Source organism: Atopobium sp. oral taxon 416 (assembly GCF_018128285.1).
Classification (GTDB): domain Bacteria; phylum Actinomycetota; class Coriobacteriia; order Coriobacteriales; family Atopobiaceae; genus Olsenella_L.
Genome location: NZ_CP072380.1, coordinates 57,672 through 115,342 on the forward strand (window position 1 = coordinate 57,672; position 57,671 = coordinate 115,342).

Consider the following 57,671-nt stretch of genomic DNA (forward strand, 5'->3'; position numbering starts at 1 on the left):
TCTTTACACGATATCATCACCGGCGCCCGTAACGAGGCGCAGGAAAACCAACGCGTGCAGCAGAAGGCGAAGGCCGGACAGGGTACCAAAGAGAACGACGAAGGATCCTCTTCAGGATTTGAGCGACGCTCGATCGCCCGGGCCCGGCCAACCCGCCAGAAGGCGGCAGGCGTGCATGAGGAGACAATCTCTCACGGCAAGAAGTCTGCCCCTCAGAAAGCACCGGTACAGATGACGAAAGAGGAGAAGCGCGCCGCACGTCAGAAGGAGCGTGATGAGGAAGACAGACGATCGCTGGCTTCCCAGGCACTGCTGCAGGCCGATCCGACGTACAAGAAGAACCACCGGGTCTCTTTGGCATTGATCATCGGTGGCCTGATCTGCACGTTGATCTCCTGGCTCATCGTTCTGGTCTTCCCGGAGTCCCAATACGATCTCGGGAGCTTCTGGGGAATGGCTGCGATCGTCACCCTGATCATCGCCTATGTCGGCGTTATCGGCGGCTTCGTAGTCGATTTTGCCCACCTCCATAAGCTGAGAAAGTATTACAACGATAAGGTGTGGGCAATGACTGAAAAGCAGATGAATGCGATCATCGACAAGCGCAACCGTGAGTTAGCAGAACGCCCGAGCTTCTTTGATAGATTTCGTAAGAAGAAAACTACGGATGAGCCATAAGACTCAACGCACAGCGTAGGAGTGGTATACAATACGTACGCTATTGCCCCCATAGCTCAGGGGATAGAGCACGGGTTTCCTAAACCCGGTGTCGTTGGTTCGAATCCGACTGGGGGCACCAGATAATACAAAGCCTAGTGGCAGCGATTGTGGTGCCACTAGGCTTTTTGATTATCGTTGGCTCTGCACATCGCTCAGTGTGCCTCTATAGATCTTTTGGGTGCTGCCAAGCTGCACCGACAGTCAGCCATGAAGGGACCGCCACCGCTGGCTCTGTCTGTCTTTCTCGCTGCTTTGCCGTCGTTTTTAGCTCATGTGATACTTTGGACGCTCCCATGTTCACAGCATGAGAGATATAGAGATCACACTTGATGTGGTCTTGTTCATGAGAGAGGCGCTGTTGGTTCAGGGCCAAGTATATCCGATCGTTCGGATGGCTCGAGCTGTGTGCCCGGAATGGTTCTGGATGGTGGCCTTTAATGGACTCGCTGTTAGACCATGACTGACCTGACGCCCCTGTCCTTCCAATAGCTCCAGAAGGGCTGCTCTATGTCTATGAGCGCACGCCTGGTATGGGACATACCTGCCTCCTGCAAGCTTGCCTGAGAGCGTATCCTTCTTCTCCCGCTCAGAATGCCTTACCTGCTCTATCCACAGAAAGCAGGCAAGACAAGTGCCCCAGCCACTTCGTAGAAGACCCCATGGGAAAAAGCAGGAACTCGCGCAGCCTTCGCTGCATCGCATTGACGAGGCTAAGCTCGCCGTGTGCTTGAAGACCCCAAGCGAGGAGAGCCACGCGCATAGCCTGCATGGGCGTCAGTGGCGACCCATAAGCTGTCGACGATACCTGAAAGGGCATCTGTCAGCTTCCCGTCCTCGGACCTGCCCCTGCCGCAGAGGACGGCATATTCGTCTCCTAGGTCATTTGCACAGCACTCCACGCAGACCTTCTTGTTCGATATGCCACAGCAATGCACAACATGGCCGTGCGTGTGCGCCTCCCTTGGGCATCTGGATGGCCGACCTTATCCCTGTTGCCTGTAAGCGACTCGTCAAGATAGATCCCGATCTTTTGGCAGGAGACGGTGGGTCCATACCTGAAGGCGCCAAGAGCGGCCTGCATCATCTCGAAGAGCCTCATGCGCATGAAACCACAATGTCCTTAAGGCTCACATGGCAGCTTTCCGTAAGCTCCCTTAAGGGACATGCCTGCAAGCGTGCCCTTTGCATATGCGGCCCATGTGGCAGCCGTGGGCTTGGACATAGCCAGGACAGATCTTGTCTTTACAAAGAAGGTCTTGCCTCACGAGCAACACTTCCATCTCTTAAGGCCACACGCGTCGTGGCCCTTGCAATAGAAGCTGAGTGATTTGCACCTCGGGCACCTCTTGGGTGTTCCCGCAAGGGCAGAGCCTGCCATCTTCTTGGCTATGAGCGCCTTCAGCCTCTCTAAGAGCTCGCGCTTCTCAGCGATCCCCATCTTTGCGATCTGCTGCAGTATCATTGGATCCATCCGGGTCCTTTGATCCTCGATGTTTTTGTTTGACGACATGCATTGTAGGCAAAGGCCCGGACACTTTTGGGCCCTTCTTAGGTCAATCCTGGTCTAACAGCGAGTTAATGGAATAGGGCAGCATTCACCTTCTGGGCGCGCGGTGCTCATTGCTGATATCGACACAGTTCAGGAACAATACTAGTTATTGAGGCTTTGGGGATGACGGGTAAAAAACGTGGCTGCATGCATCTGCGCACAGCCACGCAACCAATCAGTACGGAATCGGGGGTGCACCCATAATCCTGGAGAGGTAACACTTCTGGACCTAGCGGTCTAGGTTCTCCAACTTTTTGGGCTCGCCTCGAATCTCTCAGCTGTTGTTTCCCGAAGTGCTGTTGTTGGTGCCTGAGGACTGTCCGCTACCGCCGGTGTTACCGTTGGTGCTTGAGCTGGAACCTGACGAAGAGCCAGATCCAGTTCCTGACGGCGCTGACTGGTTGCCCCGACCCTGACTGCTCTGTTGACCACTAGTATTGCCACCGGTGTTTGTGTTGTTACCGGAAGTAATGGTGTTGTCCGTGTTGTTGTCCTTGTTGTTGTTCTGTTGAGGCTCCGGTCCTTTGGAGATCGTAAGGGTGATCGTGCTGCCACGGTTGACTGACCCTGAGCCCGGATACTGACGGATAACGGATCCTTCCGGCACCGTATTGCTGTATTCGGTTGCGGTACTTGAAGCGATGAGGCCCGCATTTCGAATAGCGGCGGTAGCAGCAGCTTCAGTTTGTCCCACAACATTGGGCACCGTGACGCTCTCTACACCCAAGGAAAGATGATAGGTAATCGTATCGCCCGCTTTTGCAGTTGTGCCAGCGGCCGTATCCTGTGAGACGATGTGGCCTGCCGCGACGCTGTTCGAGTAGACCGAATCACCCGCTTGGGCTACTAAACCGACTTTCTGAAGTGCAGCACTCGCCTCATTCGGTGTGAGGTTCGTCAGATCAGGCACTTCAACTGAGGCTGCCGGCTCCTTTCCCTTGGAAACATGGATGGTGATCGTCGTGCCTTGGCTCTCTGAGCGTCCCGCGTCCGGGTCCTGATCAATGACCGTTCCCTGATCGACGGAGTCGGAGTAGTCATAGGTCACCTGCAAGTTGAAGAAGCCGTTGGTCTGACTGATCGTTTTCCGTGCGTCGTCTTCACTAAGTCCTACCAGGTTAGGGACCACCTGCTGTGCATTGAGCTGACCGATATAGTTGACTGCGGCAAATGCAATGGCCGCCACCGCAGCGATGGCAACAATGATGCCGATGATCATGTTGCGGCGATGGGCCTTTTCCTTCTTCTCTTTAGCTGCACTGTGCTGTGACCGTGAGCTCGTTTTAACCGGCCTCACCGGCGTCGTACGCCCCAGCCGCTGTGTGGTATCGGCGCTCGCATTGTTGAGCCGTCTGGTCGGGGGTTCACCCATCACCCGGGTTGCCGCATCGACGGCACTCAGTCTGCCTGCGAGATAGTCGCGCAGGGTGTGGTAGAGCTCATCGGCGGTCTGGAAACGATCATCTGGGTTTTTCTGCATGCACTTCAGGATGATGGCTTCGAGGCCTGGATCGACCTTGGGGTTGATTTGGCTCGGCGGAATTGGCTGCTCCTTGACTTGCTTGATAGCGACGGAGATCGCATCGTCGCCGTCAAAGGGCACCCGGCCGGTCGCAGCTTCGTACATCACGATACCGAGGGAGTAGAGGTCAGAGGTCGGTCCCAACTCCTTGCCCTGCGTCTGCTCGGGAGAGACGTAGTGAGCCGTTCCGAGCACTGAGTTGTCCGCGGTCAGGTGGCTATTCTTGGAGTGGGCGATACCGAAGTCCATGACCTTGATGTTGCCATCCGGCTGAACCATGATGTTTTGCGGCTTGATATCGCGGTGGATGATCCCGTGCTTGTGGGCTACCGCCAGCGCCTGCGCGATCTGTGAACCGATCTGCGCGACCTTTCGGCAGTCGAGCGCCCCGTGGCGCCTGATTCCGTTTTTGAGGTCAGTGCCGCGCAGATACTCCATGATGATGTAGTAGGTGTCACCATCTTTACCCCAGTCATAGACCGAGACGATATAGGGGCTTTGGAGTGCTGCCGCTGCCTGTGCCTCCTGCTTGAAGCGTGCCGCGAAGGAGGGGTCAGCTGCGTACTGCGGCAGCATTGTTTTGATAGCGACGGTACGGCCGAGTACCTGATCGAGGCCTCGATACACTGTTGCCATGCCACCCGTACCGATCTTATCCTGTACGGCATAGCGGCCACCGAAAACTCTATTTGCCATGAACAACCCCCATACACTCCGTGGGTACCCCCTGATGTAAGATTAGTCCGATATGATAAACATACCGCGTGAGACGACTCTGAATGTACCGTACAAGGCCGCGTGGCCCGCCCTTCACAATATGGGAACGGATACGGCGAATATCGTTCATGTGATCGCCCCCTGTGCCTGCACAGCCAAACATTGCCGGATGATGCTCCCCCCCATGCGCGCGGCTGATCCTTCGATATCGCTGCCATTGCCCTCAAGGCAGATTGAGACGGCGAGGGTCGGAGAATCATACGGCGCGAAGCCGATAAAGAGTGAGTTGCTGACTGCCCCACCGACTTCGGCGGTGCCTGTCTTGCCGGCGACCTTCACGCCGGGGATGCGGGCCCCTGCCGCGGTGAATCCATCATCGACGACGCCGAGCATAGCGTCCGCGACGATATTCGCGGTTTTGCCGGAGATCGGCTGGCCGAGTGAGCGGGGCTGTGTCGTGGTCGTAGTAGCACCTTGCGGCGAGAGCACGTGGTCCACAATGTAGGGATTCATCGTGACGCCACCGTTGGCGATTGTAGCTGCGAGCAGCGCATTCTGCATCACGGTTGTCTGTGGGCCCGCAGGACTTGAGTGCTGCCCGACCGGCTGGCCGCAGGCTGCCCACGCGGTCTCCCACCCAGCCATCTCGCTGGGATCCGGCATGAGGGAAGCGCTCGTGTAGAAGTCCTGGCCGATTGCGATACCGTAGCCAAAAGCCTTGGCGTAGTCCACGAGGTTCTGTGCGCCGACTTTGACGCCGACTTGGCCGAACGCAACGTTCGAGGACATGGAGAGAGCCTTCTTGAGCGTGACCGTCCCGTAATTGTTGTGGTCGAAGTTCGTGACTGCAGCGCCGCCGATATTCATCTCCGACTGAGCGGAGATCATATCGTTGATGTTGTACGCGCCGGTGTCGATTGCGGCTGAGAGCGTCAGGACCTTGAATGTCGATCCGGGTGGGTAGAGCGAATCGGTTGCACGGTTCACGAGCGCCGTGCTGTTGGAGCTGAGCAGATCCCCGATATCGCCGTAGTCGTACGAGGGGGAGGAGGCCTCCGCCAACACCTTGCCTGTTGAGGGCTCAATAACGACGATGGCACCGTTCCAGCCGTTCAGGGCAGCCTCGCAGATCTGCTGCATCTGAGAGTTGAGCGTCAACACGACTGAAGAGCCCGGCTGTGGGACGCCCGCCAGCGAATAGAGGGCGGATTGCCAGGTAGTGTAGTCGGTGTGGCCCGTCAGCGTCTCATTCATCGAGTTCTCGATGCCAGTCGAGCCATACTGCGAGGAGAGGTAGCCGACCGTGTGGATCGCAAGGTTGCCCTCCGGATGCGTGCGGACAAAAGTGCCGTCAGCCTGCTGAACACTCTCAGCGAGCGTCGCTCCATCGCTGGTGAGGATTGCGCCACGCTGTACGTAGGCGCTCTTTGTAATCGTATGGTTGTTGCTCGGCATGTTCTGAATGGTCTCCGCCCGCACCACTTGGATGTAGGTGAGGTTGCCGATCAGGACCGCAAAGAGCAGGGTGAAGACCGTGATCAGAGCGGTGAGGCGCTTGCCCAAGGCAACGCGTCCCAGCACACCGGATTCCGGTGTTGTCATCTCAAACCGGGCACGCGCATGGTCGCCCTGGACCACGTTGGAGACTCCCGGGTTAGTGTTCTGGGCTTCGGTGGCCGCGGTGACCAGTTCCTTCTCCTTGCCGGTCGCTTCATCGCCGCACTTGAGCAGCAAACCGACTGCGATGAAGCTCGAGAGCAGGGAAGAGCCGCCCTGGCTCATGAAAGGAAGGGTAACACCGGTCATCGGCAGAAGCTTCGTGACGCCGGCGACGATCAGGAAGGCCTGGAAGGCGATCGCAGTTGTCAGGCCGGTTGCCATGAATGCAGAGTTATCGGATTTAGCGCGTGCAGCGGTCGCAAAGCCTCTGACCGCGAACAGCATGTAGGCGATGAGGATTGCGGAGGCGCCGAGCAGGCCCATCTCTTCGCCGATTGCGGAGAAGATAAAGTCGCTCTCGACGATCGGGATGTAGTCGGCAAGGCCGCGTCCGATACCGGTGCCGACCAAGCCGCCGTCAGCTAGTGAGTAGAGGGACTGGACAATCTGGTAGCCGTCACCCTGCGGGTCTGCCCAGGGGTTCAGCCAAATATCGACGCGGGTCTGTACATGGCCGAAGGCGTGGTAACAGAAGACCGAGCCGATGGCGAGCAGGATGAGGGACAGGAAAACGTAGCTCAAACGCCCGGTTGCGGTGTAGATCATAACGACAAAGATGATGAAGAAGAGCAGCGCCGAACCGAGGTCGCGCTCGAAGATAACGACGAGCAGGGACAGCCCCCACATCACGAAGACTGGGAAGACCATGCGTGCCTGCGGGAGGGCCAGCGGCCCAAGCTTTCTGGTTGAGGCTGAGAGCAGCTCACGGTTCTCGGCGAGATAGCAGGCCAAGAAGATGATCAGCAGGATCTTGGCGAGCTCGCCCGGTTGGAACGAGAAGCCGCCGAATTCGATCCAGAGCTTTGAGCCGTAGTGCTCGGTGCCGATGATCATCGGGGCGATAAGGAAGATGATGCCTAAAGTCCCGAAGGTATATTTGTAGCGTGCCAGGTCATCGATGCTCTTGACGAAGAACAAGACGACGATCATTGCGATTACGGAGATGAAGAGCCACAGCACCTGGCTTTTCGCCGCATCGGGGGCGAGCCGGGTCACAAAGGTGATGCCGATGCCCGAGAGCAGAAAGACGATCGGCAGGATGACCGGATCTGCACCGGGCGCCAGCTTCCTAACCGCGATGTGGGCGAGGGCAAAGGAAACGAAGAGGCCGATGGGGATCGCGAGCGAGCTCAGCGTAACCGGGGTACCTGAGTTGATCAGGTACATGGCATAGATGAGGATGACCGGAATCGCTGCGGCAAACAGAAGCGCCAGCTCTGTGGTGCGGCGGTTACCGCCCGATCTTGCCTGTGCGCTTGCCATGATCATTCACCTCGCCCTTCTGGTTGCTCTGTCGCTGCTGAACTCTGCTGCGATGTATCGAGATTGTTCGTCCCTTCAGTGTTTTGTGAATCGTTGTTGAGTTCCTCTTTCGAGGTTGTGGATTTGACGTCTGAGGCCACCGATGAGGCCTGTGAGCGCTGGGTGTCAATCTGCTCATGGTAGGAATTGATGGTATCCAGCGCGCTGTTCTCATCGTCGGTTCTGATCCCCTGTTCCAGTTGGCTTTGGGTTGCGTCCGGCAGATCTGCCACTTCGACCGACGTGGTTTCCACCAGATGGTTGAGTGGGATCCCGAAGACCTCAGAGTTGAGGCCCTGATAGATACCGACCGTGCCCTCGTTGTTTCCCAGATACCAGGAAGAGTTGATCATGTTGGCCCCGATAGCGATTGCAAGTGCGAAGAGGGCCGCGAGTGCGATGACCCACACCAGGGCCTGCTTCTTACGTTGCTGGCGGTGCTTTTCCGCCGAGCCGTCGTCAGTCACATCGACGACGACTACGGTCACGTTGTCGTGGCCGCCTGCTTCAAGCGCCGCAGAGGTCAGCGCATCGGCAGCGTCCTGAGGGGTCGCCGAGGATACCGCGATCGACTCAATGCTGCTGTCGGGCACCATGCTCGAAAGTCCATCGGAGCAGATAATGATGCGGTCCCCGGTGCGGACCTCGAGCGTGAAGTGATCCGCGTACATATCGGGGTCTGACCCGAGCGCGCGGGTGATGATGGAGCGGGAGGGGTGGACCCGTGCCTCGTCGGTGGTGATCTGCCCGGCGTCGACCAATTCCTCCACATAGGAGTGGTCATGGGTGACGCGTACGAGCACGCCGCCGCTCATCAGGTAGACGCGGGAGTCACCCACGTGGGCGACCGCCATATGGTTTTTATCGATTACAATCGCGCTGGCCGTGCACCCCATGCCCTCTTTGCCTTCGCCGGATTGGGCCGACTCAATGATAGCGGAGTTCGCCTCTTCGACGGCTCCACCCAAGATTGCGTCATCCGCGGTGGAAGGCGCCAGCTGTGAGAGGGTGCGTACCGCGATCGCGCTTGCCACTTCTCCGGCAGCGTGTCCGCCCATACCGTCACAGACGGCAAAGAGCGGTGCCTGCACCAGGAAAGAGTCTTCATTGTGTCCGCGCACGAGGCCGACGTCTGAGCGTGAGCCCCACCGCAGGCGGTCACTGTGTCCGGTGACTACATCAGCGTCTTTGCGCCCAGTGATCGGCAGCGGCTCATGTCCGGGCGAAGGCACCGGTTTGGGCTTGCGTGCACGTTTTGTTCGGGGAGCAGTGCGTTTAAAGGGAAGTCTCATCGACGCCCGACCTTGAGAATTGTGTCTCCGATCTGTACCTCATCCCCATCGCGCAGCGTCACCGGTTGGGCGATGATGTGCCCGTTGACCATCGTGCCGTTGGTCGATTGGAGATCCTCAAGTACCAGTGCGGGCCCCTGTAGCGAAAAGCGCGCGTGGGTCGCGGAGACAAAGGGTTCATCTATCACAATATCCGAAGAGGGAGAGCGGCCTACGACAACCGGCCCTAGGATATCGATGTGAAGGCCGCGCAGACTTTTCGCGCCCTTCTCCACGTCGATGCACCAGATCGCCGAATCGGTGCGCTGCCCCTTCACTAGGCCGATACCGGAGCGCATGGCGGCGAAGAGGAAGAGGTAGAGGAGGACCACGAGGAGGATGCGGCCGAAGAATAAGACAAGATCGATCATATCAGCTCTCCCGGAACTCGAGGTTCTCGAGACCGATGTTGATGATATCCCCATTGCTGAGCGCGCAGGCGGTAACTTCAGCATCGTTGACGAAGGTTCCATTCGTTGAGTCTAGGTCTTGGATATACCAGTGGCTCCCGTCATAGGAAAGTATCGCGTGATGGCGGGAGACATTGGGGTCACGCAGTACTATGCCACCGGAGTTTTTTTCACGCCCGATCGGCGTCTGTGGGGCATATGCCGTGTAGACGCGCCCGGTGGACATGTCCTGCAGTGTGCAGGTGACCTCATTTTTGCGTGCAGGAGCAGGGCGGCGTGAGGCTTCGCGTGAAGGAGCATAGGACCTTCCTGTCTGCCACTCAGGTCTGGCCGGTTGGGGCCGCAACTTTGTTCTCGGCTCGCGGAATGCTGCCGAACGCGGACGAGAGGTCGACGTCCCGGCAACAACTGGGGAGGGTTCCTGCGAAGGACCCGGATAGGGTTGCTGCACGATAGGATTCGGTGCAGCTGAAGCGGACAGATCGAGGTCATCGTTGCTCGGCATCACATCAAGCCCTGCATAGGAGTTCTCCTCGGCCTTCGCAGCCTCGGGGAAGCGTTCAGAGGTTTGGGGCCGCCGTGGGGCAGGTGCCGCCTCAGGGATACGTGGGATTGGTTGGGCACCATTGCCGCGAGCGATGCCGCCGATGAACACTTTTTCTTCCTCACGCAGACGGTTGAGCGAGCGTGGATCCACGTTCTCAGCGAAGACCGAAAATTTTCCCCTTTTGAGCGAGGGATCTACCATAAAACGAACCAGGGGTTTTCCGGTGAAAACATAGCCCTTTTTATTTGCCTGGCCCTCAATGAACTTGGCGATCTCAGAGGTGAGATCGCCATAGAGCGGTCGCATATACGCATCGTCGTCTGCAGAGACGAGGATGGTATAGAGGCCTGGCGCGGTGTCCACGCCGTCTATCACAAACGTCTCGTTCTCCATCTCCCGAGCTGCACGTTTGGCAAGTTTTTTGAAGGAGAAGGGGGCGGTGTAGCCTTCCGGTGTCGCATTAAAGATCGCAGCGATGCGCTCTTCAAAGACGTTTAAAAAATTCATATACGTAACTACCCTTCTGATTCAACTACCACAGGGCCCTTCAGGGCCGCAACAAAGCACATGACAATACTTAAGAATATCTCAAATACGAGGCCCACTATCTCTTGAGCCGACCATATGCCGCTATTTTCCACTCCATGAGCGAGCACTTGAAAGAATATTATTATACCAGCACAACTGAGCTGAGCGATATTGGCCCTCCAGCCGCCGCGGTCGCGTCCGATCAGACTCGCGGCAAGGCCCGCAAGGCTGCACCCCACAAGCGAAAGCAGCTGTGCGCGTGAGGAGAGCTGGGCTATCAAGGCGTCGACAACAGCGGGTGCATTGAAGCCGGTCTGGAGGCTCAAAGAAAAAAACTGGTTGAGCACCCACGCAAAAGCGCTGCTCACAAAGGCTGTGAGCGGGCGGAAGACAAATCCGCACAGGTTGGCCGAGGCAGATGGGATATGGGCCACACAGGAAAACAGCGCTGCGATACTTGACGCCTTAGTTGTCGACCCGCACGCAATCCACCATGTGATACCTAAAGCTCCGACTGCGACAAGCGTGAGCAACGTCGCCTGATTGAAGTGGGCGATGCCTAAGGCGGCTAACAGAGAGAGCAGAAAGGATAGAAAACCTGAAGGTGGCCAGAGCGCCGCAAGCGCGGAAGCGATGATAACGGCGGCGGCGATCGAGGCCTTTGAAGCGAAGAGCACCGGCGCGATACTAAAGATGCAGAGACCGGTCACTAAGGCGCTCGTACTTTTAAGGATTAGCGGCTCGAGCCAGGGGAAGCGTTCGGCCGCCGGGGTCTTCTCCCGGTAGACCTCACTCCACTCCTCTTCGGTGGGCTCATCGTCCTGTGCCTGCAAGACAAGATTCTGTAATGACTTTTGTCCAGCGCCCGGGATTCCTAAGAGCGGTATCAGGTGATTCATGAGGGATTCCACCGAACTGTAGCGGTCCTGGGGATTAATGGCCAGGCACTTCTCCAGCACGAGCTCGATATCCTGATTGAGGGTCAGATTCTCCTGCGCCAGAGAAACGGCAGGTCCCTGTAAGATTTTAGCGAGGGATTCCTCAGCGGTATCTGCCTCAAATGGGTTGACCCCGCACAGTGCGGTCCACAGTACGACACCCAAAGAAAAGATGTCGGTCCGCTCATCGACGAGCTGGCCGTTGATCTGCTCAGGTGGCATGTAGCCGATGGTGCCGCCGCGCGCTCCACCGTAGCCCACCGCAGAGGCGAGCGTCGACATACCAAAGTCGGTGAGTTTTGCGATGCCGGAGCGGTCAATCATAATGTTGGAGGGCTTGATATCGAGGTGAAGCACCCCATTCTCGTGGGCGTACTGAAGCGCCGATCCCACGCAGGTCAACAAGTGTGCGCACTCCTCATAGGTCAGGCAGCCCCCTTCAACCCGTTTGAGCAGCTCAAGCAGGTTGAGCCCATCGATGTACTCCATAACGAGATAGGCATAGCGGCCGGCGCTCTCGAAGTCGTGGACTGCAACGATATTGGGATGGGCAAGCAAGCTGGAGGTCCGGGCTTCCTGAAGCGCCTCTCGCAGTGAGGATGCCTCGGCTTCCTCACTGTCGGAGAGGCTCAAGGGGATCACCTTGATGGCTACGCGGCGTTGCAACCGCGTATCCCAGCAGACCAGCACGCGTCCAAACCCGCCTTGCCCGCATTTCTCCACGACGCGATAGCGCCCTAATAAAAGCGGCATATCCGCTTGAGCAGGGACTGTACCCTGCGTCACTGTTTGCGTAGTATCTGAAGGCTCTCCCTGTGTATCAAAAGCCACTGTTTAAATTCCTTTTGCCGCCTGTGCTATACCAACCTATGTGGCTCAGTAACAGATCACAAGACTTTCTGTGAAAAGTATAGAATTTTGAGTGTTGCTATTATAGGTCATTGTGAGGTACAATACCACAGCACGCGGGTGTGGCGGAATTGGCAGACGCGTACGGTTCAGGTCCGTATGAGGGTTCCCTCATGAAGGTTCAAGTCCTTTCACCCGCACCAGAAGAGATGCAAAAATCCCCGTTGGCGACCAACGGGGATTTTTTCTGCATACGATAAGGTCCACACCCTAATTGTCGTCTTCATTCTCATCGTCGTCGAGCAGATCCCAATCGTCCTCAGACTTCTTGTGGTTATAGTATTGCTGCTTTGTTTTCCGCTCGAGCAGATACGCAATGAGCAAGAAGAACAGGATACCACCGACGACCAGGGTGATGACGCCTGGGCGTGTATTAAAGAGCCAATTGAAAAAACCACCAACCGCAGCCATTATCTGTACCTTTCTGTACATACCGAGAATGGACCAGAGTCAAGTATATACTTGAGTGACTTGAGTGGAGCTTGTTAGTCTCTACTATAAGTTGTTGCATGTAGTTCCTAAAAGTTTGAAACGTTTACAAAAAGAAAGTAGAGGAATCGCATCGATGCTTGATATCAAGTTTGTGAGGGAGAACCCCGATATTGTCGATAAGTCCTGCGCGTCGCGCCAAAACGTCCACTGGGACCGCGAGAAGTTCTTTGAGCTCGACGAAGAGCGCCGCTCCGTCATCGCTGAAGTTGAACAGCTCCAGGCCGAGCGCAACAGCGTCTCAAAGCAGATCGGCAAGCTACTCCGTGATGGGAAGAAGGGTGAGGCTGAGGCGGCGAAGGAGAAGGTAGCCGCCCACAAGAAGCACATTCAGGAGCTCAACGACAAGCGTGCACAAGTCGAGAAGGATCTCTTTGACCTTATTGCCACTATCCCCAACATACCGCATAAGACTGTACCGTACGGCGTCGATGACTCCGACAACCCTGAGGTTCGACGCTGGGGAGAGCCGACCCACTTTGATTTCAAGCCGAAGGCCCACTGGGACCTCGGCCCGACGACCGGCATGCTCGACTTTGACCGTGGCATCAAGCTTGCGGGCACCCGCTTTGTACTGCTCGGTGGCGCCGGCGCCCTGATGGAGCGTGCACTGATTGCGTTTTTTCTTGACACCCATATCGAGGCTGGCTTCAAAGAGTGGTGGCCGCCTGTGATCACCAACTATGATTCTCTGTTTGGAACCGGCCAGCTGCCGAAGTTCGACCAGGATCTCTACCACGTCAGTGGAGGCATGTACCTGATCCCGACCGCGGAAGTCATGCTCACCAATATTCACCGCGGTGAGGTGCTCGATGGGGGCAAGCTGCCGCTGTGGTACACCGCCTACACCCCCTGCTTTCGTGAGGAGGCTGGCTCCGCCGGTCGTGACACCCGTGGCATCATCCGTGTCCACGAGTTCGACAAGGTCGAGATGGTCAAGTTCTCAAAGCCTGAGAATTCCATGGATGAGCTGGAGAGTATGACGCATGAGGCAGAGCGTTGCCTGCAGCTTCTCAAGCTTCCGTATCACGTCGTGAACCTGTGCACCGGCGACTTAGGCTTCAGCGCAACCAAGTGCTACGATCTCGAGGTGTGGCTCCCGAGCTACAATAACTATAAGGAGATCTCCTCCTGCTCGAACTGCTGGGACTTCCAGGCACGCCGCGCAAACATCAAGTACCGCGATCTTTCCAAGTTTAAGGGAACCCGCCTGGTCCACACGCTGAATGGCTCTGGCTTGGCAGTTGGCAGAACGATGGCAGCCATTATGGAGAACTATCAGAATGAGGATGGCTCTATCGCCGTACCGGAGGTGCTGCGCCCCTACATGCACGATATGGAAGTCATCAAGCCTGTCAAATAGGCTATACGCTCACAAATAGATCGAGGCTCTCGGCAAGCTGATCTCAGCAGGGTACTTGTTGGGGTCACCGGTTTTTTAGAGGGATACACAACCATCTGTAAGGTTCGGTCTTTCCTCACAGTCTCTCCAAAATACGAACATATGTTCTAGTTAGACACAGAATCGTACTATAGTGAGGGTACAGGCAAGGACAGGAGACGCCATGGACCAACTCAAACAGCACACAACAACGTTTACTATCCATCAGGGCGATGAGGAGCGCTGTGTCAGCATTGGGGAGACACCTTCCGGCATCGTCGTATCCGAGCGCTCTTGGGGTGCCCTCACCGAGGCCATCCACGACCAGCCGGTGTACAAGCAATCGATTCTGATCAAACCGCTCAGTATCGATGCAGCCGCCTATGTGCTGGGGGTTACGAAGGAGCAGATCTGTGAGGCGCTCACGCAGTTCTTTGTCTGTGCGCCCTACCGTATGCTCTGCGATCTGATGGATTACCTTGACCTCAACGATGTGCCTTTCGATTACTATGCGGTCGATAAAGCCGGCGGCGCGATCCGTCTGGCATAATGGGAAAGGAAGCTGAGTTAATAAAAAGCCCCAACGAATGGGGCTGAAATACTCTGGTGCGCCGTATAGGATTCGAACCTATGACAGACTGATTCGTAGTCAGTTCCTCTATCCAGCTGAGGTAACGGCGCAAAGCAGTAGTTATGATGCTCCTTCTTGAGCTGTGAGTCAAGTAGAGATTTTTAAATGTGAAGATAGGCGCCAGTTAGGTGCCCGATTCAAAAGGTAAGAAAAGAGCCGCACAGGAATGCGCGGCTCTCAGCAGGTTCTGGCGGAGAGCTGGGGATTTGAACCCCAGATAGGATTTGAGTCCTATACTCGCTTAGCAGGCGAGCACCTTCAGCCACTCGGTCAGCTCTCCATGAGGGTGATTTAGCATCATACCCCACATGGAGGGTGTATCTCAAGGGCTATGTGTAAAGAAACTCGGGATTGACTACAATATCCGCACGATGTTCTCGAATAGCGGCCCACGAGAAGCGTCCGATTAAGTCTTCCACTGAGAGTCTCTCATTCGGTTGTGCCAGCCCAAAGAGAGATGCGAGCTTTACGATGAGCGGCTCTGGACGGCCGAACTGCTCACGCAGGACGCCCATGTCGAGGTCTCTGTCCCGCTTGGAGAGCCTTCTGGTGGGGCTTCCCATAAGCAGCGGAACGTGGGCGTAGTGAGGTTGGGGATATCCAAGCAGCCGCTGCAGATAGATCTGGCGGGCACAGGAACCGAGCAGATCGTGTCCGCGGACCACTTCGGTGACCCCCATCAGCCCGTCATCCACCACCACGGCGAGCTGATAGGCAAAGACCCCGTCGGAGCGCTTGATCAGAAAGTCTCCGCACTGCGTTGCCAAGACCTCACGCTGCGGTCCGTAGACCTCATCGGTAAAGGTGATCGTCCCTTTTGGATCGTCTGCATCAGGCACGATCAACCGTGTGGCGGGAGGGCGCGTGGCTGCCTTTTGGGCACGCTGCGCAGGCTTGAGGTGTCGGCAGGTCCCCGGATAGACGTAGGTGCCGTCGGACATATGGGGCGCGGTTGCGGCATGGAGCTCAGAGCGGGTGCAGAAACAGGGGTAAGTGAGCCCCATGTCGGTCAGTTTGTTGACTGCGTCTTCATAATATTCAGTGCGTTGGCTTTGGAAGTAGGGCCCCTCATCCCAGGTAAGCCCGAGCCAGTCGAGATCCTCCATCAGGAGGTCAGCGACAGGTGGGCGTTGAGCCCTCGGGTCGAGGTCTTCGATGCGCAGCACGCAGGTCCCGTGCTGCGAGCGTATAGAAAGCCAGGTGAGTAGGGCAGAACATATATTACCGGCATGCATGCGCCCTGAGGGAGTTGGCGCGAAACGTCCTTTGAGTGGCTCTGTCACCGTAAAGCCTCGCCTTTCTTTTTGGAGCAATTCTGTGTGTGCGTGCTGAGACTGTGTGAAAAACATTCTAGACTTGTAAGAACTTTCGGAGTTGTAAGCTCTATGCGAGTCAAACCATAGAGGAGTTATCGAATGCCTGAACATACCTCACACAATACCAACGTCAGAAGTACCGCGGCGATCCCAAAGGATTTCCATATGGGGAAACCGGTGCTCGTGTGTCGCTGGCGCCTGTACCATCAGGCGCTTCCGCTGCTCAATCGGCATATGCGGGCACTTGGGAGCAGGCGTCTGGGAGGGGTGCCGCTCCCGGGGGCGCTGCTGCAGTGGGCAAAACAGCACATTGAGTGGACCCTTGAGGACGGCTCGTACGACAATCCTGAGGGTGTATTGATGATCGTCGTCGACGATAGGGAACAGGCGGCGATGTCAGTTGGCCCCTACAAGCCGCTCGACAACACCGGGGCGCGTGAGCTCGCAATCCGCGCGCTCAAGTCCCGCATGGAGTTTGAAGAGACGAGGATCGCGCCTGAGACCATCTGGGTCGTGCAGCGGGACGGGACCCTCCTTATGGGGGCGGAACCTGATGAGCGTCCCTCCGGTGTCGCTTCGCTGATTGAAGACTTGGCCAAGACGCTAGGGATGACCGTGCTTAGGGTCCATGAGCTGGCATCTCAGTACCTGGAGGGAAGTATTGAGGCACAGGAGGTATTTTTGGTCTCCGACGAGTACGGCGTGGTGCCGGCCCGCGATGCCGCTGGAGTGACTGCGACAAAATTTCGCGCTGGATACGCTAAGCTTTTAAAGAAGACCAACAGAAAGTAATACTATGGATACACAGAATATCACTCCCTCAGATATGGCATATGAGAATATCCTTGCGTATCTTGCACAGCACCACCTCAAGGAAGGCGATAAGCTGCCTGCCGAACGAGATCTCTGTGGAGCTTGGGGTATCTCCAGAACGGCCCTGAGGGCGGCCCTCAAAAATCTGATCAGCCTGCACGTGTTGGAGAGCCGTGGAGGATCGGGGACCTATGTCGCGATGAGGCGCCCACAGTCAAATTGCCGGGGCTACAACGGCTTTTCCGACACGGTGCGTGCGGCTGACAAAGTGCCGAGTTCCCAGGTGATCTACGCCCGTGAGGAAGTGGCGGACGAGCATGTAGCGCGCAAACTCAAGCTTAAGGTCGCCGACCCTATCTTCGAGCTGAGACGTTTGAGGAAGATCGACAACAAGCCCTGCATGATCGAGACGGTGTACCTCAACACCGCAGTCTGCCCCGGCATCTCGGAGTATGACTTCACGGATGTGTCCCTTGTCGACACGTTGCGCGAACACTACCATGTGGATCTGCCCCATGGGGAAGTAAAGCTCTCTATCACGCGGGCCGATGCTCAAGAGGCAACATATCTGCAGATTGTGGAAGGGACCCCCGTCTATTTCCAGACCGGCGTATCCAAGCAGGAAGACTTGAGGTGTGTTGAATACTTCAAGGCGGTCATTCGGCCGGATATGTATAGCTTCTATGCGCGTCAATCGGGCCTTGCCCGAGGAAAACGAATACCGGAGCGGGTGATCGGCAATGGCTGATACAGATACCCACATGCCACGTTACCAGCAGCTGCGGGAAGCTATTCGCACTAAAATCGAGGATGAGGACTATCCCGTAGGGACTATGCTGCCCTCTGAGCATGAGTTGGCGCAGGAGTTTGGTACTACATGCCAGACCGTACGCAATGCCTATGCCGCGCTCGAAGACGAAGGGCTTGTGAGACGGGCCCAAGGCAAAGGGGTCTTTGTCGATGCGGATCAGCTCGGCACCTTGGATGTCGGTGACGGGAGGAGCTTCCGCCAAAGTACGATCGCCGAAGGTGCGCAGCCGAGCGTCAGGATCCTCTCACATGAGAAGCGGGAGGCAGGACCCTGGTATGCTCGGCTCTTCTCGATCGATGTCCATGATCCGCTCTACGTGATCCGAAGGGTGAATAGCGTCAACAAGACGCCGCTCTCCTATGAGCGCACGGTCGTGCCGCTCATGCGGTTTCCCCGTCTCGAGGGGATCAATATCTCCGTCTTCTCACTCTATGAGGTGTTTGGGTTCTACGGGAAAGTGGTCGATGCAACAGCTGAGCACTTGGAGATCGTGGAGCTCGATGCAAAGGAAGCCCGGCTCTTAGGTATGGAAGCGGGAAGACCGGCGATGGCATACAACTGCCTGAGCTATGACCAGGACGGCTTGGTGATCGAACAGACCCGTACCCTCAGGAGAGGCGATCTGGGTTTCTATACGGTGCACTATTGAGGCTATGAGGTTCGTGATGGAGAGAAAAGAAGGGGTGTCGCCAGAGCTCGATGCGCTCTCCTGTAACCTGATGGGACAGGTGTTTGACCTGCTCGCGGATGGCAAGGAAGTGCCGGTACTGCTCGCGGTGCAGGACCCTCAAGGCCATATGGTCTCCTATCAGTTCTCCGATGATGGAATTGAAGCGTGCATCGAAGGGGCGCACACCTGCGTGCAGAATCTGAAGAGATCTAAAGGAGACAAAAGAGCTGGCATCGGGGTACCCCAGCGTTACGCGCTTGTCTATGAGGGCGCGGTGGCGGATGACAAAGGTGCCTATCAGGATGCGATTTTGCTCGAATTTGGTGAAGTCGGCTACCACACGTACTCTGCGTACTCGCTCTATAAGGGCCGAGGGGATGCGTTCCAGTGGACCGATCCGGCCCCTGCAGGCGAACTCGACGACCTCCTGTAGCTGCACTAACTCTTCTAAGACCGAAAATTCAATGGAAGAGTCCACTTTCTACACACACAGCGTTTTTTCTTCCACTATATTTGCAGGTGTGGATAGATAGACGGGGACATATTTTTGACTGCTGTATAACGAATGAGCTATCTGCAGTAAATATGGAAGGGATATATGCTTCAAAAGCAAATCAGAAATATTGCTATCATTGCGCATGTCGACCACGGTAAGACAACGCTCGTTGACAAACTCCTGAAGGCCACCGATGCCTTCAGAGCGAACCAAGAAGTTCAGGACCGTGTCCTTGATTCCAACGCTCAGGAGCGTGAGCGTGGCATCACGATCCTTTCAAAGAATATCTCGATCGAGTATAAAGGCATCAAGATCAATGTGATCGATACACCTGGCCACGCTGACTTCGGTGGCGAGGTTGAGCGTGTCCTCAAGATGGCTGACGGCGCGCTGCTCTTGGTCGATGCCGCTGAGGGTCCGATGCCGCAGACTCGCTTTGTCCTGCGCCGCGCAATCGATGCGAGCCTCGCTATCATGCTCGTTATCAACAAGATCGACCGTGAGGGCGCCAACCCTGAGAAGGCGATGGATGACTCGATCGACCTGATGATGGATCTGGGCGCCTCCGACGAGCAGATCGAGTTCACGATGGACCACGTGATCTACGCTTCCGCGGTCAACGGCTATGCTCGCCTGAAGCCGGACGACGGCAACATGGACATGTACCCGATGCTCGATATGATCGTTAACGATATGCCCGCCCCCGATGTGGATCCTGACGGCCCGCTTGCGATGCAGGTTGTCACGATCGACCACTCAGACTATGTGGGTAGAATCGGCGTCGGCCGTGTGTACTCCGGTACCATCCACCAAAACGATAGGATCCTCGTCGTGAAAAACGACGGTTCCCGCACTACTGCCCAGGTGAAGCAGCTCTTTACCTTTGACTATCTGGGCCGCAAGGAGTGCGACGAGGTCGTCGCCGGCGATATCGGTGCAGTCGTCGGTGTCGACAGAACCGATATCGGTGATGTCTACACTGATCCGGACAAGCCGGTTGAGCTGCCCCCGATCGAGATCGGTCCGCCGACCCTGTCCGTAATCTTTGAGCCTTCTACTTCACCTCTGGTGGGGCAGGACGGTGATATCGTTGGTGGCCGTCAGCTCAAACAGCGTTTGATGCAGGAGCGTGAGAACAATGTCACGATGCGTATCGAGGAGCTCCCTGACAAGACCGGCGTTGAGGTTGCCGGCCGCGGCATCCTGCACCTGTCAGTCCTGATGGAGGACATGCGCCGTGAAGGCTACGAGTTCCAGGTCGGCCGTCCGCGCGTGCTCTACAAGAAAGATAAGGACAACAACCGTCTCGAGCCGATCGAGCAGGCCGTAGTCGAGTGCCTGGGCGAGTACTCCGGCAAAGTGATCGAGCTCTTCGGTAACGTGGGCGGCAACATGATGCAGATGGAGCAGGGCAAGACTATGTGCCACCTGGAGTTCGAGATCCCGACCCGTGGCATCATGGGTCTCAAGAACCGCATCCTGAATGTGACACATGGTGAAGGTGTCTTCTATCACACCTTCCTGAAGTATGGCCCCTATGAGGGAGAGATCGGTGGCCGCACCAACGGCGCGATGATCTCCATGTCTACGGAGAAGGCTGTCGCCTATGCACTGGGTACCCTTCAGGATCGTGGCACCCTGTTCATTGAGCCGGGTACGCAGTGCTATGAGGGTATGATCGTGGGTGAGCGTTCGCGGCCAGGTGATATGGTCGTCAATGTGGCCCGCACGAAGAACCTGGGCAACCAGCGTTCCTCCACGGCGGATATTGCGGTGCAGCTGACGCCGCCGCGTACCTTCACGCTCGAGGAGGCCCTCCAGTACATTATGGATGACGAACTTGTCGAGGTGACGCCGAAGCATGTCCGCATGCGCAAGCGTATCCTGAATGAGATCGAGCGCAGAAAGTGGCGCGTCCGCCATGGACTGGTCAACAAATAGTTGTGTGTCTCTCGTGCCTGCTTCGAAAGGAGCAGGCATTTTTAGCGCCGGTGATGCTGATCGATGCGCTTGGCACGCCTGAGTGCCCGCACTTTTCTCATTCTCCGTTCAGCTCTCGAGACTGAGCTTTCCGCTCGGTGGACCTGCGAGCGTACGCGGGGAGTCAGGTCAACATTGGTCGGGGACATGATGTGGTAGCGCATGGAGGTGTGGCGAAGTCCCACCGTCACCAGGGTGCAGACGAGTGCACACACAATCTTGTTGAAGCCGATCGCGACGCAGAAGAGATAGGAGAGGGAGCCTGCCACGGCGCACAGGGCGTAGAGGTTGGATTTCCTAAAGATCCTGGGGATGTCACCCAAAAAGACATCCCTGAGCATGCCGCCGCCCACGGCGGTGAGCGTACCCATCAAGACTACGGCCCATGGATTCAATCCCCAGACAACTGCTTTATCGGTGCCTGAGATCGCAAAGAGGCTCACCGAGAGGATATCGGACCATTCCAACGCAGCAGGATTTGAGAAGAACGGCGTCGGAAAGAAGAAGGTAACAAGGGCGATGATCACGGTTCCGGGGATCGCGTAGTGGGAATCCAGCATGTAGACGCCGCCGCGCTGCATAACCATATCGCGCAGGAGCCCGCCGCCGAGCCCGCAGAGTATGGAGAGTGCGATAAATCCGACGAGATCGAGGTTCCGTTTCTTTGCCACAATGCAGCCGGTTAAGGCGCCGACCACAACGGAGGTCAGATCCAGCCAGGGAGGAATCGGGATTGCCGCGCCGCGTGAGGCGCCGGTAAAGAGAAAATCAAGCATCGAAGCGACCGTTCAGCGACGATTCAGCAGAGTTCCGTGTGAGTGTAGCATCTCATGAAGAAAAAAATAATGGTGGTAAATACGGTGCAAGTATTGTACACTTTCCTATGCGGTTTTAGGGAGAGTTGTCCGAGTGGCCGAAGGAGCACGATTGGAAATCGTGTATACGTCTAAAGCGTATCCTGGGTTCAAATCCCAGACTCTCCGCCAGCCAATGTCTGTGGCGTCCCGCTGGGGGCGCCACGTTTTGTAAATGGAGAGGTGGCAGAGTGGCCGAATGCGGCGGTCTCGAAAACCGTTTACCTCTATTTGAGGTACGTGAGTTCGAATCTCACCCTCTCCGCCATTTTTATTTGAGGCCACACCATTGATACATTGATATATACCTCACCCTCCAGGTTCTTTTGATCTTTCGGTATATGCCGTGCGATATGTAATTTACATAGTGACGTCGCCTTTGTGCAGTGGTGCGGGTAATAAGATGAGGTATAGATAACTGACGAAGCTATAGAGCCAACCATATTGAGCGAGGAAGCTATGGCCTATACAAGAGATCGCTACATCACGCGCTCGTGGGAGATGCTTTCCCATGACAAAGGATGGTATAAACCGCTGCTAGTAATTCCACTTGCTCTGGTGGTGCCGGTGGTGGGCTACCTGGGGGTTCAGGGGTACCGGTTTGAGTGGGCCCGGCTCACCGCTTGGGGCCTTGATACCTATCCCAAGCAGGAACGTGTGTCTTGCGGCAAATGCATCCGGAGCGGCTGGCGCGTCTTTGTCGCTGGATTAGGGTATTTTCTGGTCGCGCTGCTGATCGGCATGTTTATCTTCCCGGACAATCCCAAAACGACGCCCGGGCTCTTCGAGCTTGCCCTGGCGGCGATTTGGGTGACCATCGAATGCGTCGCTTGCCTGCGTGCGGTGATCTACCAGCGGTTCTCCGCCGGCTACCAGATCAACCGGGTCTGGGACATGCTGAAGCATGACTTCGGCAACCTTCTCGTTATCGCCGGCTTCTATTTTCTGGGGCACGTGATGGCGATGGGAGTTGGAACGCTCCTTGCCCTGAGCATTGCGGCTTCAAACCTTTCCAGCATCGGTTATGCACTCATGGGGCTGATGAGCGGCACCTATCCCGGTGCAATCCTGCGCATGCTTCTATCCGTCACCTCGCTGGCCCCGGGCTTGATCCTTGCCGCCTACGCGTATGGGCTGCTCGACAATGTGATCCGCATGGTGAGTATCAATGCCGTAGGGCTCTGGATGCGGCAGTTTGAGGTCGCCAACTGGAAGGGTTCAGGCGATCCGCTTCCGACCGCGGCAGCCGATAAGAAGCAGGCTGAGGCAGCACCTCGCAATCCGCAGGCAGAAAACCAAGAGTTGCCTCAGGAAGAAACCCCTGCAAACCCTGTTGGGGAAGCGGTCCCTGTAAATCTGGCTGAAACTCCTCAGCAGGCACCGGATGTACGTCCCCAACAGACGGCTGAGGCAGGCGATAAGGAAACACAGACTGCGACCCTCCCGATGCCACGGCCCCCTGAGGACACAGATCATCCGCAGAAATAGCTCGGGTTGATGAGAAGCGATTGAGTTCTTCTGACAGGCAGGCATAGCGGTGCTTGTCTGTACGACCACTGATCGTAAGTCTGATATTTCTGTCAGAGGTCTCCTCTACACTGGTCGTGTGCAGGAATGGGCTCATTGAAATGTGGAAATATAGGCAAACAAATATCGATGTGTTACTATAAATCGTCAGGCCTATCCTACTTGGGGCTATCCTTCTTTAACCCTGAGTCATTTGTCCAGAGGGGGTGAGCGTTCATGAAGGCTTATGAACTATTGTTTTTCGTCGATCCGGCTACCGACGAGCAGACACGCGCGGGTGTTATGAAACGTGCCGAGGTAGCTATCACTGCCAACGGTGGCAAAGTCGACGACGTCGATAACTGGGGCAAGCGTAAACTTGCTTACGAGATTGACGGCCTTACCGAGGGTGACTACACCCTCATCAATTTCCATGCTAATGCGTCCGATATCGCAGAGCTCGATCGTATCCTGCGCATCAACGATGCAGTCAAGCGTCACATGATTGTGGCCCGTCCTGACAAGGATTAGTCATGGGATAGGTGGGGAAGACTCACCTTTTGAGAGGTAGTGAGAAGAATGAGCATAAACAGAGTCACGATTTCCGGCAACCTGACACGCGACGGTGAGCTCAGGGCTACTGCGAGTGGTACTTCGGTACTGACCTTTGGAGTAGCGGTCAATGATCGGAGACGCAACGCTTCCGGTGAGTGGGAGGATTACCCTAACTTTATCGATTGCGTCATGTTCGGAACCCGTGCCGACAGCCTTGCTCGATATCTCACCAAAGGCACGAAGGTTTGCATCGATGGCAAGCTTCGCTACTCTTCGTGGGAGACTGACGGCCAGCGCCGCAGCAGGATCGAAGTCATCGTGAACGATCTTGACTTTATGAGCTCACGTAGAAATGGGAATGGGGATGCTTCATACAACCAGAGCTCTTCCTATAGTGGCTCAGACCAGGCGCCTGCCTACGGCAGCAGAAATCAAAGCGAAAGCTTTGCTGCCCCGGCCCCGAAGCCTTCAACAGGAGGGTCCTCTCAGGATCGTCCGACGCAGGCACCGCCTTCGTCCGATGTCTACGACGAGGACATACCGTTCTAGTAACTTTAAGCAAAGAAATCAGGTGATTGACACTTGAGGAAGTCAAAGGACAAATCTCAAGATTATCAGCGCCAACAGCACCGTAAATATTGTCAGTTCTGCAAGGATGGAGTGGACTACATCGACTATAAAGATGTCCAGCTTCTCCGTAAGTACACGACTGACCGTAGCAAGATCAAGCCGCGTCGTGTGACTGGCGCATGCACGCAGCACCAGCGTGCTCTCGCAATCGCTATCAAGCGTGCCCGTGAGATGGCACTGCTCCCATATGCGGTGAGCGTAGTATCCAATCGTGGTCGTGGCCGCAATCGCGATCACGACTAATGCGCGACGAGTACTCGAGCGGAGTTAATGCGAACGTGGATGATGAGAGAGACAGACATCTGAATATGGGAGGCGGACTTGTGCCGTATGACACAAAGCCGTCGGATAATCAGGCTCCTGAGCCGTTGCGCTTTGGGGTGTTCTGGTGTCTGGCTGCAGGTGCAGTCGCAGGGTATATCCCGGTGCTGGCAAGTTTTGCCGGAGCCTATGGGACGTGCTTGTGCACCTATCAAAAAGGCTGGAAGCGGATCCTTGCTGCATTGATCTCGTTGCTTGCACCGAGTGTCGCGATCGCCCTTCTGGTGCCGAGCCTAAGAGTTGGCGATGTGGTGGTACCGACGCTGGTTGGGTTTGCCTTCGGGCTGCTCACCGCAAAAAAGCGCCTCAATGGGAACACCGTTGCACTGACCAGTGCGGCGGCTGTCGCAATGCTCATTGGAAGTGACGCAGTTAGCTCTGCAGCCACCGGCACGACCCTATCCCAGAATATGGCCTCGTTGATCAATGAGGCTGTATCCGCAGCGAATGTGGGCGGGGACCCACAGATGCAGGCTATGGCTGACCGGGTCCGCGAGAGCTTGTCGCTCTACTGGCCGTTACTCTACGGTGTGGTTGCTGTGGTCTACGGATTCTGTGCTTGGTTGGGTGTCGTGATGTTCACACACTCGGTCACGTTTGGGTCTGAGTACAAGGTACAGTTCCGCACCTTTGAGGCACCGACGTGGATCCTCGCAATCATGGTTGTGGGGTTTGCGATCTACATTGCCCAGCGCAATGGGACGCAGATGCCTCGGGAGGTCGTCTTTATCGGCCTCAACCTGATGCAGGGCGCCCGCTTCTTTGTGGTGCTCCAGGGTTTGGCACTGACGGTGTGGTTCTTGGCATCGCACGGTGTCGGGAAGTTCGGTCAGGCGCTGGCTTTCATCTTTGGTATCCAGCTTGAGTATTCATTTTTCGTAATGAGTGTCTTCGGCTTTGTTGATGGACTTGCCCACTTTCGGGATTGGCCGAAAAAGGACAAATCCGATGGGCAAGCCTGAGGCTAAGATTTAAGGAGTGTCCCAATGAAAGTCATCCTTATGGGTGAGCTCAGGGGCAAGGGCGGCGAAGGCGATATCGTCGATGTCGCTCAGGGCTACGCAGAGAACTATCTGTTCCCGAACAGAATGGCCCAGCCGGCTACCCCTGGCAATATTAAGCAACTTGAGGAGCGCCGTCACAACATTGCAGAGCGCGAAGCAAAGCGTATTGCTGATGCTAACGCGCTCAAGCAGACGCTTGACGGCAAATCTGTTACCGTCGAGGCGAGAATCGGCGACGACGGGCAGCTGTTTGGCTCCGTCACTACCTCGATGATCGCTGACGCAATCAAAGAGCAGCTCAACGTCGAGGTCGACCGCAAGCGTATTGAGCATGCTGCCGCTATCAAGACAGTTGGCCGTCACCAGATCACCATCAACCTCTACCGCGATATCGACGCTGAGCTGACTGTGCTCGTGGGCGTTGACGAAAAGGAGCCCGAGGAAGAGGCCGAGGCCTCTGAGGCAGACGAGGGCGAGAACGCTGAGGCTGAGAAGCCGGCTGAGGAAGCTGCAGAAGCGCCTGCTGAGCAGTAATACCGCCTGCTGAACAGTAATACCGCCTGCAGAATAAGCCTTACCTATGGGTGAGCCCCCTTTTGAGTGTTATGACGCTCGAGAGGGGGCTTTGCAGGTAGGCAGGCCCTCGATCGCGCTGATTGTTTGAGTCTTTAAGATCTGTGCTGTGATCCTTAGCAGACAGGCTAAGGCTGAAGGTCCGCCATCGGTGAGCGTGGTGGGCAGTATAGTAATGCTTGCCCACATACATATATAGATAGAGAGTACTTGTGATGTATCTCCCTCGGCGGTGAGGGAAGGAGAGACGATGCCCAATCCAGAAGATATGCCGGGTATACACGATGATGCTGCACGCCTGTCGCAGGCTGGCATGCCTCAGGACCGGGCAGCAGAGGCCTCCGTGCTTTCGGCGATGATCCTCTCGGAAGACGCCCGTCAGGATGCGCTGCTCGATCTTACAGAGGACGATTTCTACGTGCCCTCGAACCGTATGATCTTCTGGGCAATCCGTGATCTCTTTAACGAAGGGGAGCAGGCTGACCCGGTTACCCTTGCCGATTACCTCAAATCCAAGAATCAGCTTCAGCGGGCCGGCGGAAGTGCCTATCTTGTCGAGTTGGCGGGTAACTCATTTTCCCTGGCCAGTTGGCGCCACCATGCGGAAATCCTCAAACGTGACAGCACGCTGAGGAGGCTGATCAACGCCGCTTCCAATGTGACGGCGCTCGCCTACGATGCGCCTGAAGACGTCCAGGAGGTGGTTGATCAATCAGAGAAGCTGATTCTGGATGCCACGGAGTCCGACGTTAAAAGTGAGTACTCCACCATGGAACAGGTGATGGGGGAACTCTACAACGAGTTGGGTGAGATGGCCAAGCAGGACACCAAGCTCCTCGGTGTCAAAACGGGTTATCGCGGGATCGACCGGCAGCTCTTGGGGCTGCGCCCCGGACAGATGATCGTAATCGGCGCACGCCCAGGCGTCGGCAAGACCTCGTTTGCCCTGAATCTGGCGGTCAATGCGGCGGCCGACGGCACGAGCGTCGCCCTCTTCTCACTCGAGATGAGTAAAGCCGAAATCGCGCAGCGTTTGCTAGCGGCTCAGGCGCGCATCAAGCTGACGGACATCCGCGCCGGCAATATCCGCGACAATCAGTGGGAACAGGTGCTGCAGGCGACGCAGGACCTCTCGCAGCTTGACATTATGATCGACGATACGCCGGGCACGACGATCACCGAGATCAGAGCCAAAGCGCGGCGTATGCTGCACGGTAAAGAGGGCAATGCGTTGGTCATCATTGACTACCTCCAGCTCGTTTCCCCGCCTTCGGGCGGCAGGCGCTCCGACAGCCGCGCCACCGAGGTCTCCGAGATGTCTCGCGGCATTAAGATCATGGCAAAGGATCTACATGTACCGGTGGTCGCGCTCTCGCAGCTCTCCCGTCAGGTGGAGTCGCGTACCGGTAAGACCCCGCAGCTCTCCGACCTGCGCGAGTCCGGCGCTATCGAGCAGGACGCCGATATCGTTATCCTTCTCGATCGGTCGATGACGGAGGAGGAGGCAGCCCGCAACGACCGCCCGGACAAAAACATTACGAACTTCATTATCGCGAAGAACCGTTCAGGCCCGCTCGGGGTGGTACCGCTGACCTTCCTGGGAGGCTCCACGAAGTTCGTGGAAGTCGACCAGCACCACGAGCCGTAGCTACTGCTGGTGTGCTGACACCCTGTGCACGCGCCTTATTGGCGCACATAGGGTGTCTGCTGCCGTATACTGGAGAAGTCCTTAAGATCGTGAGGCACAGATCAGTTGAAACTACCGTCTGGGGGAGGATTCACATGCCAGCATCAGTGCTTGTCGGCACACAGTGGGGCGACGAAGGCAAGGGCAAGGTCACCGATCTAATCTCTGGGGATTTCGATGTAGTTTGCAGATACGCTGGAGGCGCTAACGCGGGCCATACGGTCATCGCGGGTGGCCACAAGCTCGCACTGCATCAGGTACCTTCGGGCGTCATGTACAAAGGCGTCTACCCGGTTATCGGCAACGGCTGCATTGTGGATCCTGAGGTCCTGCTCAACGAGATGGATATGCTCGAGAAGCAGGGTATCTCCTGCGAGGATCTGAAGATCTCCGGCAATGCCCATATCGTGATGCCCTATCACAAGGATCTGGACGGCGCACACGAGAAAAAGCTCGGCAAGAACCTGATCGGCACGACCAAACGCGGCGTCGGCCCCTGCTACATGGACAAGATGAACCGCACCGGTCTGCGTATGCAGGATATGCTCGATGGACACATCTTTCGTGAGAAGCTTGAGGCGGCGCTTGCCTACACCAATCCGATTCTAGAGAAGGTATACGGCCTGCCGACCTACACGGTCGATCAGATCTGTGAGACCTATCTGCCCTATGCGGAGCGCTTGAAGCCCTACATTATCGAGAGCTCCCGCTTCCTCAATGACCAGCTTGATGCCGGGAAGAACATCCTCTTCGAGGGTGCGCAGGCAACGATGCTCGATATCGACCACGGCACCTATCCGTTCGTGACGAGCTCCAACTGCACCGCCGGCGGCGCGGTGACCGGCTCTGGAGTAGGACCGACCCGCATCAGCCGTGTCTTGGGCGTCGCAAAGGCGTACCTCACCCGTGTCGGGTCAGGCCCCTTCCCGACGGAGCTCTTCGATGAGACGGGGGATAAGCTCGGTGAGGTCGGCCACGAGTACGGCGTGACGACCGGGCGAAAGCGTCGCTGCGGCTGGTACGACTCCGTCGTTGTCAACTATGCTGCTCGTGTCAACGGCTTAACCGATCTGGCGATCACCAAGCTCGACGTATTGGGCTGTCTGGATGAGATCAAGGTCTGCGTCGCCTACGAGTGCGGCGGAAAGACCTATCACACCGTCCCGGAGCACCAGAGCGTGTTCTACCATGCAAAGCCGGTCTATGAGACGCTGCCAGGTTGGAAATGCGACATCTCCAATGTGCGCAATTTCTACCAGCTGCCGCGTGAGGCCAAGGACTACATCGACTTTCTTGAGCAGCTTGCCGGCGTGAGGATCTCCATCATCACCGTTGGTCCGGATCGTGAGCAGACCATCAACCGTTACTGGAATTAATCGGATATGACAGGTAGGAAGGGTGCTCCAGGCACCCTTCCTACGTAGTTGGCAAAGGAGAGATGAAACGTGGCGAGCGATACAACCCTCAATATTTTGCTGTTGGGCTCCGGTGGGCGTGAGCATGCGCTGCTGAAGAAACTGGCTGAATCCCCGCATGCAGGGAAGCTCTACGTGGCTCCCGGCAACGGAGGCATGTACGATCTGGCCGAAAAAGTGGAGCTCGATATTGAATCTCCTGAGGCTGTCGCTGAGTTTGCCTCTGACCACGATATCGGCCTTGTAGTAATCGGCCCGGAAGCCCCACTTGTGGAGGGCGTCGCAGACGCGGTCCGCGCAAAGAATATTCCGGTCTTTGGTCCCGATAAAGCCGCTGCCCGCCTGGAGGGTTCCAAGCGGTTCGCCAAGGAGATCATGCAGCGTGCAGGCGTGCCGACCGCGAAGTACAAGAGCTTCACTGATGAGCAGGCCTGCCTTGACTATGTGCAATCGATCGGCGGCCCCTGTGTCGTGAAGGCCGATGGCCTTGCGGCAGGCAAGGGCGTCGTGGTTGCCCAGACAACTGAAGAAGCCCTTCAGGGCGTCAAGAACTGCTTCGCGGGACAGTTTGGCCAGGCCGGCTACACGGTTGTTATCGAAGAGATGCTCCAGGGGCCTGAATGCTCGCTGCTGGCACTGAGCGACGGCAAGGCCTTAGTTTCGCTGGCGACGAGTCAAGATCACAAACGCGCATATGACGGGGATCGTGGCCCCAACACCGGCGGCATGGGCGTCTATTCCCCGGTACCGATTCTGTTGCCCGGCGAGCTCGACCAGATGGTTTCAATGGAGCAAAAGGTCATCGATGAGCTGAGAAGTGAGGGTATCCCCTATACAGGCTGCCTCTATGGCGGCTTCATGCTCACTAAAGGCGGACCTAAGGTCCTCGAGTTCAACGCGCGCTTCGGCGACCCTGAAACCCAAGTCGTGCTCCCACGCATGAGGGGCGACCTCGTTGAAGCCTTCCTGGCCTGCGACAAGGGAACTCTGAGCCCGGACATGGTGAGCTGGGACAACGATTGGGCTGTGAGCGTCGTCCTCACGAGTGCCGGCTATCCGGGACACTATGAGGTCGGAAAGCGTATCTACGGTGTGAAGGATGCCGACGCAATGGACGGCGTCTTCGTCCACCATGCGGGAACCGCGCTCGATGACGAGGGAAATCTCGTGACGGCTGGTGGCCGCGTCCTCGATGTCACCGCGCTTGCACCGACCTTTGAGGATGCCCGTAACCGCGCCTATGAGGCCTGCGACAAGATCTGGTTTGAAGGGAAGACCTATCGCCACGATATCGGTATCAAAGCGATCAAAGGAAGAGAACAGCTCTAAACAAAGAGAGACAAAGCATGGGATCAAACAAGGAGCTACAAGAGAACCTTCCTTCTCAATCTGATATAGATTCAGCGAGGAATGAGGCACTGGACTCGCTGGGCAGAGTGACCGATGCCTATACCGTCGATGGGGAACGGTCGCACCACGATCACACCTCGGGTGCCCCGGAGAAACGTGACCTGGTGTTGGGGGAAGATGACCCCCGTGACAAAGGCCTGGAAGAGACCATCAACTCCGAGGATGTCGTCTATACCGGCACGCTCTTCAATGTCGACAAACTGACAGTGACGCTGCCAAACGGATCGAGAGGGGAGCGCGATGTGGTCAGGCACCCCGGCGCCGTCGCCGTCGTCGCGCTGACGGATGACGGGCATATCTGCCTGGTCCGCCAGTTCAGGGCGGCTCTGGGACGGGTAACCGTGGAAATCCCCGCGGGCAAACTGGACCCCGGCGAGGATCCTCTGGACTGCGCGCACCGTGAGCTCAGAGAGGAAACCGGATTCACCGCAAAGAAGATGGCCTACCTGACCACTATCGCTACCTCTGCGGGTTTTGCGGATGAGCTGATCCACATCTATATGGCTACCGGTCTCAGCCTCGCACGGAGCGATCCGGACGACGATGAGTTTATCAACGTGGATCTGGTCGATGTGTCTGAGCTGGTAAGTGCGGTGCTCGACGGCAGAATCGAAGATGCAAAGACGGTGGTGGGTGCACTGATCTGCGATTCCGTCCTCCATCGGCTGACGCCTGACAAGCAGGAATAAGCATTTGTGGTAGACACAACCAAGGCACGGTTCCTACGTGGGGACGGTGCCTTGATTGTTCAAAAACCGTGCTGTAGTGTTTGGCCGCAGATCCACCATGTTTTGTTGTTTGCCGCCCTTCTCGCATATACTGATACTATGTGGTGCAGAGTCTCTGTGCGTGTAGATGCATGCGCACGAAACGGCTCTGCCTACCTACCTTTAACAACCGGCGCCATTGCACCAAGAAAACGGGAGTACACATGCCCATAAAGCAGAGAAATGCTCTCAGCGGACAACAGGCAGAAGAGCTTTTTAAGAAAGTTGACGAGACTGGCCACAGCAATGAGGAAAAGGCTCGTCGGCAACGTTCCCGCAGGAGCCATAAAGGGCATGGGGTCGATGTCGATCCGCTTTCCGGCGACGACGCATCGGGGGATACCGTTGAGAAGTCGATCACCAAGGTCGCGGTTATCTTTATCGTGGTCGTGCTCGCGGTGATTGTCCTGTCACAGGTAGGTTGCGGCATCGTCCGAAGAATGAACACTGCCAACCTCTCCGAAGAGGTCAGCGTCAGAACGGTCGCCAGTGCGCTGCGCGGCGGCGTCGAATGGGGTAACGGCTTTACCCAGTTCCCTGAGGACTTCACCGTACAGGAAGCTTCCGAGCAATCTGGCCGTGTCGAGGTTACCGTTATCGACGAGAGCTCCCGTGACTCAATGGAGTGCTTCGCAGGTTCCCAGATTCAGGCAACCGCCTTCGCAGTCAATGCGCTGCTCAACCAGCATGTCGATACCGTGGTCTATCACGTGCAGGTCCACCGTGATGAGAATGGGAAGATCCAGCGTTCAGCCCTCTTCGGCTTCCTGAAGCCGAACGGTAACCTTGATTCGTTCATGACGTTCATCTGGAGGAAATCCACCTCCGCGAACGGCCGTGTGAATTTCACCTGCACGATCGCCGGTATGGACGAAGATATTCAGAGTAAGCTGCGTTCTGAGATCACGACGTGGTCGCCTCAGGAAATCCTGGGGCTCGGCAACAATGAGGCTAATATCACCACCAACACCGATACTAATTCATCCAGTTCCTCGGATAGGCAGTCCTCATCCGATTCGGGCACAACGGCTGACAGTTCGACGTCAGATACGTCGATGTCGACGGGTGAATAACTATTACCGGTGGCGCAGGGGTGTCCACCGACTGAACAGGGAGGTTTGATTTTCATGGCAGAAAAGCCGCTTGTCGGTATCATCGTAGGTTCCAAGTCAGATTTACCGACTATGGGAGCCTGCACCCAAGAGCTCGAAGAGTTCGGCGTCCCCTATGAGCTCGAGATCGCCTCAGCGCACCGCGCACCGCTGAAGGTGCAGAAGTGGGCGACGACCGCAGAGGAGCGGGGGCTCAAGGTCATTATCGCCGCAGCCGGCAAGGCGGCGCACTTGGGTGGCGTCGTGGCAGCCTATACGACGCTTCCGATCATCGGTGTTCCGCAGAAGACCTCTGATTTGGGTGGCATGGACTCACTTCTGTCTATGGTTCAGATGCCCTCCGGCGTGCCCGTTGCCTGTGTGGCAATCGGCGGTGCCAAGAATGCGGCTATCTATGCGACGCAGATTTTAGGTGCGACGATGCCTGAGTACCGTGAGAAGATCGCCGCTATGAAGAAAAAGATGGCTGAAGCTTAAACAGAAAGAAGTAGATAGCGTTGACAAAGGAAGAACTCTTAACTGAGATCAAAAATTCAATGAAGGCGCACGATAAGGTCAGGACCTCGATCCTGCGCCAGGTGCATCAGGCTATTAAGCAAGTTGAGATCGATGAGCGCCGTGACGCCACTGAGGATGATATCGCTGCGGCGGTGCAGAAACTGCAGAAGGTGACTGGGCAGGAGATCGATGGCCTCAAGAGGGGCGGAGCTAAGAGCCATGCTAAGCGTATCGCTGAGCTCTCCAAGCAGGCAGATATCTTAGGTTCACTGATCCACGTACTTTCAGGAAAAGAACTCGAAGATAAGATTGATACCCTGATACAACAGCTCGGTGCCACGACGAAACACGACATGGGCAAAATGATGGGTGTGCTAAACAGGGAAACCAAGGGAAGCTTCGACAAATCTGCAGCTGCCGCGTATCTCAACAAGAAGCTTTCATAGAGCAGTTAGGGAACCAGGTATGGCACGCCACTTTGCCAAAGAGAAACCTAACTATGGAGATGCCGCTGCTGCCGAGCAGGGGCAGCAGGCGGCCAATGTGTACGACAATGAGGAGGATGGGTACGCACAGACCCAAAATCCTTACAGTGCCGGGGCTGAGGGCACCACAATCCGCGAGGGGTATAAGTCGCTCGCTGACAGTGACCATGTAGTCACCAATGGTGCCAACCAGAATCCGAAAATGAGAAAGCGCAAAGGCGAAAAGCAGGAGAAGACCTACAAGCACCCTGCCTTACAGGTACTCTCAATCATCCTTCTGATCGCCGGCATCGTCCTGATTGCACTGGCAGGCTACTTATTCTGGCAGCAGCATGAGCGCTACCAGCAGCAGGAAGAGGTCAACGAACAGCTCGCCGTCTATGAATCGGGGAATGAGTCCGATGCCCCTATTATCGATTGGGCGGGCCTCGAAGCGATCAATTCAGATGTCGTCGGCTGGATCAAGATCCCCGGCACAGTGATCGACTACCCGGTCTATCAGGGTGCTACCAACGATACCTACCTGCGCCACACTGCAACCGGCGAGTACAGTCTGGGCGGGCAGGTCTTTATGGATTACCAAAATCAAGAGCCGGGCATGCTCGATCAGCAGACGCTCATCTATGGGCATCACCTGCTCGACGGCTCCATGTTTAAAGCGGTATCCGATATGGTCGACCAGGCTACCTTCGATTCGCATCCCACTGTGTGGTATGTGGACGAGAACAATACCTACTATGAGCTGGAACCGCTCCTGGTCTATAAGACCGTGGCAAGCGATGGCAATGTTCGCCAACTGAATTTCGATACCACCGATGCATTCCGTCAGTACCTCGCCGATTTGCTCGATAAGGTATCTGCCTCACGCCAGGATGCTCTGTCGGTCATCGGGCACACTGACCATGTGCTGACACTTATCACCTGTAACTATGATCATGGCTTAACTAATCCGAATCGAACGATTTTGATCTGTGTCCCAAAGTCTGAGGCACAGGATTCGTAGACGGTTGCATCGACCATATGGTGGTTGTGACAGATAGGGAGACACGATGGGGGAGAACCCAAACGATATGGACCATCTGTACGAGGAGTGCGGCGTTTTTGGCATCTGGGGACCGAACCGAGACGTTGCCCGCCTCACTGCCTTTGGCCTTCGTGCGCTGCAGCACCGTGGCCAGGAATCTGCCGGCATCGCGGTGGGCAATGGGGAGACTGTCCTAGTCAGAAAAGACCTCGGACTCGTCGATTCTGTCTTTACCGATGCAGACCTCGCAGCCATGCGCGGCAAAGTCGCAATCGGCCATGTGCGCTATGGCACGGCGGGGGCCAAGAGCTGGGAATCGGCACAGCCGCACCTCTCGACCATCGGGACGACGATCATAGCGCTGGCACACAACGGCACCTTGGTGAATACCGATGAGCTGAGGCGCGAGTTGATCGAGCGTAACGTCTTCTTCCGTTCCAATACGGACTCAGAGGTCGCTGCTCAGCTCGTAGGGTACTTTACAACCCAAATGCACCATCTGCGCGAAGGCATCCGCTGTGCAATGCGGATGATCGATGGTGGGTATGCGATCGTTCTGCTCAGGGAGAATGCGCTCTACGCTTTCCGTGACCCCAACGGGATCCGTCCGCTCGTCTTAGGGCTTTTGGGACACGATGACTATGTGGTGGCCTCGGAAACCTGCGCCCTCGATATGGTCGGCGCCAAGTATCTGCGTGATATTGCACCCGGTGAGATCGTCCGCATCTCGGATGATGGGCTGATCTCTGAGAAAGGTGTAAAACCGCGGCAGCAGGCGCGCTGTATCTTTGAAGATGTCTATTTTTCACGCCCGGATTCCTATGTCGACGGCAGCTCAATCTACAGCATGCGCTACGAGATGGGTCGTCAATTGGCGCGGGAGGCTCCGGTGGCTGCAGACATGGTATTCGGTGTCCCTGACAGCGGCCTTCCACCTGCGGAGGGATACGCCCACGAGTTGGGCCTTCCCTACGGGGAAGGCCTGATCAAGAACCGCTACATAGCGCGTACCTTCATTCAGCCGACCCAGGAGCTGCGTCAGCTTGGTGTGCACCTGAAGCTCAATGCGCTGCGTGACAACGTTGCAGGTAAGCGTCTGGTGATGGTCGATGACTCAATCGTGAGGGGCACCACCTCAAAGCAGATCGTCAAGATGCTGCGCGAAGCCGAAGCAAAAGAGATCCATGTGAGGATCGCTGCGCCTGAAGTGAAGTGGCCCTGCTTCTATGGGATCGATACGGGGACCCAGGATCAGCTGATCTCCGCCCGATACAGTGAGGAGCAGGTCTGCAAGTACATCGGGGCAGACTCCCTGCATTTCCTGTCGGTCAAGGGGCTCGTGCACGCGTGCCCTAAAGGGGGATACTGCACCGCGTGCTTCACCGGAGATTATCCGGTATCAATCCCGGATGACTTCTCAAGCGAGCGCTTCCTGACCGGATATCGTCCACACAACCTGACGAAGCCCCCAAGGGGAGCCCGGATGCAGATAGCGGACTTTGTCCATGAATACCATGAGGAGGATAACGCATGACAGCAAATACGCATATCAGTTATGTGGACGCAGGCGTCGATGTCGATGAAGGGGCCCGTGCCGTCGACTTGATCAAAAAGGATGTAGCGCGCACTACCCGCCCTGAAGTCATCGGAGGATTGGGTGGCTTCGGCTCCTGCTTCTCCCTCAAATCCTATAAGTCGATGGATGATCCCGTGCTGGTTTCCGGTACCGACGGAGTCGGCACCAAGTTGGCGATCGCGCAGCTGCTGGACCGCCACGACACCGTCGGCCAGGATCTGGTCGCCATGTGTGTGGACGATATTGTGCCGCTCGGCGCTGAGCCTCTCTTCTTCCTTGATTACATCGCTATCGGTAAGCTCAAGGCAGAGCATGTCGCCCAGATCGTCAAGGGCATCGCTGATGGCTGTGCAATGAGCGGATGCGCCCTGGTCGGTGGTGAGATGGCAGAGCATCCCGGCGTTATGAAGCCCACGGATTACGACGTGGCAGGCTTTGCCGTCGGTATCGTCGACCGCGCCAAGATGTTGGGCCCCGCGCTTGTCCAGGATGGTGACATTATCATCGGTCTTACGAGCTCAGGCATCCACTCCAACGGCTATTCCCTGGTGCGCAAAGTAGCGATTGAGGGGAAGAGCATCGAGGAGCTTGAGCAGCCCGTCGCGGAGCTAGGGGAATCCCTTGCTGACGCGGTGATGAGACCGACGACCATCTACGCAGGCAAACTGGTGGAGGTCCTGCGTGCCGGCGCCCCGATTCACGCGATGGCGCACATCACCGGCGGTGGCATCACGGAAAACCTCAATCGTGCGCTGCCGTCCAACTTGAATGCGCTCGTCAACCGCGGCGGGGAGGCAGGTCCTGATTGGAATGTCCCGCCCATCATCACCTACTGTGTGAAGGCAGCGGGGTTGACCCTCGAAGAGGCCTATAGGACCTTCAACATGGGTGTCGGTATGAGTCTGCTGTGCGCTGAGCGGGACAAAGACAAGGTTATAGACCTCCTCAACAAGGAAGAGCTCCATCCGTTTGTGATGGGGAAGTGCGTCCCGGGCGAAGGCAAGGTGGTGTATCGATGAGCAAAGAGATCAAGCCGATCAAGCTCGGCGTACTGATCAGCGGTAATGGCACCAATCTGCAGGCCATGATCGACAGGATTCAGGAAGGCACGCTCGATGCCACGATCGAGCTTGTCGTCTCCTCCCGCCCCGATGCGAAGGGGCTCAGGCGGGCTGAGAAGGCAGGCATCCAGACGCTGACGCTGGATAAGTCGATCTATGCGAATCCTGAGCAGGCGGACCTCGTGATTGCCACCGAGCTCAAGCAGCACCACGTAGAGTACGTGGTGATGGCGGGATACATGCGAAAGGTACACGATCCGATTCTTGCAGCCTTCCCGAACTGCGTCCTCAACATCCATCCGGCGCTTTTGCCGAGCTTTAAGGGCGCTCACGCGATTCAGGACGCCTATGACTATGGCGTCAAGGTGACCGGCGTCACAGTCCATTTTGCCAACAGCGACTATGATTCAGGGTCGATCATCGCGCAGCGGGCTCTGAACGTTGAGGAGGGATGGAGCGTCGATGAGCTGGAGGCGCATATCCATGAGATCGAGCACGAGCTCTATCCTGACGTTATCGAGGCGCTTGCACAGGGTCGTGTGCACCTCGAACCTTCTTCGCGCCGTGTTGTTATCGATCCGATCCAATAAGTAAGCTCAGCCAACCAGCAGATCATGCTACGGTGATGGAGTGCCACGCAAGCATATTCCTGCGGGCCTATACTCTATATGCTGCGATACATCTCCTCTGCTGTGGAGGGAGACACAATACATGAGTCTACGTTCATCGTTTGCAACCGGGGTAGGCAGACTCTGCACCTGGGGGTTGCGTTCCGTTTTTCACCACAATGCGTCCCAATTGCCGGGGCGCGTTGCGCTTTCCGTTGATCCGCAGATAATTGCGGACCTCTCACACAAGCTCCGCTATGGCTCCGTCGTGGTCTGCGGAACGAATGGCAAGACTACCACGACGAATCTGATTGCCAATGCGGCGGAAAAGACAGGGTTTTCGGTCCTCTGCAACCGCGCGGGTGCCAACATGGCGCCGGGCGTCGCTTCTGCGCTGCTTCCGGGTAGCCAGGCCGATTGGGGCATCATCGAGGCTGATGAGCTTTCGACGATCCAGATTCTGCCGCAGCTGAAGCCTAAGTATCTCATCCTGCTCAATCTCTTCCGCGACCAGCTTGACCGGGCCGGTGAGATCGACCGTGTGCAGGATACGATTGTGCGGGCGCTTGCAGCTTCACCTGACACCACGCTTGTAGTAGACGGTGATGATCCGCTCTGCGTCGGTATCGCGACGAGGGCCCACAGAGTGGGGACCAAGGTTATTGCGTTTGGCATCGGGGAGGATCTACACCTTCCGCCGGACCGGGTGCCGGAAGCGCGCTTCTGCCAGGTGTGCGGCGCCCCGCTCAACTATTACTATCGGACCTATGCGCAGCTCGGGGATTTTTACTGCCCCAACGGTGACTTCCAACGACCGAAGCTCGACTATGTGGCGACCGGCGTCAAGGTGGCCTCACAGGGCGTCTCCTTTGACTTCTCGCTGCGTAGCCACCTCAAAACGCGCATTACGGCTACATTCGGTGGCGTCTACATGGTCTACAACCTGCTTGCGGCGGCCACGGCGGCGCACCTTGTAGGCGTTGATCCGAATGTCTTCCAAAAGACGCTGAACACGTACCATCCGGAGAACGGACGGCTTCAGCATTTTGTGGTGGGTGGCAGAGAGGTGATCCTCAATTTGGCGAAGAATCCGACCGGCTTTAACCAGAATATCTCGCTTCTGCAGACGGATACACGTTCCAAAGCAGTCTTCTTTGTGATCAACGACAACTTCAACGACGGCAAAGATATCTCCTGGATTTGGGATGTCGATTTCGAGCGGCTACTCTCAGAGCAGGACCTTAAAGTTTTTGCAGGGGGACACCGGGCAAACGATGTACAGGTGCGGCTGAAGTATGCGGGCATCGATGCTCCGATTTACCAGGACATCAAAGACATCCTGGCGCAGCTGGCGCAGAGTCCCAAGGACCATCCGCTCTATGTGCTGTGCAACTACTCGGCGCTGTGGCCCAAGAAAGCTGAGCTGGAGAAGATGGGAGAGAGACATGAGTAGTACGCAAAAGGGTCTTACGATCTGCCATCTGTATCCGGAGCTTCTCAATCTCTATGGCGATTCAGGCAATATCCTGTGCCTTAAAAAGCGGCTGGAGTGGCGCGGGCTTACCGCGGATATCCGCCAGGTCCATGTAGGGAGTGCCCCTGATTTTACTGGGGTTGACATTGTGTTTATCGGTGGTGGCTCTGACCGCGAACAGCGGATCGTGTGTGATTGGCTGCTGAGGCAACAGCAGGAACTGGAGGCCTATGTCGAGGACGGTGGCGTGCTCGCAGCAGTCTGCGGTGGCTACCAGCTGTTGGGGTCCTCCTATCTGACGGAGAAGGAGAAGGTAGAGGGCCTATCCTTGGTGGACCTCTACACTGATCACGGAGATCCGCGCCTTATCGGCAACATTGTCGTGCAGAGCTCCATCTCCCCTCAGCCGATTGTGGGCTATGAGAACCATGCGGGGAGAACCTACCTCGGTGAGGGCGTGAAGCCCTTAGGTAAGGTACTGTATGGCAACGGCAACGACGGGATCACCGGGCTTGAGGGTGTTGTGTACAAGAATGTCCTCGGTACCTATATCCATGGTCCGTTGCTGCCCAAAAATCCCGGCGTCGCCGACTGGCTGCTCTCCCGGGCACTCGAGCGTAAGTACGGGACAGCGGGGTTGGAGCCGCTCGATGATACAGAAGAGCTAGCTGCCAACAAAGTCATGTACGACCGGCTGATGGCGGGAGACGTCAAAGAGAAGTAACGCAACCGCTCACTTCTGTACGATAAGCGCGCGTGGATGTTTCAGAAAACATCCACGCGCTTTATATCGGGCTATATGGTTCTCATACACTACCGGTCGCTCCCTCTCTCGTCATACAGCACAACAAACACCTCAAGATGGCTTGAGCGTATCAAATGGATGTCAGAACGCCGTTCCCGTACACGGGAAAAGGTCAGCGGCATTTTCAGGATGAAAACAGGCGACTTTACGTGCAAAGGAAAAGGTCGAGAGAGGAATCGGTACCTTATTTATATGCCTGGCCCTGTACATTGCATTTCTTCCTCGCTGCTTCAAGGGTTAGGTCTGAGGAAACAGGTCTGAAATCCCGCCGTCTCGACTCTGATGGCTTGATATCTTGGTCGGTAGCTTAGTCACTTTTCTTAGCTGCTAACTGACTAAGCTATCTCTTTTTGCATTTCTGGTTCTGACTGTTCGACTTGTCCGGTATAGACATTTCCACATATCCCTGCTCCAATGCAGGGTTCAGATAATTCTTCCGGAAGGTCGGTCTGTGTGAAAGTCCAAGCCGACGCATAATTTCCACAGCCGAAAGCTCCTCATCACCGAGAGTGTCCAACAGCTTCCGTATATGAGGATTTATGCCTGGATTCCCGTCTTCCGGATTGCCGACAACCGAAGTCTCTCTCAGCGTATCCAGAATAATCTCCAGCATCAGTTCTACAAAAGCCACACTGTCCGCAGTCTTGCCAGACTTTCCAAGCGCACTATAGAGGATTTGTGGCGTGAAAACCCATGGGACTTCAGTTCGCGGGATGAAACGCTGTCCGATCATGTCTGCCTTAGCTCTCAAGTGTTTGAGGGTTTCGGTGCTGACTTCACCTGTGGTGGCAATGAGCTGTCCACTTGACCAGAACGTATGTTTATGCCAGCAGACATGGCACAACTATGATGTGTGGGCCTCCCATATGTGGAAGGTGGTGAGTGCATACAAAGTACGCACGAACTCGCTTGGGCAGTGGGTGGATCATGTAGTGGATATGGTCTTTATCGGTTTGCATGTGGAGTATTTAGATGGTGTGCTGTAGAGCGATTCTTTAGTGAGAGCTAAGTGATGTTTGTGATCATCACCTAAGCGATGAGTGTCTTCCTTCGCTAGTTGGTGGAAAGGATGAGGTGGCAGCAAAGCAGGTATCTCGAAGGGTTTTTGTGCTCACAGTGACTGTTCAAGGTGGCGCTTCTTGCTCTTAGGTGTCAGTGAATATATTGCATACAGCAAGCTATCGATATTTAGGCAGGTAAGACAAGCATGCAGTATGGAGTGCAAACCAACTACAGCTGCCATCTCAGTGCCAACCACTATCGCAAGTTGAAATGTCTTTGCCTATATGCGAACAACCTCTACAGCAAGGCTTTGTATCAAACAAGGCAGCATCTCTTCATTGCAGGCGGGCTTTTCAGCTGAAAGACCAACTATCATCTGTGCAAAACCAACGATACCTACAAGATGCTGCAAGCCTAAGGGGCCCTACACACGGTAAAGGGTATCGCCTATAGCTTGAAAGCTTCCCCTACACTATTGAGAAGATACAAGAGTGGCAACTACAGCTACTCTCAAGTGTTGATCTCACACTACAGGACAAAGGGCAGCGTGTTTTTGTTGATACTTCCCACGAACGGGTTGTAGAAACTGCCCAAAAGCAGGTAGCTTCTACAGACCTATCCTAGCCATGTCGAACGTTTGGATGGGGCAGTGTATCAAGGGTATCCTCTCTAGGGAAACGATGATTAATGCCCCATAACGTGTTAAAGGGGACCGACCACACGACTTTTTTAGGCCGGAATGCGGGAAAGGCAGGGAAGGATACTCATCCAGCATGTACAGGAGCCGCTATCCTGGCATTTATCCTGCCGCATGCACCGCAAGAAGGCTCCAAGACAGATCAAACGACGCTGGGAGCCGGGAGGTGCAGCCTGCCGGCAGAGATACACATGGCAAGGTTTGCAAGGGCGAGGCAGACTCGAGCATACAGGAGTTCTTCTCTATCCTTCTGTAGCGCTTCCTTAAGGGGTCGAAGCGGCGCTTCACGATGAGGAAGGGATGCTTCTGCCTTTGAGCGGCCGGATGCCTTCCTGGACTCGATGCCTTTTTCGGACAAGAGTGCACAGGCAAGGCCTTCTATGGTCGAAGGCTTTCTTAGCAACGCTTTAGCGCATAGATGAGAGGTGTGGGTCTTTATGCGTCCTTAAGGGCGCTTCGCTATACCTATATAGCCTAAAGTCTGCGCAGCAAAACCTATCATCTTCCCTTACGAGTGTGTGTGCCACAGGATATGTCGGATACATTCTAGGCGATCGTCTCCACACCATGCACAAGGCCACCTGCGGCATCCACGCCGATATGCGCCTTGTATCCGATACGCCAGACTCCCCCTTTCTTGGACTGATGCGCTTTAAGGGTCGCGCGCATGGTCCTTGTTCTTCGTTTAAGCTTTAGGGCCCAGGTGAAGGTCACATCCACCATGGAGCCGCCTTGCACCGTGATCCCTGCCTTCTTAAGTTCTAAGTTCAGGTCGTGAAGCACAAGCTTTACCGAACTCCTCTCGCTTTAAGGCTATGGCGCATCTTCGCAAGTGTCGTTGCATCTGGCACCTGCGCTTGCATGAGGTCTACGTGCACAGAAGCGCTACCAGGACCGACAATCCAGGATAGCATCTTTAAGTTCCCTCGTCTTAAGAGAGCAAACATGACCTAAAGCAGGCTACATCCAAAGCATCGTCTTTGCAGCGCGCACATGCCTGCCACGCGCCTGTCAGTGGTAGCTGGTATCTACCAGTGCAATCCAGCTGTCCCACACAACGATTACATCCATTTGCTCCAGGAATGCCTCCCGCCGGGTCTTCTTCCTAAGACCTTAGGATTTAAGGTCCCCAAAGCTCATCTGGCTGCTCATATCTTCCTTTTGGATATGCTGGAATACGTTGCTGTAATTATAACATATCCGCAGGCAGATAGGCATCTATGTGGGTATGGGCACTGTGTGGTTCGAGACATTTTGAGCCGATGTCATACAGCGTGCGGCTCCAGCTACCTCATCGAGGCGAATTAATCATCGTTTCCCTAAACAGCCAGCAGCTGCTTTCAAAATCCAATATGTGCTTAAAGCCCGACAACCCCTTAGCTTGAATGAGTGCTGTGTTATGGAAGTAGATATAGAAGCTGACAATCTCGCCGCGCGGCTCACCCCAGAGCATGGGCGCTTGGTTGGCAGGCGATAGCTCAAGTCAGCTAACCACTATTGCAACAGGCACTTGGCGTATCTGAAAAGCCGACTAGACACAGACAAGTTCCGACAGGTAGCCGACAAAGGGAGTCGGCGTGTGCAAGACTGCATGCTCAAAGCGCCACGCACCATCGCCAACCTGTTCATAGAGAAGAACACAGACACACTGATTGTTGGATCCACCATGGGATGCAAGCAGGGAGCAGCTACGGCAGAAAGAATGGTCAAGCGTTCATACAGATTCCCTGTAGGCTGTCCAAACGCTAGCTTGCATACCGATACATACAGCAGAGAGAGACCTACACGTCCAAAGCATCCTATATGGGTGGGGATCGAATACAAGCCCGCTGACAAGTAAGCACACCTTTTCTTAGGCAAGCACATCTGAGACGGCCTATAGCGAACCCAAAGGTAGCATCTTGGTGAGTGCAGATATCAACGCTGCCGCAAACATTGCATACAAGCAAAAGCCAGCAGAGCGGCAACTGTGTAGAGGTGTTGTGGCAACACCCCAGCAAATTCACGTCGATTAAGACATGGGTCACACCGAAATCCCGTAAACTGTAGTTGACGGGAATGCCAAAGCGGTAATGGATCGGAGTGCCCATCCCGACAATGGAGGCAAGCGTGCCGCCGGATTCCTACAGCGTGGAGGTAAAACTCTCTTCGATGGAAGCCTATTTGCGTTTGAGCTGTATGGGATAGGGGACGGCAAGCCATTCGCAGTTTCCGCAGCAGCGGTCAAGCGAGCAGGTGTAGGTCTTGTATCCCATGGGAAAGCTCCTTTGGTACTTGGCGTGTAACCTTAGCGCCTCTCTGTCGTTAACCCTCTGAAAGAGAGGGATTGCGCCTATCATGTGCGCAAACTATCACTACACTATATAAGAAGAGGTGTACGAAGTGCGCAATGCTGCCCTAGCGTTGGGCTTAAAACCTTGTGCGGACTTTCTTCGTGAAAAGGACGTAGCGCCAGTGGTGGAGAAGAGAAAAGAGCGAACATGAGCATTACCAAGGTCGGAATCATCGGCGTAAACCACGTGGGAGAGCATGTCGCAAATGCCCTTCTGGCTCAGGGGCTCGTATCTGAGCTGTATCTGTGTGACAAAGAGGGAAACGACAGGTTCTGCAAGGCGCAGGTCAATGACCTTCAGGACGCAATGGCCTTCTATCCGCACTCCGCAAAGGTGTTTGAGTGTGATGACCACTATGAGGAGCTGGCGGACTGTGACGTTATCGTCAACGCCGCCGGCCACATTGCCGCAGCCCGCAACGGCCGCGACGGTGAGCTGAAAGTGACTACCGACGAGGTGAAAACCTTTGCCAAGCGCGTTATGGATGCCAGCTTTAAAGGCGTCTGGGTCAGCGTTGCAAACCCGAATGATGTGGTGGCTGAGGCCCTGTGGCAGGAGAGCGGCCACTACGACTGGCACAAGGTGATCGGCTCCGGCACGACGCTGGATTCCCTGCGTCTGCGCCACGCGATCTCCGCAACCACGGGCTACGGTCCCTCAAGCATCAATGCCTGGATGCTCGGTGAGCACGGCCTGGGTGAGTTTGCCTGCTGGAGCCATGTGAGCTTGGGGTGCCTGAGACCTGATGAGGTTGAGAAGCAGGCCGACATTACGCTCGACAGGGAGGATCTGGAAGAGCAGGCCCGTCGCGGTGGCTATGTCACAATCAGCGGCAAGGGCTGCACCGAGTACTCAATCGCCAATAGCACCACTGAGATTGTAAAGGCGATCCTCAACGATACCAAACTGATCACCCCGGTCTCCACTCGCATTGAGGATGTCTATGGGGAGAGCGGCGTCTGGGCGTCGCTGCCGACCGTGATCGGAAAGAGCGGTGTCGAGAAGATCTTCGTGCCGACCTTTGACAGTGAGGAAGAGGAGAAGTGGCACAAGGCCTGTGCCCATATCCGTGAGAATGTTGAGAAATTGGGGTGGCTGAAGACATTTTAAGGTGTGCCTGCGCAGAGCTTAGATGTGTGGGTATACTTAAAATTTGAACTTGCGTCAAAAATCTGTTGTGAATATGGAGTTAGGTATTTCATACGCACAAAGGGAGTAAAGTACATAGTCAGAAAATTGAATCAGCGTCAAAAATATTTTTTCTAAAAAGTATGGCTGATTCTGCGCAAGTAAAAAGGAGAGTGGAAATGCAATCTAAGCTAGCGCATACCGCAGAGCGAAAAGCTTTCAGCTTCGCTTTGGATCAAGCCATCAAGAGTGTTTCAGGACCTGATCGTGACAAAAAGATCGACTCCTTTATCAATATGGCTGCCAAGCTTCTGAAAGACACGAACCCAGGCGCTACCCGTGGCATGAAGGCAGCACTGTACCCGGGATCCAAGTGGGAGAAGTTCCTGTTCGACATTATCGACAACACCAACCCCCACGTGCTCCACACCGCAATCCTGAATGGTGGCTATGAGGCGGCGTTCCGCGGCCTGCGCAACACCACCGAAAATGCTAATAAATACCAGTGCAACGTGCCTTGGATCGTCCTGTTCGACCCGACGAGCGCCTGCAACAAGCACTGCATCGGCTGCTGGGCTGCTGACTATGGACATCAGCTCAACCTGACCTACGACGAGATGGACAAGCTTCTGAGCGAGGCTGAGGCACTCGGCACCCACCTCTTCATGCTCACCGGTGGTGAGCCGTTGGTCCGCAAGGCAGATATCTTGAAGCTTGCCGAGAAGCACAACACCTCGCTCTTCAACATCTTCACGAACGCATCGCTCATCGACGATAAGTTCTGCCAGAAAGTGCAGGAGCTCGGCAACATCGTCTTCTCCGTCTCCATCGAGTCCTATGAGCCGACGGTCAACGATGCACGCCGTGGCAAGGGTTCCTTCCAGGAGGTTATGGACGCCTTCGATCTGATGCACAAGTACGGCCTGCTCTATGGCACCTCTACCTGCTACACTCGTGAGAATGTCGAGCGCGTCAGCTCCGATGAGTTCATCGATCTTCTGATCAGCAAGGGCTGCCGCTATGCCTGGTACTTCCACTACATGCCCGTCGGCGACGGCGCCAATGCTGACTTGATGCCGACCGTCGAGCAGCGTGAGTACATGCTGCACCGCATCCGTGAGATCCGCGGCGTCACCGGCGGCAAGCCGATCTTCGCGATGGACTTCCAGAACGACGGTGAGTACGTTGCTGGCTGCATCGCAGGAGGCCGTGCGTACTGCCATGTCAACGCCCGTGGCGATGTGGAGCCGTGTGTCTTCATCCACTACTCTAACGCCAACATCCGTGATATGAGCTGGCTTGACTGCCTGCATCAGCCGGTCTTCCAGGAGTACCGCAAGTACTATCCGTGGAACGACAACATGCTGCAGCCGTGCCCAATGCTCGAGAACCCCTACCTGCTCCCGAAGTTCGTCAAGGAGTCCGGCGCACACAACTCCGATTACGCTGCACCTGAGTCCGCTGACGATCTGTGCAAGCGTACCGCACCGTATGCAAAGGCCTGGGCGCCGAAGGCTAAGGAGCTCTGGCTTGAGGAGCATCCGACGGGCAAGAAGGTCTACGCTGACGCAATGAGCGTCAAGGGCGTCGACGTGAAGGCTAGACTCATCGCTGAGGAGGATGCTGAGTCAGAGAAGGAAACAGAGAAAGCTGTCAAATAGCCTTACCATCCGGTAATACCTGTGTGTGAAGGAGCATGTGGAGCGTATCCATGTGCTCCTTTTTGGTTTGTAGAGCGGCCTTGGTAGAGTGGAGCGTCGAAGGTGATAGTTCTTTGTCAGCCTGAGGGCGTATATACTTAAACTCTACCCTTTGAATATTTTTTATATGGGAGTCTAGATGGAGTCACTCTACAGAAAATATCGTCCGTTGACCTTTCAAGATGTTGTGGGGCAACAGCACGTCGTCTCGACCCTCGAGCACGCCGTGCTCGAGGGGAGGGTGACGCACGCCTATCTCTTCTGTGGTCCCCGGGGCACTGGCAAGACGACGATGGCACGAATCGTGGCCAAGGCGCTGCTGTGTGAGAAAGGACCCCGCCAACTCCCCGATGGTACCTGTGAACAGTGTCGCCTCATTGCCGAAGGATGCCATCCCGACGTCTACGAGCTCGATGCGGCAAGCCGTACCGGTGTGGACAATGTGCGCGATGAGATCATCAACCGCGTGAACTTCGCTCCGGTCCAGGGCCACTACAAGGTCTACATTATCGACGAGGTCCATATGCTCACGACCCAGGCCTTCAACGCGCTGCTGAAGACCTTGGAGGAGCCGCCTGAGTATGTGGTCTTTATCCTGTGCACCACCGACCCCCAAAAGATCCCCGCCACGATCCTCTCGCGTGTGCAGCGCTTTGACTTCCATGTGCTTTCGCCTACGGAGATCGAGGATAGGCTTTCCTATGTCTGCAAGCAGGAGCACTTCCAAAGTGATCCTGAAGCCCTAGCACTCATTGCCCAACATGCGCGGGGCGGAATGCGCGATGCTCTGGGCATGCTCGAACAGATCTCGGTCTTCAACGACGACGACATCTCGGTGGAGGCGGTCAAGAGCGCCCTCGGTGAGGTCACGAGCAAAACCCTCGAGAGCGTCGTCACCGCTATCGCCCAACGCGATGTCTCCACGTTGTTTGAGGAGATCGCACATCTTGTGGACGATGGGGAAGACCTCCTACAGTTTGTGCGTGAGCTCGCACGTGTCATCCGTGATATCTATGTCGTGTCACTCGTAGGGATCGATCAGACTGCGGTGTTGGACTCAGCGGTGGATCCAAAGGAACTGGAGCGGGAAGCGAAGCTGTTTGGCTCCTCTGACCGTCTGGCGCGGATCCTTGCAGTCTTGGGCGATGTCTCCAATGAGATGAGGACGGCGACAAACCAGCGCCTCGAGTTGGAGATTGCGATGACAAAGATTGCCCGGCCACAGGGCGATCTGACGCTCGAAGGTCTGGCTGAGCGTGTCGATGAACTGGAAAAAGCAGTTCAGGCGCTCTCGGTTCCAAGAGCGATGCCGCAACGGGCTCCTGAGCCCGTGACCCCACAACCGACAATACCTGTAAGACCAGGTAGCCGTCCGCAGGCGCCACAGCCGCGTCCCCGCCAAACATGTCGGACCTATCGTCAGGACGCAGCGCCGGCACAGCGCCAGGCGGCTCCACAGGCAACAAGCGCTTTGACACCGCATACTACGTCGCGCTCAGATGCAGCCAGACTCCAGCGGGCTTGGAATCAGGTTGTGTCCCGTCTGAGACAGCAGGATGCGGCAAAGGCGACCTTGCTGACGAATGCCCATGCGGTGGCGGATGATGGGCAGACCTTAACGATTGAGTTTCCGCCGGGATCTTCCTTCTCGCTGAACATGCTCACCAGAAAAGATGTCGACTCCGTCGTCCGTCCTACGATCAGTGCGGTCTTTGGCAACAGGGTGCCGCAGTATGTCGAGCAGACCAAAAAGACCTCACAGTCAAAGCCACGTACGCAGCGGGCAGCAAACCCCGTAAGGCAGGCACCACAACCGGTTCAGCCGCCTCAGGCCCCCGCGGCTTCCAAGCCTGCACCGTCGAACAGCCAACCAGATCCTCAGGAGCCTGTACCATACAGCCAACCGGCTCCGCAAGAGCCTACACCGCAACCACGGCCTCAGCCACCGGCACCTGAACCCCAACCTGAGCCAAAACCAGCCCCTGCGCCTGTGAATACTGAAAGCAAACCGCAGGAAGAACAGGCACCGTGGGAGGATGCAGCCGCTGAAGAACCGGTCGACTACGAACCGAGGGACTATGATCAAGCTCCACCGGTCGCAGCAGCCCCTGAGTCGGCTCAGCCTGTTCAGAAGGCGCCCCAACCGCAGCACGTGAGCACGACGGATTATCCGACCCAACATAAGAAACAGGATGTGAAGCCTGGGGTACCTATACAGGAAGCTGATGGAATTCCTCAGGATTTGGCAGATATGCTGGAAAATGTCTTTGGGAAAGGTATCAATGTGGTGATCAAGCCTTCCCCAGACGATACCAAGAAGAACAACGGTAACAACCGGTAAGCCTGCCAGTGAGGGTTGATCCTATTGTGGCAGGCAAGGTAAGGAGCGTGCAACCATGGCACAACTGGACATGAATGAGATTATGAAGCAGGCCCGTCAGATGCAGGAGCAGCTCGCTTCTGCGGAAGATAGCCTCAAGGACAAAGAGGTCACCGCAAGCGCTGGTGGTGGAACCGTGAAAGTCACTGCAACAGGCGACATGAAGATCACCTCCATCACGATCGATCCTGAGGTCCTGAAAGACGGGGAGGTGGAGCTTCTGCAGGATATGATCATGGCGGCAGTTAACGACGCGCTTGCAAGCGCTCAGGAGCTTGCAACGAGTAAATTAGGCGACATCACCGGCGGCCTCAATATCCCGGGAATGTTTTAGCCATGGCAACAGCAGCAGAACATGACGGTCACGCGCTCGCACGGCTTTTGGATGAGCTCGGTAAGCTGCCGGGCATCGGGCCGAAATCGGCGCAGCGCATCGCCTACTTCTTGCTCGAGGAGAGCAAGACCGACGTCGATCGCCTCGCGGATGCGATCCGTGAGGTCAAAGAGGAGGTCCACTTCTGCCCGATCTGCTTTAACTATGCGACCGGCGACACCTGTGCGATCTGTGCGGACCCGACGAGGGACCGCAGCACCATCTGCGTGGTGTCCGAGCCGCGCGATGTGACCGCTATCGAACGTACCGGGAGCTATCACGGCCTGTATCACGTCCTCGGGGGCGTCATCAGCCCGATGGACAAGATCGGGCCTGAACAGCTCCATGTGCGGGAGCTCCTCAAGCGCCTGGCGGACGGCAGCGTCAAGGAAGTCATCCTTGCTATGAGTCCCAATGTCGAGGGGGAGACGACCGCGAGCTATCTGAACCGCACGATCAAGCCCCTGGACCTCACGGTTAGCAGGCTCGCCAGCGGCTTGCCCGTTGGCGGAGACTTGGAGTATGCAGATGAAGTGACCCTTGGCCACGCTATCGAGGAACGCCGTAACATCTGAGATTTCAGGGTTTGTGGACAGACTATTGTTTTCTATATATTGTGGTCAAAGAACACCTGTACCATCGGTTGTGTTTGACGATGGACCTCATACGGACCAATATAGATATGTCGACCGAAGTGACGGGGCTCGAATTCCTTCGGGCGACACAATCGTTTGATCTTTCGAGAGGGTAGGAGAGCCAAATCATGCCTTTCAGCACAAATAACGATCACGAAAGTAAGCATACCCCCCGTCATGCCCGTTCGACGTGTCGTGGCACACAATCGCCGACAGGCTTTGATCCCAGTGTTTCGGGATATGTCAACGCCCCTACCAGAAATTCCGGGCGTCCGATCGTGGGGGAGGATCCCCTGATGCCCGATGGAGCTCCGCAGCCAATCGGGGTCGATCCGGCGAAGACGGGATCTTTCAGGAAACTGAGCGCCGATGAAGGCGCAGTCCTTACGAACCGCGATAACGCCGAGAATGCGGCCAAAGCGGCGCGGACCCAGCTCAGAGAAGCGGATAAGACGGGAAGCTTCCGGTTGCAGGGGAAGAACCGTCCCCATGTCGAGCATGAGACCCAACACTACAAGAAGAACTGCAAGCTCTTCATCGGCATCGGCATCGCTGCTGTCGCAATCGTCGTCCTCATCGTCGTCGCGATGAACAGCTTCTTTGACGCTGCACAGCAGGCAAACCAAGGGGACAACAATCAGGTGCGGGAGCAGGAGCAGGTTCAGGCGAATGACGTTATCTCCTACCGTGACCAGAACTATGGGTTGGTGCAGGACGGTGACACCTGGTCGCTGGCACGGCTCGACGACAGCGGGAACGTGCAGGCGAAGCTCGTAGACTTAAACGGCACCCCGGTGTCCTTCGTCCACTACAATGGCGCCTTCATTATCCCTGAGAACCTCTCGGGCGGTACCTGGGATGTGCTGTCCTATGTTCCGGCCGATGGCTCCGTACCGTCGCCGGTGGCGGATGCTGACGGCAATCCGGTTTCGGGGAACGGGACGATCCAATCTGCCTCGCTCAACGGCTCGACGCTTTCGGTCCAGACCGATTCCGGTGAGACCGATGTAGATCTCGGCTAATCTCTCCGATGTATTAGATTCATTTTGATTGTTGATTTGGCCTATGAGCTGTTCTTTTGGCTCAGAGGCCAAAGAGTTGGGCCTGAATCTCAAACTTTTTTCAATTTTGACTAGACGTGAGCCCCACCCTCTGTGTACAATAAATTTCGCACTGTAGGGGGTATTAGCTCAGCTGGTTAGAGCGCCGGCCTGTCACGTCGGAGGCCGCGGGTTCAAGTCCCGCATATCCCGCCATTGCATGTTCAGAGGCTCCTACGGGAGCCTCTTTTTGTACAACGGTAAAAAAGCATTCGGTATGTTCAAAAATCCATTTGAGGGCAGATGCACGCCGTCCGAAATATAAGATGGAGAACAGACTGTAAACGATATGCATAGCGATATGTAATGGTTCTAGTGGGAGGGCAACCTATGGGGGATACCCCAAATACAAGTTCCAGCTGCGTGCAGCTTGCGGTATTCGATTACGACGGAACTTGTATCAGCGGTCAGTCAGGTGCCCTCTTCGCGATCTATCTCAACCACCGGCACTATTTAGGGTTTCGCCGGGGTTTCCGTCTCAGTTGGTGGGGGGTCCGCTACAAGCTTCATCTCCCATATCGGCAAAATGAAGCCCGCGAAGTCATCTTTGATGCGCTCTCCCAGTGCCCACGGGAAGAAATCCAGAAAATCATGGTGGACTTCCACGATGAGTCCCTGCTGCCCCGCTACCGTCCGCAGGCGATCAAAGAGATCGAACGCCGCCACCGCGAGGGCTGCGTGACAGTGTTAGTTTCTGCAACGTTTAATACTATCGCACAGTGTGCGCAAAAAGTACTCCGGACAGATGAGGTGATCGCCACTGATATGGAGATCGACAGTGAGGGCCATTATACCGGTAAAGTATCCGGTGAGGTCACCGAAGGGGCGGCAAAACCGCGCGCGATCAAGCAGTGGGCCGACAAGGTTTACGGCCCGAGAAAGTGGGAAATCGCCTACGCCTACGGCGACCATTTCTCAGATGAAGCCATGCTTTCTGCAGCTCGCAAGGGGTATGCCGTGACCCCGGATAAAACCATGCGCAAGATAGCCAGACAGTGCGGCTTCACTATCCTCAACTGGAAATAACAGTTGTAACTTTTATTGTAAGTGGGACTATTTTCATTCTAACAGTCTAGATAACAGGTGAATTATGGGTGGCCATCAAGCCAAAGCTTGCTATGCTTTTGGCTGGTGAATCCTCAGAGCAAGTGCAACGACTGGTGATGGTAGACCTCCCAGGGACACCTCCACTCCAGACGCTTGCGCGGTCTTCGGTTGAGTAAATCGTATACCTTTTGCACCTTTCTGTCGTCGACATCGTCGAGGCTTTTGCCTTTCGAAAACCAGTCCCTGAGAAGGCTGTTAGTGTTCTCATTGGTCCCCCTCTCCCAAAGATGGTGGGGCTGGCAGAAGTATACGGGAGCCCCCAGTGCCTCCTGGAGCCCTTCTGCATCTAAGAACTCCTTGCCCCTGTCGAGCGTGACGGTCAGCACGACCTCGCCGGCAAACGCCTTCTTCGTGGCTTCGTTGACCTCGGCCCTGGTCTTCCTGGCCGCCTTGCCGCCGACAAGGTATCCGCTCATGTGATCCACCTGGGTGATAAGGCAGGCGCCTTCCTGCCACAGTATCGCCCTCCCAGTCGCCGATCCGTCTCCTGCCGAAAGCCTCTTCTGACCGCTTCGAGATGTCATGGGTGATGCGCAGCTTGCCTGTGCGCTTTTGGCCACCCTTGCTGTGCCTGCGCTTGCCGTGATGAGTGAGCAGCCTTGTGGCCTTCCTGCGCCCCTGAAAGCTCACAGTCGAGGGGTCCCGACTCCACGACACGCTAGATGCTAGCGTCGCTTGCGGCAAGGTCCGGGCGCTCCATCGCGATGCGGCCCGCTATCTCCTTCGAAGACCAGTGCTCGTCCCGCATGAGCCTCACGGACCAGGGAGCGCTTATGCGGATCGTCCATGAGCCTGGGGCCTGCAGCACAGCCGCCTTACGTCCGCACGCCTTTGCGCGCTCGATGCGCGGTAGGGCCGACCCACCCATTGCGCCTGATCTTGTAGGATATGGTCGACTTGTCCCGTCCGAGCTCCCTCGTATCTGGCTGACCCCCTCATAGCCCTTCCAGCAAACCATGATGTCCTCGCGCTTCTCGATGCTAAGATGGCTGTAGCCGTCCATGGTGCCTGCAATGGATGCATGTCTTTGCAAGCACCATCATAGGTCGCGCCTGGGCGGCTAGCTTGTATTTCCCTGTTGCACTCGGAGTGAGGATTCGCCCTTCTAAAAAGACTTCTCTCTGTAAGACCACCATTGACTTCGGCCCTTGTCTTCCAGCAGTCCCAGAGAGGCTGGGACATGTCGACAAGCGCGCCTCGTGTGTACATAGCTGCCTTCTGTGAGCTGGCCTGAGAGCATCGCCTTGCTGTCCTGCTTCGAATGCTTCGCCTGCTTTGTCCACAGCAAGCAGGCGAAGCAAGCACTGCAGCCATTTCGTCGACACCCCCGTAGAAGGAAAGTAAGAACTTGCCTGAGCCTTCACTGCATCGCATTGACAAGGCCGCTTCTCGCTGTCCTTGGACTCCTTCACCACGCTTGGCGTGTACTCAACAACGCTGGGTAAGGAAAGGATGCACGCATACCCTGCATGGTTGTCTGTTGCGACCCAAGAGCTGTCGGCGATACCTGAAAGGGCAACCTTTAACTTTGAATCAGTGGGCCTTCCGCGAAGTGTTATATACTCGCTCCCCCGGCTCGCTTAGCACTCTGTGCAGACCTTGAGACTTGATATACCGCTTGAGTACACAGTATGGCTGTGGCCTGTGTGCTATCGCGCATCTGCACATCCGACCTTGCCCTGCTGCCCACAAGCGACTCGTCGAGGGAGAGCCCCTCTGCCTGGCAGCAGACGGCATGGGCGCTCCTGGGAGACTTCAGGGCAGACCCCACTACCTCAAAGAGCCTCATGCACATGGAACCCATGAGGTCCTTAAGGCTCACATGGCAGCTCTTCGTAAGCTGGTTGAAGCGACATGCCCACAAGCGTGTCTTTTGCATGCTTTGTCCCTGTGGTAGCGAAAAGCTTCGATATCGCTATAGCCGATCCTATCTTCGCTGAGAAGGTCCTGCCACAGGAGCGACACTTCCATGATGGCCTTGTGCAGAGTGCCCCTTACAGAAGAGGTCTGCAGATCTGTACCTTAAGCATCTTTTGGGTTTACCTGCGAGAGCGGATCCTGCTATCTTCTTAGCGATGCCCATCTTCTCGATCCGCTGCAGTATCATTGAGTCCGGCCCTCCCATTTCTCGATGTCTTTGTTTGGTGACATGCATTGTAGGCAAAGGTCCGGACAACACTGGACCCTTCTCAGGTCAATCGTGGTCTAACAGAGAGAAAGACTTAAACTGAAGAGGAAAGAAGACAGGGTAAACAACGTTTAAGTTTTGATGGGAGGCGGCAATGGATATTTCGCGAGAGACAGATTATGCTCTCCGTATGGTAGCAGCGCTTATAAACCATCCCGGTGACAATCCATCAGTGAGAAGCGTTGCCGAAGAGTTTGGGATTCCGTATTCGTTCGCGCAGTCCATACAACATTCTCTGACCGAGGCTGGCGTTATCGTCAGTACCCGTGGTGCCCACGGCGGCATGTATTTAGCGATTGATCCCGATCAAGTCACGCTGCTCGATTTTGTTCAGATGCTGCAGGGCCCCGTTCTGCTATCCGCATGCGAAACCTGTGGCGAAAATGGTGAGGACTGCCCACGTAAGCCGTACTGTACGTACGATCCAATTTGGACGTTTGCACAGGATAATCTACGTAAATGTCTCTCCTCATTCACACTGAGGGAAGCCGCGAATGGTATTGGCCCTGCCAGGTTGAGAGAACTCTCAAACAAAGAATTGGGAGTACTCGACTTCAAGAAGGAAGATACGCCTGAGGATGACTCGGACGACGAAGTGGCTGACCGCATTCAGGTACTATGAGGAGCACCCCTACATCGAGGGAGCTCGCTGCCTTTCACAAGGAAGTCCTGCAGGAGGGCAGAAAGCTCTACCGTGATCTTCCTTGGAGGCACACACAGGATCCCTATGAGATCTGGATCTCCGAAGTGATGCTCCAGCAGACCCAGGTGTCCCGCGTCGAAAAGCGTTGGCCTGCCTGGCTCGCCGAATTCCCCACGCTTGAGACACTGGCGACAGCTACACGCGCCCAGGTGTTGAATGTGTGGCAGGGGATGGGCTATAACCGGCGTGCGCTTGCGTTGTTGCGCGCTGCACGCCAATTGGTTGATGCGGGCACTTCCATCCCCTCAGAGGAGAATGCACTCGTGGCCCTTCCGGGCATTGGGGCTACAACTGCAGCGGGGATCCGCGCCTTTGCGTTCGACCTTCCCAGCGTGTATCTGGATACGAATGTGCGCTCTGTCTTCCTGTATTATTTTTTTCGTGGAGAAAGTAAAATCTCTGATGCAATATTGCGGCCGATTGTATGCGCCACCTGTCCCAAGAACGATACCGATCCAACTGATGATCCGAGAACTTGGTACTATGCCCTGCTCGATGTTGGGGCTTGTTTAAAAAGAATGATTCCTAATCCCTCAAGACAAAGCGCTTCGTATTCGAGGCAATCAAAGTTCGATGGATCGCACCGGCAGAAGCGTGCAGAAATTTTGAAAATAATTTTGGGAGAACCTGAGGGGATAACGACAGAGGGCATTGCGGACCAGGTAAATGAGGTTGAGGAGTGTGCAGGTAGGCCGCCAGTAAGCACGCACGAAATCCAAAGGATTCTAAACGAGCTACAAAAAGAAGATTTTTGTAGGTTTAATGATAATGATGTATGGTTAGCCTAGTGGATATAGGATGTTGAACTGCGGTGGAAAGGGAACTTACCGCAGACAGAGATAGATACACCGTGTAACCCAAAAAAGGAGTGTTGACATGGCTGTAAACTTTGATGAGTCACAGACTAAGAAGAACCTTGAAGCGGCATTCGCCGGCGAGTCTCAGGCGAGTGTGAAATATTCCTATTTTGCAAACCAGGCAAAGAAGGACGGCTACAACCAGTACGGCGACATCTTTACTGAGACTTCCAACAACGAGAGAGCCCACGCGAAGATGTGGTTCAACTATCTGCACGGTGGCAAGACCCCCGACACCCTCTCCAATCTGAAAGAGGCTGCAGGTGGCGAGCACTATGAGTGGACCGAGATGTATCCGGGCTTCGCTGAGACCGCACAGAAGGAGGGCTTCACTGAGATCGCTGCCAAGTTCCGTATGGTTGGCGACATCGAGAAGGGCCACGACGAGCGCTACAACAAGCTGATCGAGCATGTTGAGAAGGGTGACGTCTTTACGCGTCCGGGCGTCAAGGTCTGGAAATGCATGAACTGCGGTCACCTGCATGTCGGCCCGACGGCTCCGAAGGTCTGCCCGGTCTGTGGACATCCACAGTCCTTCTTTGAGGAGCAGTGCGTCAACTATTAATGGTTGTAAGCAGTGAATTTTGCTGATTGCCAGCGTGTCTGGAGTATCTCTCCGGACACGTTTTTTGTTATATTCTGCCTGATTGATAGGGCTATCAATTTCATAGATAACTGACGGCAGGATCTGAGAATAGCGATGTGGAGCTTAAAACTCTAGGCGTGCGCTAGTATTTCGGTCATGGAAACGTTGATTCAGACATACACGAGCAGGCGAATGATTGAGCCCGGGTTCTTCTAGAAGCCGCACGGGCGGCACAGGACCGCGGGCAGGAGACATCCCCTTGAACACATTTGGAATACACGCCTCAAACAGAAAGCGAGCAGCACATGCCTTTCGAACTCAACCCTGATTTTGTCAAAGACCCTGAGAAACATTTTGAGACTCTGCAAGTTCACGCTGGGTGGTCTCCCGATCCGGTCACCGGTTCCTCAGCCCTCCCGATCTACGCCTCTGCAGCTTTCCAGTTCGACGATGCTGCTGACGGCGCCGCAAAGTTCGCACTGACCAAGCCGGGCAACGTCTATGGCCGTCTGACCAATACCACCACCGACGCGCTTGCCGCGCGTATTGCAGCGCTCGAAGGCGGCACCGGTGCAGTCGCGGTTGCCTCCGGACACGCGGCAGAGATCCTGGCCCTCACCAACATCGTCGACGCGGGTGATGAAATCGTCGCGTCGAGCTCGCTGTACGGTGGCACCTGGAATATCTTCCTGCACACGCTGCACGATCTTGGCGTCAACACGACAATCGTCGACAATA

53 protein-coding genes and 7 tRNA genes (2 of these 60 cut by a window edge) are annotated in these 57,671 nt (G+C 55.8%); 43 read left to right on the forward strand and 17 right to left on the reverse strand.

Features of this window, described 5'->3' with window-relative positions; genetic code table 11:
• Both J4859_RS00275 and J4859_RS00280 read left to right on the forward strand, forming a co-directional pair.
• Positions 1 to 678, forward strand: partial view of a hypothetical protein gene (locus J4859_RS00275; RefSeq protein ID WP_212331601.1) — the 3' portion only. The gene continues 3 nt to the left of window position 1, outside the view; 678 of the gene's 681 nt are visible here — the last part of the coding sequence; its start codon lies off the left edge, out of view; its stop codon occupies positions 676 to 678.
• A gap of 45 nt (positions 679 to 723) precedes the next feature.
• Positions 724 to 799 (forward strand) — tRNA-Arg (locus J4859_RS00280).
• A gap of 631 nt (positions 800 to 1,430) precedes the next feature.
• Here J4859_RS00280 and J4859_RS00285 read toward each other — a convergent pair.
• From J4859_RS00285 to J4859_RS00320, 8 genes are all read right to left on the reverse strand, one after another.
• Complete coding sequence (locus J4859_RS00285; protein ID WP_212331603.1) at positions 1,431 to 1,619, reverse strand: hypothetical protein; 189 nt, start codon at positions 1,617 to 1,619, stop codon at positions 1,431 to 1,433.
• Between the two features lie 362 nt (positions 1,620 to 1,981).
• Positions 1,982 to 2,191 carry a hypothetical protein gene (locus tag J4859_RS00290; protein ID WP_212331497.1) on the reverse strand — a complete coding sequence of 70 codons (210 nt, stop codon included), beginning with the start codon at positions 2,189 to 2,191 and terminating at the stop codon, positions 1,982 to 1,984.
• 352 nt (positions 2,192 to 2,543) lie between these two features.
• A complete protein-coding gene (gene pknB / locus J4859_RS00295) occupies positions 2,544 to 4,487 on the reverse strand; it encodes a Stk1 family PASTA domain-containing Ser/Thr kinase (RefSeq protein WP_212331605.1) in 1,944 nt (647 codons plus the stop codon).
• Between the two features lie 147 nt (positions 4,488 to 4,634).
• Positions 4,635 to 7,490, reverse strand: a complete 2,856-nt coding sequence (locus J4859_RS00300; RefSeq protein WP_212331607.1) for an FtsW/RodA/SpoVE family cell cycle protein — start codon at positions 7,488 to 7,490, stop codon at positions 4,635 to 4,637.
• Positions 7,491 to 7,492: 2 nt separating this feature from the next.
• A complete protein-coding gene (locus tag J4859_RS00305; RefSeq protein ID WP_212331609.1) occupies positions 7,493 to 8,821 on the reverse strand; it encodes a Stp1/IreP family PP2C-type Ser/Thr phosphatase in 1,329 nt (442 codons plus the stop codon).
• Positions 8,818 to 9,231: an FHA domain-containing protein gene (locus J4859_RS00310; RefSeq protein ID WP_212331612.1), complete on the reverse strand. Its 414-nt coding sequence runs from the start codon at positions 9,229 to 9,231 to the stop codon at positions 8,818 to 8,820. Before J4859_RS00310 ends, J4859_RS00305 begins: the two co-directional genes overlap by 4 nt.
• Before the next feature lies 1 nt (position 9,232).
• Complete coding sequence (locus tag J4859_RS00315) at positions 9,233 to 10,324, reverse strand: DUF3662 and FHA domain-containing protein (protein WP_212331615.1); 1,092 nt, start codon at positions 10,322 to 10,324, stop codon at positions 9,233 to 9,235.
• Positions 10,325 to 10,332: 8 nt separating this feature from the next.
• Entirely contained in the window at positions 10,333 to 12,114 is a 1,782-nt protein-coding gene (locus J4859_RS00320; RefSeq protein WP_212331618.1) for a serine/threonine-protein kinase, read from the reverse strand.
• 134 nt (positions 12,115 to 12,248) lie between these two features.
• Here J4859_RS00320 and J4859_RS00325 point away from each other — a divergent pair.
• Positions 12,249 to 12,335, forward strand: a tRNA-Leu gene (locus J4859_RS00325).
• A 67-nt stretch (positions 12,336 to 12,402) separates the two neighbouring features.
• Here the strand turns inward: J4859_RS00325 and J4859_RS00330 are convergent.
• Positions 12,403 to 12,603, reverse strand: a complete 201-nt coding sequence (locus J4859_RS00330; protein WP_212331621.1) for a DUF6724 family protein — start codon at positions 12,601 to 12,603, stop codon at positions 12,403 to 12,405.
• A gap of 154 nt (positions 12,604 to 12,757) precedes the next feature.
• On the opposite strand from J4859_RS00330, the gene serS reads away from it, so the two are divergent.
• Both serS and J4859_RS00340 read left to right on the forward strand, forming a co-directional pair.
• A complete protein-coding gene (gene serS / locus J4859_RS00335) occupies positions 12,758 to 14,044 on the forward strand; it encodes a serine--tRNA ligase (protein ID WP_212331624.1) in 1,287 nt (428 codons plus the stop codon).
• 202 nt (positions 14,045 to 14,246) lie between these two features.
• A complete protein-coding gene (locus J4859_RS00340) occupies positions 14,247 to 14,612 on the forward strand; it encodes a hypothetical protein (RefSeq protein ID WP_212331626.1) in 366 nt (121 codons plus the stop codon).
• Positions 14,613 to 14,666: 54 nt separating this feature from the next.
• Here J4859_RS00340 and J4859_RS00345 read toward each other — a convergent pair.
• The 3 genes from J4859_RS00345 to gluQRS form a co-directional block, all read right to left on the reverse strand.
• Positions 14,667 to 14,743, reverse strand: a tRNA-Arg gene (locus J4859_RS00345).
• A 138-nt stretch (positions 14,744 to 14,881) separates the two neighbouring features.
• Positions 14,882 to 14,973, reverse strand: a tRNA-Ser gene (locus J4859_RS00350).
• Positions 14,974 to 15,022: 49 nt separating this feature from the next.
• The gene (gluQRS, locus tag J4859_RS00355; RefSeq protein WP_212331627.1) at positions 15,023 to 16,042 is read right to left on the reverse strand and encodes a tRNA glutamyl-Q(34) synthetase GluQRS; all 1,020 of its coding nucleotides are present in this window, start codon (positions 16,040 to 16,042) and stop codon (positions 15,023 to 15,025) included.
• Between the two features lie 66 nt (positions 16,043 to 16,108).
• Here gluQRS and J4859_RS00360 point away from each other — a divergent pair, with 66 nt between their 5' ends.
• From J4859_RS00360 to typA, 5 genes are all read left to right on the forward strand, one after another.
• Positions 16,109 to 16,801, forward strand: a complete 693-nt coding sequence (locus J4859_RS00360; RefSeq protein WP_212331628.1) for a hypothetical protein — start codon at positions 16,109 to 16,111, stop codon at positions 16,799 to 16,801.
• Positions 16,802 to 16,805: 4 nt separating this feature from the next.
• Positions 16,806 to 17,570, forward strand: coding sequence for a GntR family transcriptional regulator (locus J4859_RS00365; RefSeq protein ID WP_212331629.1), 765 nt, complete (start codon positions 16,806 to 16,808; stop codon positions 17,568 to 17,570).
• Entirely contained in the window at positions 17,563 to 18,282 is a 720-nt protein-coding gene (locus J4859_RS00370; RefSeq protein WP_212331630.1) for a GntR family transcriptional regulator, read from the forward strand. The genes J4859_RS00365 and J4859_RS00370 overlap by 8 nt, the downstream gene beginning before the upstream one ends.
• 16 nt (positions 18,283 to 18,298) lie before the next feature.
• Complete coding sequence (locus J4859_RS00375; RefSeq protein ID WP_249113697.1) at positions 18,299 to 18,736, forward strand: hypothetical protein; 438 nt, start codon at positions 18,299 to 18,301, stop codon at positions 18,734 to 18,736.
• Positions 18,737 to 18,901: 165 nt separating this feature from the next.
• Positions 18,902 to 20,740: a translational GTPase TypA gene (gene typA, locus J4859_RS00380; RefSeq protein WP_212331634.1), complete on the forward strand. Its 1,839-nt coding sequence runs from the start codon at positions 18,902 to 18,904 to the stop codon at positions 20,738 to 20,740.
• A gap of 41 nt (positions 20,741 to 20,781) precedes the next feature.
• On the opposite strand, the gene J4859_RS00385 is transcribed toward typA, so the two are convergent.
• Positions 20,782 to 21,555, reverse strand: coding sequence for a trimeric intracellular cation channel family protein (locus J4859_RS00385; RefSeq protein WP_212331638.1), 774 nt, complete (start codon positions 21,553 to 21,555; stop codon positions 20,782 to 20,784).
• 119 nt (positions 21,556 to 21,674) lie between these two features.
• Between J4859_RS00385 and J4859_RS00390 the strand changes: the two genes are divergently transcribed.
• From J4859_RS00390 to J4859_RS00490, 21 genes are all read left to right on the forward strand, one after another.
• Positions 21,675 to 21,765, forward strand: a tRNA-Ser gene (locus tag J4859_RS00390).
• Between the two features lie 45 nt (positions 21,766 to 21,810).
• Positions 21,811 to 21,901: transfer RNA gene (locus tag J4859_RS00395), tRNA-Ser, on the forward strand.
• Positions 21,902 to 22,092: 191 nt separating this feature from the next.
• Complete coding sequence (locus J4859_RS00400) at positions 22,093 to 23,121, forward strand: DUF4013 domain-containing protein (RefSeq protein WP_212331639.1); 1,029 nt, start codon at positions 22,093 to 22,095, stop codon at positions 23,119 to 23,121.
• A 255-nt stretch (positions 23,122 to 23,376) separates the two neighbouring features.
• The gene (gene rpsF, locus J4859_RS00405; RefSeq protein WP_212331641.1) at positions 23,377 to 23,670 is read left to right on the forward strand and encodes a 30S ribosomal protein S6; all 294 of its coding nucleotides are present in this window, start codon (positions 23,377 to 23,379) and stop codon (positions 23,668 to 23,670) included.
• Between the two features lie 48 nt (positions 23,671 to 23,718).
• Positions 23,719 to 24,243, forward strand: coding sequence for a single-stranded DNA-binding protein (locus J4859_RS00410; protein WP_212331643.1), 525 nt, complete (start codon positions 23,719 to 23,721; stop codon positions 24,241 to 24,243).
• A 33-nt stretch (positions 24,244 to 24,276) separates the two neighbouring features.
• Positions 24,277 to 24,567 carry a 30S ribosomal protein S18 gene (gene rpsR / locus J4859_RS00415; RefSeq protein ID WP_212331645.1) on the forward strand — a complete coding sequence of 97 codons (291 nt, stop codon included), beginning with the start codon at positions 24,277 to 24,279 and terminating at the stop codon, positions 24,565 to 24,567.
• A 35-nt stretch (positions 24,568 to 24,602) separates the two neighbouring features.
• Positions 24,603 to 25,607, forward strand: a complete 1,005-nt coding sequence (locus J4859_RS00420; protein WP_212331647.1) for a DUF2232 domain-containing protein — start codon at positions 24,603 to 24,605, stop codon at positions 25,605 to 25,607.
• Between the two features lie 24 nt (positions 25,608 to 25,631).
• Positions 25,632 to 26,183 carry a 50S ribosomal protein L9 gene (gene rplI / locus J4859_RS00425; RefSeq protein WP_212331648.1) on the forward strand — a complete coding sequence of 184 codons (552 nt, stop codon included), beginning with the start codon at positions 25,632 to 25,634 and terminating at the stop codon, positions 26,181 to 26,183.
• Positions 26,184 to 26,472: 289 nt separating this feature from the next.
• Positions 26,473 to 27,870 carry a replicative DNA helicase gene (dnaB, locus tag J4859_RS00430; protein ID WP_371812113.1) on the forward strand — a complete coding sequence of 466 codons (1,398 nt, stop codon included), beginning with the start codon at positions 26,473 to 26,475 and terminating at the stop codon, positions 27,868 to 27,870.
• Positions 27,871 to 28,004: 134 nt separating this feature from the next.
• On the forward strand, positions 28,005 to 29,285 hold the full coding sequence (locus J4859_RS00435; protein WP_212331649.1) for an adenylosuccinate synthase: 1,281 nt from the start codon (positions 28,005 to 28,007) through the stop codon (positions 29,283 to 29,285).
• Between the two features lie 69 nt (positions 29,286 to 29,354).
• Positions 29,355 to 30,653: a phosphoribosylamine--glycine ligase gene (gene purD, locus J4859_RS00440; RefSeq protein ID WP_212331651.1), complete on the forward strand. Its 1,299-nt coding sequence runs from the start codon at positions 29,355 to 29,357 to the stop codon at positions 30,651 to 30,653.
• 17 nt (positions 30,654 to 30,670) lie between these two features.
• Positions 30,671 to 31,423, forward strand: coding sequence for an NUDIX domain-containing protein (locus J4859_RS00445; protein WP_212331653.1), 753 nt, complete (start codon positions 30,671 to 30,673; stop codon positions 31,421 to 31,423).
• Positions 31,424 to 31,665: 242 nt separating this feature from the next.
• Complete coding sequence (locus J4859_RS00450) at positions 31,666 to 32,574, forward strand: hypothetical protein (protein ID WP_212331655.1); 909 nt, start codon at positions 31,666 to 31,668, stop codon at positions 32,572 to 32,574.
• 54 nt (positions 32,575 to 32,628) lie between these two features.
• Positions 32,629 to 33,090: a 5-(carboxyamino)imidazole ribonucleotide mutase gene (gene purE, locus J4859_RS00455; RefSeq protein ID WP_212331657.1), complete on the forward strand. Its 462-nt coding sequence runs from the start codon at positions 32,629 to 32,631 to the stop codon at positions 33,088 to 33,090.
• 20 nt (positions 33,091 to 33,110) lie between these two features.
• A complete protein-coding gene (locus J4859_RS00460) occupies positions 33,111 to 33,557 on the forward strand; it encodes a GatB/YqeY domain-containing protein (protein ID WP_212331660.1) in 447 nt (148 codons plus the stop codon).
• Between the two features lie 19 nt (positions 33,558 to 33,576).
• Positions 33,577 to 34,599, forward strand: a complete 1,023-nt coding sequence (srtB, locus tag J4859_RS00465; protein WP_212331663.1) for a class B sortase — start codon at positions 33,577 to 33,579, stop codon at positions 34,597 to 34,599.
• Positions 34,600 to 34,645: 46 nt separating this feature from the next.
• Positions 34,646 to 36,154 (forward strand): amidophosphoribosyltransferase, encoded by a 1,509-nt coding sequence (purF, locus tag J4859_RS00470; RefSeq protein WP_212331666.1) that lies wholly within the window; start codon positions 34,646 to 34,648, stop codon positions 36,152 to 36,154.
• Positions 36,151 to 37,215, forward strand: coding sequence for a phosphoribosylformylglycinamidine cyclo-ligase (gene purM / locus J4859_RS00475; RefSeq protein WP_212331668.1), 1,065 nt, complete (start codon positions 36,151 to 36,153; stop codon positions 37,213 to 37,215). Before purF ends, purM begins: the two co-directional genes overlap by 4 nt.
• Positions 37,212 to 37,847, forward strand: a complete 636-nt coding sequence (gene purN, locus J4859_RS00480; RefSeq protein WP_212331670.1) for a phosphoribosylglycinamide formyltransferase — start codon at positions 37,212 to 37,214, stop codon at positions 37,845 to 37,847. Before purM ends, purN begins: the two co-directional genes overlap by 4 nt.
• A gap of 121 nt (positions 37,848 to 37,968) precedes the next feature.
• On the forward strand, positions 37,969 to 39,318 hold the full coding sequence (locus J4859_RS00485) for a Mur ligase family protein (protein ID WP_212331672.1): 1,350 nt from the start codon (positions 37,969 to 37,971) through the stop codon (positions 39,316 to 39,318).
• Positions 39,311 to 40,063, forward strand: coding sequence for a type 1 glutamine amidotransferase (locus tag J4859_RS00490; protein WP_212331674.1), 753 nt, complete (start codon positions 39,311 to 39,313; stop codon positions 40,061 to 40,063). Before J4859_RS00485 ends, J4859_RS00490 begins: the two co-directional genes overlap by 8 nt.
• 421 nt (positions 40,064 to 40,484) lie before the next feature.
• Here the strand turns inward: J4859_RS00490 and J4859_RS00495 are convergent, their stop codons facing one another.
• A complete protein-coding gene (locus tag J4859_RS00495; protein WP_212331676.1) occupies positions 40,485 to 40,877 on the reverse strand; it encodes a Fic family protein in 393 nt (130 codons plus the stop codon).
• A 1,512-nt stretch (positions 40,878 to 42,389) separates the two neighbouring features.
• Positions 42,390 to 42,626 (reverse strand): hypothetical protein, encoded by a 237-nt coding sequence (locus J4859_RS00500; protein WP_212331678.1) that lies wholly within the window; start codon positions 42,624 to 42,626, stop codon positions 42,390 to 42,392.
• 1,697 nt (positions 42,627 to 44,323) lie between these two features.
• Here J4859_RS00500 and J4859_RS00505 point away from each other — a divergent pair.
• From J4859_RS00505 to J4859_RS00540, 8 genes are all read left to right on the forward strand, one after another.
• Complete coding sequence (locus J4859_RS00505) at positions 44,324 to 45,286, forward strand: L-lactate dehydrogenase (RefSeq protein WP_212331680.1); 963 nt, start codon at positions 44,324 to 44,326, stop codon at positions 45,284 to 45,286.
• Between the two features lie 197 nt (positions 45,287 to 45,483).
• The gene (locus J4859_RS00510; RefSeq protein WP_212331683.1) at positions 45,484 to 46,965 is read left to right on the forward strand and encodes a radical SAM protein; all 1,482 of its coding nucleotides are present in this window, start codon (positions 45,484 to 45,486) and stop codon (positions 46,963 to 46,965) included.
• 178 nt (positions 46,966 to 47,143) lie between these two features.
• Positions 47,144 to 49,345 carry a DNA polymerase III subunit gamma/tau gene (dnaX, locus tag J4859_RS00515; RefSeq protein ID WP_212331686.1) on the forward strand — a complete coding sequence of 734 codons (2,202 nt, stop codon included), beginning with the start codon at positions 47,144 to 47,146 and terminating at the stop codon, positions 49,343 to 49,345.
• A gap of 55 nt (positions 49,346 to 49,400) precedes the next feature.
• Positions 49,401 to 49,718 carry a YbaB/EbfC family nucleoid-associated protein gene (locus J4859_RS00520; RefSeq protein WP_212331689.1) on the forward strand — a complete coding sequence of 106 codons (318 nt, stop codon included), beginning with the start codon at positions 49,401 to 49,403 and terminating at the stop codon, positions 49,716 to 49,718.
• Between the two features lie 2 nt (positions 49,719 to 49,720).
• On the forward strand, positions 49,721 to 50,332 hold the full coding sequence (gene recR / locus J4859_RS00525; RefSeq protein ID WP_212331692.1) for a recombination mediator RecR: 612 nt from the start codon (positions 49,721 to 49,723) through the stop codon (positions 50,330 to 50,332).
• A gap of 356 nt (positions 50,333 to 50,688) precedes the next feature.
• Positions 50,689 to 51,414 (forward strand): hypothetical protein, encoded by a 726-nt coding sequence (locus J4859_RS00530; RefSeq protein WP_212331696.1) that lies wholly within the window; start codon positions 50,689 to 50,691, stop codon positions 51,412 to 51,414.
• Between the two features lie 157 nt (positions 51,415 to 51,571).
• Positions 51,572 to 51,648 (forward strand) — tRNA-Asp (locus J4859_RS00535).
• Positions 51,649 to 51,822: 174 nt separating this feature from the next.
• Positions 51,823 to 52,518 carry an HAD family phosphatase gene (locus tag J4859_RS00540; protein WP_212331699.1) on the forward strand — a complete coding sequence of 232 codons (696 nt, stop codon included), beginning with the start codon at positions 51,823 to 51,825 and terminating at the stop codon, positions 52,516 to 52,518.
• A 113-nt stretch (positions 52,519 to 52,631) separates the two neighbouring features.
• Here J4859_RS00540 and J4859_RS00545 read toward each other — a convergent pair whose 3' ends face one another.
• Positions 52,632 to 53,123, reverse strand: coding sequence for an IS30 family transposase (locus tag J4859_RS00545; protein ID WP_212331702.1), 492 nt, complete (start codon positions 53,121 to 53,123; stop codon positions 52,632 to 52,634).
• A gap of 134 nt (positions 53,124 to 53,257) precedes the next feature.
• Entirely contained in the window at positions 53,258 to 53,632 is a 375-nt protein-coding gene (locus tag J4859_RS00550) for a hypothetical protein (protein ID WP_212331705.1), read from the reverse strand.
• Between the two features lie 1,249 nt (positions 53,633 to 54,881).
• On the opposite strand from J4859_RS00550, the gene J4859_RS00555 reads away from it, so the two are divergent.
• The 4 genes from J4859_RS00555 to J4859_RS00570 all read left to right on the forward strand — a co-directional run.
• Positions 54,882 to 55,409 (forward strand): Rrf2 family transcriptional regulator, encoded by a 528-nt coding sequence (locus J4859_RS00555; RefSeq protein ID WP_212331708.1) that lies wholly within the window; start codon positions 54,882 to 54,884, stop codon positions 55,407 to 55,409.
• Entirely contained in the window at positions 55,406 to 56,278 is an 873-nt protein-coding gene (locus J4859_RS00560; protein WP_212331711.1) for an adenine glycosylase, read from the forward strand. The genes J4859_RS00555 and J4859_RS00560 overlap by 4 nt, the downstream gene beginning before the upstream one ends.
• An 88-nt stretch (positions 56,279 to 56,366) precedes the next feature.
• Entirely contained in the window at positions 56,367 to 56,912 is a 546-nt protein-coding gene (gene rbr / locus J4859_RS00565; RefSeq protein WP_212331713.1) for a rubrerythrin, read from the forward strand.
• Between the two features lie 326 nt (positions 56,913 to 57,238).
• On the forward strand, positions 57,239 to 57,671 hold the 5' portion of the coding sequence (locus tag J4859_RS00570) for an O-acetylhomoserine aminocarboxypropyltransferase/cysteine synthase family protein (RefSeq protein WP_212331715.1). It continues 887 nt past the right edge of the window; 433 of the gene's 1,320 nt are visible here — the first part of the coding sequence; it begins with the start codon at positions 57,239 to 57,241; the stop codon falls past the right edge of the window.

Excerpts from the sequence above, each read along its gene's own strand:
- gluQRS (WP_212331627.1), bottom strand. The coding sequence starts at position 16,042 with ATGTTTTTCACACAGTCTCAGCACGCACACACAGAATTGCTCCAAAAA.
- recR (WP_212331692.1), top strand. The coding sequence starts at position 49,721 with ATGGCAACAGCAGCAGAACATGACGGTCACGCGCTCGCACGGCTTTTG.
- pknB (WP_212331605.1), bottom strand. The coding sequence starts at position 4,487 with ATGGCAAATAGAGTTTTCGGTGGCCGCTATGCCGTACAGGATAAGATC.
- J4859_RS00485 (WP_212331672.1), top strand. The coding sequence starts at position 37,969 with ATGAGTCTACGTTCATCGTTTGCAACCGGGGTAGGCAGACTCTGCACC.
- J4859_RS00365 (WP_212331629.1), top strand. The coding sequence starts at position 16,806 with ATGGATACACAGAATATCACTCCCTCAGATATGGCATATGAGAATATC.
- J4859_RS00360 (WP_212331628.1), top strand. The coding sequence starts at position 16,109 with ATGCCTGAACATACCTCACACAATACCAACGTCAGAAGTACCGCGGCG.
- J4859_RS00490 (WP_212331674.1), top strand. The coding sequence starts at position 39,311 with ATGAGTAGTACGCAAAAGGGTCTTACGATCTGCCATCTGTATCCGGAG.
- J4859_RS00540 (WP_212331699.1), top strand. The coding sequence starts at position 51,823 with ATGGGGGATACCCCAAATACAAGTTCCAGCTGCGTGCAGCTTGCGGTA.
- dnaB (WP_371812113.1), top strand. The coding sequence starts at position 26,473 with ATGCCCAATCCAGAAGATATGCCGGGTATACACGATGATGCTGCACGC.
- J4859_RS00330 (WP_212331621.1), bottom strand. The coding sequence starts at position 12,603 with ATGGCTGCGGTTGGTGGTTTTTTCAATTGGCTCTTTAATACACGCCCA.
- J4859_RS00370 (WP_212331630.1), top strand. The coding sequence starts at position 17,563 with ATGGCTGATACAGATACCCACATGCCACGTTACCAGCAGCTGCGGGAA.
- J4859_RS00510 (WP_212331683.1), top strand. The coding sequence starts at position 45,484 with ATGCAATCTAAGCTAGCGCATACCGCAGAGCGAAAAGCTTTCAGCTTC.
- J4859_RS00305 (WP_212331609.1), bottom strand. The coding sequence starts at position 8,821 with ATGAGACTTCCCTTTAAACGCACTGCTCCCCGAACAAAACGTGCACGC.
- rbr (WP_212331713.1), top strand. The coding sequence starts at position 56,367 with ATGGCTGTAAACTTTGATGAGTCACAGACTAAGAAGAACCTTGAAGCG.
- purF (WP_212331666.1), top strand. The coding sequence starts at position 34,646 with ATGGGGGAGAACCCAAACGATATGGACCATCTGTACGAGGAGTGCGGC.
- J4859_RS00410 (WP_212331643.1), top strand. The coding sequence starts at position 23,719 with ATGAGCATAAACAGAGTCACGATTTCCGGCAACCTGACACGCGACGGT.
- J4859_RS00385 (WP_212331638.1), bottom strand. The coding sequence starts at position 21,555 with ATGCTTGATTTTCTCTTTACCGGCGCCTCACGCGGCGCGGCAATCCCG.
- J4859_RS00450 (WP_212331655.1), top strand. The coding sequence starts at position 31,666 with ATGCCCATAAAGCAGAGAAATGCTCTCAGCGGACAACAGGCAGAAGAG.
- dnaX (WP_212331686.1), top strand. The coding sequence starts at position 47,144 with ATGGAGTCACTCTACAGAAAATATCGTCCGTTGACCTTTCAAGATGTT.
- rpsF (WP_212331641.1), top strand. The coding sequence starts at position 23,377 with ATGAAGGCTTATGAACTATTGTTTTTCGTCGATCCGGCTACCGACGAG.
- purM (WP_212331668.1), top strand. The coding sequence starts at position 36,151 with ATGACAGCAAATACGCATATCAGTTATGTGGACGCAGGCGTCGATGTC.
- J4859_RS00545 (WP_212331702.1), bottom strand. The coding sequence starts at position 53,123 with ATGACATCTCGAAGCGGTCAGAAGAGGCTTTCGGCAGGAGACGGATCG.
- J4859_RS00400 (WP_212331639.1), top strand. The coding sequence starts at position 22,093 with ATGGCCTATACAAGAGATCGCTACATCACGCGCTCGTGGGAGATGCTT.
- J4859_RS00375 (WP_249113697.1), top strand. The coding sequence starts at position 18,299 with ATGGAGAGAAAAGAAGGGGTGTCGCCAGAGCTCGATGCGCTCTCCTGT.
- J4859_RS00435 (WP_212331649.1), top strand. The coding sequence starts at position 28,005 with ATGCCAGCATCAGTGCTTGTCGGCACACAGTGGGGCGACGAAGGCAAG.
- serS (WP_212331624.1), top strand. The coding sequence starts at position 12,758 with ATGCTTGATATCAAGTTTGTGAGGGAGAACCCCGATATTGTCGATAAG.
- J4859_RS00495 (WP_212331676.1), bottom strand. The coding sequence starts at position 40,877 with ATGATCGGACAGCGTTTCATCCCGCGAACTGAAGTCCCATGGGTTTTC.
- srtB (WP_212331663.1), top strand. The coding sequence starts at position 33,577 with ATGGCACGCCACTTTGCCAAAGAGAAACCTAACTATGGAGATGCCGCT.
- J4859_RS00300 (WP_212331607.1), bottom strand. The coding sequence starts at position 7,490 with ATGGCAAGCGCACAGGCAAGATCGGGCGGTAACCGCCGCACCACAGAG.
- J4859_RS00560 (WP_212331711.1), top strand. The coding sequence starts at position 55,406 with ATGAGGAGCACCCCTACATCGAGGGAGCTCGCTGCCTTTCACAAGGAA.
- J4859_RS00315 (WP_212331615.1), bottom strand. The coding sequence starts at position 10,324 with ATGAATTTTTTAAACGTCTTTGAAGAGCGCATCGCTGCGATCTTTAAT.
- J4859_RS00310 (WP_212331612.1), bottom strand. The coding sequence starts at position 9,231 with ATGATCGATCTTGTCTTATTCTTCGGCCGCATCCTCCTCGTGGTCCTC.
- J4859_RS00555 (WP_212331708.1), top strand. The coding sequence starts at position 54,882 with ATGGATATTTCGCGAGAGACAGATTATGCTCTCCGTATGGTAGCAGCG.
- purN (WP_212331670.1), top strand. The coding sequence starts at position 37,212 with ATGAGCAAAGAGATCAAGCCGATCAAGCTCGGCGTACTGATCAGCGGT.
- J4859_RS00505 (WP_212331680.1), top strand. The coding sequence starts at position 44,324 with ATGAGCATTACCAAGGTCGGAATCATCGGCGTAAACCACGTGGGAGAG.
- J4859_RS00520 (WP_212331689.1), top strand. The coding sequence starts at position 49,401 with ATGGCACAACTGGACATGAATGAGATTATGAAGCAGGCCCGTCAGATG.
- J4859_RS00445 (WP_212331653.1), top strand. The coding sequence starts at position 30,671 with ATGGGATCAAACAAGGAGCTACAAGAGAACCTTCCTTCTCAATCTGAT.
- rplI (WP_212331648.1), top strand. The coding sequence starts at position 25,632 with ATGAAAGTCATCCTTATGGGTGAGCTCAGGGGCAAGGGCGGCGAAGGC.
- typA (WP_212331634.1), top strand. The coding sequence starts at position 18,902 with ATGCTTCAAAAGCAAATCAGAAATATTGCTATCATTGCGCATGTCGAC.
- purE (WP_212331657.1), top strand. The coding sequence starts at position 32,629 with ATGGCAGAAAAGCCGCTTGTCGGTATCATCGTAGGTTCCAAGTCAGAT.
- J4859_RS00290 (WP_212331497.1), bottom strand. The coding sequence starts at position 2,191 with ATGGATCCAATGATACTGCAGCAGATCGCAAAGATGGGGATCGCTGAG.
- J4859_RS00340 (WP_212331626.1), top strand. The coding sequence starts at position 14,247 with ATGGACCAACTCAAACAGCACACAACAACGTTTACTATCCATCAGGGC.
- J4859_RS00530 (WP_212331696.1), top strand. The coding sequence starts at position 50,689 with ATGCCCGATGGAGCTCCGCAGCCAATCGGGGTCGATCCGGCGAAGACG.